This is a genomic window from Campylobacter fetus subsp. fetus (genome assembly GCF_900475935.1).
GTDB lineage: Bacteria > Campylobacterota > Campylobacteria > Campylobacterales > Campylobacteraceae > Campylobacter > Campylobacter fetus.
The window spans coordinates 458,464-516,134 of record NZ_LS483431.1 but is presented as its reverse complement, the minus strand read 5'-3'; the positions used below and the strand labels follow the sequence as shown (position 1 = coordinate 516,134).

Sequence of the window (57,671 nt, the reverse complement as noted above, 5' to 3'; positions counted from 1 at the left end):
TCGGCTTCGCTCATAGCCACACCCTCAGGAATTAAAATATCGTCGATATTTTTTAAATTTGAAGCGAAATCAGCTCTATTTTTACTTTCATAAATCACCATGCCATTTCGCAAAGCCAAAGCCAAATTTCCGCTCGGACGCTCTTTTAAAAATCCGCTTAAATGATCGGTTACATAGATAAACTCTAGTTCTTTCATCTTTGCAAACACGCTAAGGCTGTACATTGCATTTGACTGATTTGAGCCATAAGATATAATGCGTTTAAAACCGCTTAAATCCGAATTTAAAAAATACTCAAGCTTTCTTGCTTTATTTCCATTAAATTCGCCTCCGATTTTGTCATCTCTTAAAATCCAAAAACTACGACCACGAAAATTTACGCATTCAAAATTATCAAAATTACCTTGCATTTTGATTGAGAATTTTTTCTATCTCTTTTATAGTGGCTTTATCCGAGATGCTAAATTTAATCTCAATTCTGCGAGATGCTTCTTTATCCTCAACTCCGTTTTTATAAACAAGATCGCTAAAACTTCTACCGCTTGCTATAAGGTATTTACCTAGTTCTTCATTTTTGTAAAATGAGTAGATAAATTTCATTACCTCATAAGCTCTTTTTTGCGATAATTCAAGATTATAAAGATAACTGCCATCGCTATCGGTATGACCTTCTATAACTATTCTATCAATGTTCGGTCGTATCTCATCGCTTAGAAGCACATCGAAATACGCCTTTAAAGTACGTCTCAAATCAAATCTAGCGCTATCTTTTAACATAAATGAGTTTGTATCAAACAAAATAGATGACGGAAGCGAAACTGAGCCTGAATTTGCATCGATACGTATGGAATTACCAAGTTTTTGCTTTAGATCCGATATCACTTTTAATTTTATACCACCTAAATCTTTTATGCGTTCTTTTGTACTATTTAGATCAGCCAAAACACTGTTATATTCGGATTCTTTTTGAGTTAAAGCAATTTTTAAATCACTGATTTGTTCATCTTTTAAATTTATAATGGAGCTTAACTCTTTATTTTCCTCATTTACCACTCTAAGAGTACTATTTATATCTCCAAGCTGAATACTTAATTCGGCAAGTTTCTCATTAAATAGTGCATTTATCTCAGATAAAGCTAAATTGCGATCTTTAGCATTTTGTAATTTTTCTATGAAATCTTTTATCGCTTTTTCTTTTTTGTTCAACTCATCACTACTAAAAGCAAGTGCTTCTACTTTTTTATTTAGATCTATTCTTAAAGCATTTAAATCTGCTTGTGTGAGTACGTATTTTACTACGATAGCTCCGATGAGCAGCACAAAAACAAACAAAAGTCCAGCCATCAAATCGGCGTAAGATATCCAGAAATTACTTCTTTCGTCTCTTGAATTATCTAATTTCATCTTGATTTGCTTCTGTATTTACTTCTAGTTTTTCTAGTGCGCTGTTAGTCTCATCATCTATCTCTTGAATGCTCTTTTTTAGCTCTTCTATGATTTTGCTGCTCTCATCCCCTTTTGCTCCCTCATCATCAAAAACCTCTCTAAAAGCTTGCATACCATCTATCATAGCAGCTCTAAATCCTTCTAAGGCTTGTTTTTGTTTCTCTAAAATTTCAACGCTAAAACCCTCAAGCGAATTTTCAAATTTAGAGATATTTCCACCAAGATCATTTACGGATCTCTCAAGTTTAGTTATTTTATCATCACTAGCACTTTGCAATCTTGTGTAATGCTCACTAAATCTTAGTTGCATCTCTTTCAAATTTAGATTAAACGAATTAAGCACATTAATTATTTCAGCATGTACTTTTACCATATCTTTTTGATCTCGCTGAGATTTGATAAGCATTCCCATAGTATGCTTTATATGTTCACTGCTTAGTTTTACGGCGTCTTCTTCTACTTTAAGCATATCAGAAAAATTTTGGAATTTTCTTTCAACCGCTTTATTTAACTCTTCAAAAAATTCCTGCTTGCTAACATGCTCAAAAATTACGCTAATCTTCTCGAAATTTCCGAGACTTTCTTGCATATATCTCTGCTCGATCTCCTCTTTTGTCCAAAAAAAAGTACTTGTAGCATTTTTTTGCCTAGCTATAAGCTTCTCAAATCTACTCATACCAAATCTCTCAAAAAATATCCACCAAAGAGCCAAAAAAATACCATATATCGACACATAAAATGCAGTTCCAACTCCGCTTAAAAGGGTGGAAATCTCAGTTTCAAGCGCTTCTGTGCTTGATGAGCTAAAATTCGGCATAGATATAGCTATACTTAAAAACGTACCAAGTATACCAAGCATAGGAAAAATTCCAGCACCAACTGAGGCGTAATTATCATTTCTAACGTCATTTGAATATCTTTTTACAAACTCATCAAAACTACCGTTTGACTTTTGATCTTTTCCTATTATCAAAAGACTTTTCATAATATAGCTTTTAAGATCTCTTTTAAACTCATCTTTTCTCTGCTCAAATAAACAACATCCAAGCTCAGCACTATGTCTAGCAAAAAGCATCGCTATAAAAAGTATAACTCCCATCATAACTATAGTATGAAGCTCAACGCTAAAATTTATAATACGAAAATACCCAAGCAGAAATATAGCGTATATCAAAACAGGCAGAAAAACTATTTTAAAATAAACTACTTTACTTTGTCTCTTACCGCTATCAGGTAGAAGCAAATCACTAAACGCATCATTTTTATCCATAAAAAGTTCCTTAAATTTATGCTAAATTTAAAAATTTATAAAATTATTAAATTTAAAATAAATTTGGCAGCATACAAGCCGCCAAAATCTAATTTTTATTCATACAGTTTAAATTATCAAAAGCTTCAAGAAGTCTTTTTATCATACTCTCTTCACCAGATCTTAACCATTTTCTAGGATCGTAGTATTTTTTATTTGGCTTGTCTTCTCCCTCGGGATTTCCGATCTGAGATTGCAGATATCCGTGATGAGCCGCTTCGTACTCTCTCACTCCATCCCAAAAAGCCCATTGTGTGTCAGTATCGATATTCATTTTAACAACACCATAACTTACGGCGTTTTTAATATCTTTTAACTCACTACCACTACCGCCATGAAAAACGAAATTTACCGGCTTGTCGTCATTTAGAGAGAATTTGTGCTTAATAAACTCTTGTGAATTTTTAAGAATTTCCGGACGAAGAACAACATTTCCCGGCTTATATACTCCATGTACGTTTCCAAAACTAGCTGCTATACTAAATTTATCGCTAATTTTGCCTAACTCAGAATAAGCATAAGCAACTTCTGATGGTTGAGTATAAAGAAGAGAGTTATCTACACCAGAATTATCAACACCGTCCTCTTCTCCTCCGGTAACTCCAAGCTCGATTTCAAGACTTATATCAAGTTCGCTTAAATTTTTTAAATACTCTTTACAAGTAGAGATATTTTCCTCTAAGCTCTCTTCGCTGAGATCAAGCATATGAGAACTAAAAAGCGGTCTTCCGAATACTTTTTTATGTTCACGACTAGCCTCTATAAGACCATCTATCCATGGCAGTAACTTTCTAGCGGCATGATCTGTATGCAAAACTACTGGAATGCCGTACTCTCTAGCAAGCAGATGAACATGCTTAGCACCTACTATAGCGCCTAAAATATCTGGCTTAGGACATGACTTACCGGCAAAAAAACCGGCGCCGCCATTGCTAAATTGGATTATAACAGGTGAGTTTGCTCTTTTTGCGGCTTCTAACACTGCATTTACGGAATTGCTGCCTACTACATTTACTGCTGGGATAGCGAACCCTTCTTGTTTGGCATAAGCGTAGAGTTTTGTGATATCATCACCACTTAGTACGCCTGCTTTTACAATATCCAAAACTCCCATTTTCTACCCTTATTTATACTCTATTTTTGCATCTTTTTTTAGATCGCTTACTTTTTTTTGCATAACAGTTCTGAACTCTTCACTTTTCATTTGATTTTCTATATTTGCTTTTGCTTTATCAAATCCAACTGCGCTTTTATCTTTCATATCTTCTTTCAGTATAACATGATATCCAAACTCGCTTTTAACAGGTTTATTAGTAATTTCACCTTTTTTAAGTCCAAATGCGGCTTTGCTAAATGATGCTACCATTTGAGACTCGCCAAACCATCCTAACTCACCGCCATTTACTGCTGAACTTTTATCTATAGATTTCTCTTTTGCAATTTCTGAGAATTTTTTATCAAGAGCGGCACCTTTTAAACCATTTAAACTTTTTATGATATCTGCGGCTTCTTTTTCTGTCTCAACTAAAATATGTTTTGCTTTTGCTTGAGCTGGAACTACAAATTTATCTTTATTTTGCTCGTAAAAATCTTTTGCTTTCTTCTCATCCACTTTTATAGCGTCAAACTGTTTTTTCATCCATATATTTATAGCTACATTATCTTCAAGTTCTTTAACAACTTTTTTAAATTCATCATCTTTTTCTATACCGTCTTTTTTAGCTTGGTCCAACATAAGCTTTCTTTCTATAACTCTATCCAATAGATTTTTCTTCATATCAGCTGGTACGTTGCTTGTTTCTGATCCGTGCGGTCCTAATACTGGAGCTAAATCCTCATCTGTTATATTTTGACCATTTACTGTTGCCAAAACTGCGGCATTTAAACTAACTGCAGCAGCTAAGCTTAAAGCTAAAATTACACCCTTTTTCATACTTATCCTTTATAAAATAAAATTAAAAAACGTTATATTATATCAAAAAGCCCCGTTAATTTTGTTTAAAATTTAGTTTTTTTAGCTAAAATCCCAAAATGCGAACAAAAAAAGATATAAAACAAATTAAAGAACTATTTTTGCAAAACTTTAGTGGAGCTAAAAGCGAACTTAAATTTAAAAATCTCTATGAACTTCTAGTCTGCGTGATGCTATCGGCTCAATGTACCGACAAAAGAGTAAATTTGATAACTCCTGAACTTTTTAACGCCTATCCAGATATCAAAAGCTTGTCTGAAGCAAATCTTGCCTCACTAAAATTACTGATAAATTCTTGTAGTTTTTTTAATAACAAAGCAGCAAATTTAATAAAAATGGCAAAATCGGTTATGGATGAGTTTGGAGGCGATATTCCACTTGAAGAAAAAGAACTCATAAAGTTAGCAGGAGTCGGTCAAAAAACGGCTCACGTTGTTTTAATAGAACACCAAAATGCAAATCTTATGGCAGTAGACACACACGTTTTTAGAGTATCTCATAGACTGAATTTAAGTGATGCAAAAACCCCTCAAGCCACTGAAATCGATCTTACTAAAGCATTCAAAACAGAATTAAACACTCTTCATCAAGCTATGGTTTTATTTGGCAGATATACCTGTAAAGCCTTAAAACCACAATGCGAAAACTGCTTTTTAAAGGAGCTTTGCAGCTCTGAAGACAAAGTTATCTAAGCTCGCTTAATAAATTATCTATAACGCTAAGCGTGTAGCTTATTTGATCATGAGTTATCACATATGGCGGCATAAAATATATAGTGTTTGCCAACGGGCGAAGCAGTAGACCTTTTTGTAAAGCTTTTTTATAAATTTCATAACCCATTCGTTTTCCCTCAAAACCGATCAGGTCAAATGCTAGAACCATTCCTGTTTGTCTAAAATTATCGACAAAGTCATATTTTAACAATGTTTCAAATTCGCTTTTTATAAATTTAGAAAGATATATATTTTTTTCTATCACGTTTTGCGTTTCAAAAATATCTAAAGTAGCATTAGCACATGCGCACGCCAACGCATTTCCAGTATAGCTATGAGAGTGCAAAAAAGCCTTTTGGCTCTCATAAGTATCATAAAACTGCTCGTAAATATTCTCGCTCGTAACAACAACGCTAAGAGGTAGATAACCACCCGTTATACCTTTACTAAGACACAAAAAATCAGGCACCACATCACACTGTTCTAGGGCAAACATAGTTCCGCTTCTGCCAAAACCAACAGCAATTTCATCAAATATAATATCAACATCATATTTTTTTGCCATCACACAAGCCTTATTTATAAAATTTGCGCTATACATATTCATATCTCCTGCGCACTGAATAAGCGGTTCGAGCACAAATGCGGAAATTTCATTGCCATATCTTTCTAAAATATCTTTTAGACCGCTAAGCGCCTCATCGTCGCTTACTTCACGACCTTTAAAACTCAAAGGTACGGGGGTGACTATGGTTTTTATTAAAATATTTTTATATATTTTTTTATACAACTCTACATCTCCGACGCTAAGCGCCGCTATAGTTTCACCATGATATGAGTTTTTTAAATTTAAAAAAAGAGGTTTATTTTTGCCATTTATAATATTTTTATGATAGCTCATTTTAAGAGCAATTTCTATAGCGCTACTTCCATTATCTCCATAAAAACATCTATTTAAAGGATAAGGAAGCAGATCTATCAACCTTTTTGATAGTTTTATAATACCATCGTGACTAAATCCAGCCATTATAACATGTTCAAGATTTTGAGTTTGTTCACTTAATTTTTGATTTATATATTCGTTTGAATGACCAAATATATTTACCCACCAGCTAGAAACACAGTCTATATACTCATTACCATCAAAATCAGTTAAAATCGCGCCTTTTGCACGTTTAATAGGTATAATAGGAAAATCCTTATGATCACTCATCTGAGTGCAAGGATGCCATATATGTTCTAAATCGAGTTTTGATAATTCACTATTTGTCATGCGTAACCTTTTTAATGAAATTATACAACTCAAATTTAAAAACTATCTTATATTTGTATTATCAATTATTTTAAATTTAAAAAGGCTTAAAAATAAAATGCTATTTTCTTACGGCTTTTATTGCTTTCAAAAGTATCTCAAACCCATATTTACTCGAGTTTTCTACATCTTTTAACGTTTCAATTCCGACTTTAATATTGTTTTCATTTTTAACTACATCCATAACTTTCAAAAGACCGTTATGAACATTTTGATGATGCTCGGAAACTTCTTCTATCACATTTTTATTATTTGACAACAGATCTTTTACGCTACTAGAAAACCATTTACCAAACCTACAACTAGTGTGATCTGGAATATCTTCAAATTTGTTATATAAAATCGCCTTGTATCCGCTTAATTTTAAATTTATATGATCAATCTTGCCATTACTGATATTTATCTCATTTGTTATATTTAAAGATTGATTGAGTATATTTTGAGTATTTTCATTCACGCTGTCTATATTTTCACGGAAAATCTCAATTCTTTGCATAACATCATTAGATAAAGTAGAAAATTTATGACTCATATCAATCATCGTATTTGAGTTTTGTTTTAAAGAACCGATATTTAATTCAACTTCTTGAGTGGCTTTTTGTGTGCGTTCAGCAAGTTTTCTAACTTCATCTGCGACTACTGCAAATCCTCTTCCGTGCTCTCCTGCTCTAGCTGCTTCAATAGCCGCATTAAGAGCGAGCAAATTTGTCTGATCGGATATATCTTTAATTAAATTTATAATTTCAACTATAGATATCACACTTTGATTTAAAGAAGAAGCATCATTTTGAAGTCCGCTACCTATTTGCTGGATATTTTCCATAGATGAAACAACCAAAGTCGTCTGTTCTCTGAGTTTTTCAGTTTTTAAAAATGTTTGATTATTCAAATTATTCATATTTTCAAGCATTTTAAGGTTTTCTTCCATGGTTCCTTGCAAAAATCCCATTCCATCTTCATAACTAGCTATAAGAAGATTCGGTGCCGTCTCTTTAGCATCAATATTTTTAATGGTTTCGCTACTAACATCTTGCAGTTTTTTAAGTTCTGATTTTAAACTTTCGTTCTCATTTTGCAATTTCAGATTTTCATTTACTACATTTTTGTACTCAGTTTCTGTTATAGAACTGTTTTTAGAAAAAAACATAAGTATCCTTTAATAAAATTATTCTATAATCATACATTGCAGCTACTAAATTATAAGTAAATAAAAAACTTTATTATATTTTTAATAAGAGGGTATTAATAGTTTCTTATTTTACCCTCCCCAAAAAACTCTACTCAACTCCGCATTTAAAAAATAAAGCAGTAAATTTAATAGTTAATATAGCTGTAATTATTAGTTACTTATTACAGTTCTTCACTATTTTTTTCGGATTTAGTTTTGCTTTTAGTTTTATTAGTATTTTTTACTTTATCTTTATTTGATATTTTACTTTTTTTATCTTTTATATTAGCTTTTGATTTAATACTATTAATATCTGTATTACCTGTAGTTGCAAGATCGGCTTTTATAACATTAAATCTCTTATTGCTTATACCTTTAATGTTTTTTATCTCATCTATGCTTTTAAATTCAGTATGTTTTCTATACTCTATTATAGCATTAGCATTAATTTCTCCTATACCAGGAAGCGCCATAAGCTCCTCTTTAGTAGCAGTATTTAAATTTACTGCACAATAAGCCAAACTAGCAAGTAAAACTATTAAACTAAATAACCTCATAATAAACTCCTTAAATATAATATATTTCATTATAAGCTAGCAACCTAAAAAGCAAACTTAAATGTAATGCAAATATGATAAAAATATATATAAAGAGTATAATGGTAACACTACCTAATAATTTAATAAAATTTATCTATATAAATATATGATATAATATAAAATAATAAACTAACTATATTAAATTTAATTATAAAGATCTTATCAACCCGACAACAATTAGCCAAATTCATAAATATTTATATTGATTAAACTAATATCTGTTATTTGTCAATCATAAAACATTAGAAATAAGCTTTTAATTGATAAAACTTTTAATGAGAATAGATAGTTTGATTAATAATAAGTAGTTGATTGATTTAAATAATAAGAATTAAGCATAAACACAAAGCCCGCAGCGACCTACTTTTCCACATCCCAGTAAGAGAGAGTATCATCGGCCATGAAAAGCTTAGCTTCTTGGTTCGAGATGGAGCAAGGCGTTTCCTATTCACGTATAGCCACGGGCAGTGTTAAATAAAAGAATAAAAAATAGTTTAGCTATTCTCTTATTTAACACTGTTTGTTAAATAATCGTTAAAAGTCTTTTCGGTTTTAACTAGAGTAAAACTATTTTCTTTGCAAGGATCGTTTTAAGTTCTAAGATTAATTGAACTTTTTGCTAACTGTTTTTTTCGCTAGGCAAGGCAGATAAGTAAAAACAAAGGAGCGAACATAAAGTTCGTGACCGAAGTTTGAAACGTAATCTAACGTCGCATAGTAGAAAAAAGACAAAGCAAATTTATCCTTAACAAGGAAGTGATGCTTATATAAAGATAAGCAAACGAGCTATTAGTACTGGTCAGCTAAAGGACTTTCATCCATTACACACCCAGCCTATCAAACTAGTAGTCTACTAGAGCTCTTAAAAGAAGATTCATCTTGGAGTTGGCTTCGAGCTTAGATGCTTTCAGCTCTTATCTCATCCTAGCTTAGCTACCCAGCGATGCTCTTGGCAGAACAACTGGTACACCAGTGGCTAGTTCGACCCGGTCCTCTCGTACTAGGGTCAACTCTCCTCAATCTTCTTACGCCCACGGCAGATAGGGACCGAACTGTCTCACGACGTTCTGAACCCAGCTCGCGTACCGCTTTAAATGGCGAACAGCCATACCCTTGGGACCTGCTCCAGCCCCAGGATGCGATGAGCCGACATCGAGGTGCCAAACCTCCCCGTCGATGTGAGCTCTTGGGGGAGATCAGCCTGTTATCCCCGGGGTACCTTTTATCCTTTGAGCGATGGCCCTTCCACACAGAACCACCGGATCACTAAGACCGACTTTCGTCTCTGCTTGACGTGTATGTCTTGCAGTTAAGCTGGCTTATGCCTTTATACTCTACGAACGATTTCCAACCGTTCTGAGCCAACCTTTGTAAGCCTCCGTTACATTTTGGGAGGCGACCGCCCCAGTCAAACTACCCACCAGACATTGTCCTACCTAAGGATAACTTAGGCTAGTTAGCTACTCGAATAAAGAAGAGTGGTATCTCAACAATGGCTCACCATAAACCAGGGTCTATGGATCAAAGCCTCCCACCTATCCTGCGCATCTTTATCCAAATAGCAGTGTCAAGCTGTAGTAAAGGTCCACGGGGTCTTTCCGTCTTGCCGCGGGTAGGAGGAATTTTCACCTCCACTACAATTTCACTGGATCCCTCTTTGAGACAGCTCCCATCTCGTTACGCCATTCATGCAGGTCGGTATTTAACCGACAAGGAATTTCGCTACCTTAGGACCGTTATAGTTACGGCCGCCGTTTACTCGGGCTTCGATCAAATGCTTCGCATAGCTAACATCATCAATTAACCTTCGAGCACCGGGCAGGCGTCACACCCTATACATCCACTTACGTGTTAGCAGAGTGCTGTGTTTATGGTAAACAGTCGGGAGGGACTCTTTGTTGTAACCTTCTTTGCTTTGGGAGTGAATCTTAATACAAAGTTAGGCACACCTTATACCGAAGATACGGTGCTATTTTGCAGAGTTCCTTAAAGAGAGTTCTTCCACGCGCCTTAGAATACTCATCCCACCCACCTGTGTCGGTTTACGGTACGGGCAATTATTACTAAACTTAGAAACTTTTCTTGGCTCGATAGTATCATGGATTCTCAATCTACTCCGAAGAGCGTCATGAGCCTTTTAGGTCTCGGATAAAGAGTTACGGATTTGCCTATAACTCAACCTACACCCTTAGACTAGCACTTCCATCCGCTAGCTCCACTAACTTTAAGCGTCCTTCCATCGCACATAATAATTGGTATTGGAATATTAACCAATTTTCCATCGCATACCCCTTTCGGACTTTGCTTAGGACCCGACTAACCCTACGATGACGAGCATCGCGTAGGAAACCTTGGGTTTTCGGCGTTGATGATTCTCACATCAATTATCGCTACTCATGCCTGCATGCTCACTTCTATCCGCTCCAGCACTCCTTACCGGTATACCTTCAACGCTGAATAGAACGCTCTCCTACCACTTGCACTTAATTCTAATTACTTCTAATTATTTTAGCTAAACTATTTTCTCATAATTTAATTTATATGAGTGCAATTAAATTATGAGAAATATAACTTAAAAGCTCATAGCCAAATTTATAATTAGAATTAAGTGCAAGTCTAAAGCTTCGGTACTCATTTTAGCCCCGTTATATTTTCCGCGCAGAATCACTAGACCAGTGAGCTATTACGCTTTCTTTAAAGGATGGCTGCTTCTAAGCCAACCTCCTGGTTGTTTCAGTAACTCCACATCGTTTTCCACTTAAATGAGATTTAGGGACCTTAGCTGTTAGTCTGGGTTGTTCCCCTCTTGACGACGGATTTTATCACTCGCCGCCTGACTGCTGTGATTACGTTATAAGTATTCGGAGTTTGATAGGGTTTGGTACATTGGTATATGCCCTAGCCCATTCAGTGCTCTACCCCTTATAATTACGACACAACGCTATACCTAAATATATTTCGGAGAGAACCAGCTATCACGATGTTTGATTGGCCTTTCACCCCTATCCACAAGTCATCAGGAGCCTTTTCAACGGCCGTCTGTTCGGTCCTCCGCTGGCTCTTACACCAGTTTCAACCTGCTCATGGATAGATCACATCGTTTCGGGTCTGCAGCATCTGACTATACGCCCTATTAAGACTCGCTTTCGCTACGGCTCCGGGTTTCCTTAACCTCGCCAGACACCACAACTCGCAGGCTCATTATGCAAAAGGCAGTCCATCACACGTCATAAAGAATCGTGCTCTGAATGATTGTAAGCAAATGGTTTCAGGTTCTATTTCACTCTGATCACCTCAGTTCTTTTCACCTTTCCCTCACGGTACTTGTGCACTATCGGTCTAGTAGTAGTATTTAGGGTTGGAGAGTGGTCTCCCCAGCTTCAGACAGGATTTCACGTGTCCCGCCCTACTCAGGATACTGCTAAGTATAAACGCACTTTCATATACGGGACTATCACCCTCTATGGTCAACCTTTCCAGGTTATTCTATTAGTTTGTTTAAGTCTATGTTGCAGTCCTACAACCCCGTTAGTAAACTAACGGTTTGCCCTCTTACGCGTTCGCTCGCCGCTACTAGCGTAATCTCTTTTGATTTCTTTTCCTGTTGGTACTAAGATGTTTCAATTCCCAACGTTAGCTCCGCATTGCGGTAGTATATATCACTATATACTGGGTTGCCCCATTCAGAAATTCCCGGATCAAAGCCCCTTGACGGCTCCCCGAGACTTATCGCAGCCTGGCACGTCTTTCATCGCCTCTACTAGCCAAGGCATCCACCATTTGCTCTTAGTAGCTTACCTTTTTTAGTCTTCTCGCAAGAGCAAAGCTCTTGTTCCGATGGGAAGTGCAAGCACTCCCCCAACCGCCTAAAATACAACACAATAAAATATTGTGTTCATTTGCCTTAAAGACAAACTTAAATACTAAATTTGGTATTTCGGAATTGAGAAGTTTTTATATTTTTGTTTAGATTATTATTCTAATTTGCATCACTTCCTTGTTAAAGATAAAACAGATATATAAGATAATAAATTATTAAATTTAAAAGCTTAAATATTATGTTTGTTTTACAATATTTAAATATAGATTTATAAGACGGAAAGCATTAACTACTATTAAGTAAGTTTTAAAAGCTCAATAGCTTGTGATGTTAAATTTAATAATTAATCTATTGTAGTTATTGGGATAACAGATTTGGTGATTAATTACTTGCTAAAATTAGTCTATATTTAAAGCTTCAACAAGTCCTGTAAAATTGTTTTATTTTATTAAAACTTGATTGTGACTTTTAACAATGATATTTTAAATAACGTTTAGACTAAAGTCTAATGAGAAAGTTTAAATATAAAAATCAAGCTTTCTAATTAAACTTTTATAATATTAAACTATGGTGGAGAATAGCGGGATCGAACCGCTGACCTCCTGCGTGCAAAGCAGGCGCTCTCCCAGCTGAGCTAATTCCCCATGTCAATCCCTCAAACCTAAACAAGTGTGATTGAGCTATCGTATCTTTCTTTTACTAGTAGCTGTGAGACTTACTAGTATTGTACTCTAGAAAGGAGGTGATCCAACCGCAGGTTCTCCTACGGTTACCTTGTTACGACTTCACCCCAGTCGCTGATTCCACTGTGGGCGGTAGCTAGTTTAGCATTCCGACTTCGAGTGAAATCAACTCCCATGGTGTGACGGGCGGTGAGTACAAGACCCGGGAACGTATTCACCGTAGCATGGCTGATCTACGATTACTAGCGATTCCGGCTTCATGGAGTCGAGTTGCAGACTCCAATCCGAACTGGGACATATTTTATAGATTTGCTCCATCTCGCGATATTGCATCTCATTGTATATGCCATTGTAGCACGTGTGTCGCCCTGGGCATAAGGGCCATGATGACTTGACGTCGTCCACACCTTCCTCCTCCTTGCGAAGGCAGTCTATTTAGAGTGCTCAGCCGAACTGTTAGCAACTAAATACGTGGGTTGCGCTCGTTGCGGGACTTAACCCAACATCTCACGACACGAGCTGACGACAGCCGTGCAGCACCTGTCTCAACTTTCTAGCAAGCTAGCACTCTCTTATCTCTAAGAGATTAGTTGGATATCAAGCCCAGGTAAGGTTCTTCGCGTATCTTCGAATTAAACCACATGCTCCACCGCTTGTGCGGGTCCCCGTCTATTCCTTTGAGTTTTAATCTTGCGACCGTACTCCCCAGGCGGTATACTTAATCCGTTAGGTGCATTACTGCCGTGACTAGCACAGCAACAACTAGTATACATCGTTTAGAGCGTGGACTACCAGGGTATCTAATCCTGTTTGCTCCCCACGCTTTCACGCATTAGCGTCAGTTGAGTTCCAGCAGATCGCCTTCGCAATGGGTATTCCTGGTGATCTCTACGGATTTTACCCCTACACCACCAATTCCATCTGCCTCTCCCTCACTCTAGATTATCAGTTTCTCAAGCAGTTTAACAGTTAAGCTGTTAGATTTCACAAAAGACTTGATAATCCGCCTACGCGTCCTTTACGCCCAGTGATTCCGAGTAACGCTTGCACCCTCCGTATTACCGCGGCTGCTGGCACGGAGTTAGCCGGTGCTTATTCGTTAGGTACCGTCATGGTTCTTCCCTAACAAAAGGAGTTTACGCTCCGAAAAGTGTCATCCTCCACGCGGCGTTGCTGCTTCAGGGTTTCCCCCATTGAGCAATATTCCCTACTGCTGCCTCCCGTAGGAGTCTGGACCGTGTCTCAGTTCCAGTGTGACTGATCATCCTCTCAGACCAGTTATGCGTCAAAGCCTTGGTAAGCCATTACCTTACCAACTAGCTGATACAATATAGTCTCATCCTACACCGAAAAACTTTCCCGACTTAACTTATGTTAAGAAGGAGTATGGAGTATTAGCAGTCATTTCTAACTGTTGTCCTCCAGTGTAGGGCAGATTAACTATACATTACTCACCCGTGCGCCACTAAGTATTAAAAGAGCAAGCTCTCTTAATACTCCGTTCGACTTGCATGTATTAGGCACGCCGCCAGCGTTCACTCTGAGCCAGGATCAAACTCTCCATAAAAAAATCTTCTCTAGCAGTTTAGCAAGCTAAACTTAAGAAGTAATACTAAAGACAAAGATTGCAAAAGCAATCTAAATTTAATGTTTTAGCTTAGAGCTAAAACAGATCTTTAGATAATTAATGATTATGAAGTTTTTAATCTAAAAAACTTTTTAATGTTTTTATATATTAATAAGTATAAAGATAATATAATTACTCTATACTAATATAGAACTAACTTTAAAATTAGTTCTGGCTCAATCGATCACTTGTTTAGATTTCAAAGATTGACTATAAAAATAGTTTAACATTTATAAATTTAAAAAACATCGAAAATAAAAAGGATTTCTAACTAGAAGAGTTAAAAGGTCTTTCCCGTTTCGTGAGTTGGAATTATACAAGAGTAGTGCTTAAAGGAGGCTTAAAATTATGAGTAAATTTGAGAGAGATGAAAAAAGTGGGGGGGGGTGGGACGAATCCCAACAAATATCAACGAAGTACCGAGTTCAAAGGCACTAAACTGTTAAATATTATATCATCTTTATTTTTGCTTAGCTCAAAATCTGCTTTATAGCCATTTCCAGACTCAATCAAAATACCGTTTTCTATAAGATAATCTTCATAAGATTTCGTCATTAAAAGCCATGGAGATACGCTAGATAACCTATTTGTAGTAATTAAATTTCCGGTGAAATTTGAATAATTTAAAATATCTTTTGGTTTTATCATATTTCGTGCATTATCAAACCAAAATGAAAAATCAAACGCAAATTTATCTCCGTCTTTGCTCTCAAAACTAAAATTAGTTATATCAAATTTTGGATCTCGTTTAACTATATCTAATAGTTTATTTTCTATATCGGATATCGAGCTATTGTTTGTTGCGGCTTCTATAATATACCGACAAGCTTCCATATCTATCGAGCTTACGCTGGTAATTAAATTAATATTATTTAAACTCAAACCGCTACTATCTAGCGATTTTATATCTAAATTTAAATTTGAATCAAAAATACCATTATTGGTTTTTAAATTACTAATAATAGAAATATCGTCTATATTAAAACCGATGAGTCCTGAATTTACCAATACTTTAGACAAGTTTAATTTAGAATTATTATCAAATATACCATACTTATCAAAATCGGCAAAATTTATTTCGCTCGGATAACTTATAGAGTATTCTAAATTTAAAAGCTGAACAAAAAGTCCGCTTTGTGAAAATTTTATATCATCTCCGAAAAATGATATTTTACTGATTTTATTGCCGTTTAAACTTACATCAAAAATGATTTTATCACTAATAAGCCGACTATATTCATCTTGAAAATTCATAGGAAGTATTTGGAGTTTAAAATCTAAATTTGAACTTTTTAATCCAGTGTTTGCAGATATCAAAATAGGTTTATTCATACCAAAAATTTCGGAAATAATTTTTTTATCAATAGGATTTATCACCTCAACAGTACCGTTTATATCAATACCGTTTAAAATAGAAAATAGAAAATAACTGCTTTTAAAATTTACATTTATCTTTAAACTTTCATTATTTTCTTTAGAAATACTACTCAAAAATAGATCTTTAGTATCTAAATCAAATGATAAATTCTGGCTAAAAATACCATTACTTTGGTTTATATTTGAAATAACTACATTTTGATTTTGTTTAAGCGAGTCTAGAATCATATTTGACATAGATTTGGCATAGTTGCAAACATAAAATTGAAAAATTAAACACAGAGTTAAAACAGCTAATAAAATATATATGATTTTTCTCATATTTTGTTCCTTTTTTTAGTCGCAAAACTAAAATATATCCAGATAATACCAAGCAAAACTACCATCAAAACAGGGAAGAAGAACACGCTATCGCCAAAATAATTAGCAAGTCTACTTACGAGATCGCCTGCTAAATAGCTAAGAAGTCCTAGAGAAACTGCCCATAATATAGAACAAATAGCATTTATAATGCTAAATTTTTTCATACTATATTTTGTAAGCCCGATAGCTAAAGGAACTAGAGTTTTTAATCCATAAATGTATTTTTTAATGAAAATTATCTTATCTCCGTATTTTTTAAATAAAATTTGAGCTAAAGCTAACTTTCTTTTATGCGATTTAAAATACGGCAAAATAGCTTGCTTATTATATCTACCAAGATAAAAAAGTATACTATCACCAATAAAATTTGAAATAGCAGCGATAACTATACAAGTAGTAAGATCTAGTTTCCCAGCATAACTAAGAAGCCCGGCAGCTATGATCGCTACCATGCCTCCTCCAAGAGTATAAAAAAACAAAATTATATATCCATAAGCCGATAGGCTATTTAACATCTCTTGCATATAAAACCTTAGTTCATAAATGCTTCTATCAAAGCGTTAAATCCGTAAGAATTTATATCAAATTTAGATCTATCGTCTAAAGTTATAACCGAACCGCCAAGTTTTGCTCCGGCAAAAAATCCGCTATTATTTGAATACGCATACATATCGTTTGAGAACGTGAAATCACTCATTTTTCCTCTATTTGCCCCGCTATCCATAAAACTGATAGAAGCATCGGCTCCTACTGTAAATTTAGTATCTTTGATATCTTGAATAATGCTTTTTTTAAGTACGTAAATAACTAAATAACTACTCTCATAACCTGCTTGCAAACCAAGACTTGCGCCTCCTATTTTTACACCGATAGGCATCCAGCCATCACTCTGTTTTACCATCATAACGCCGCGCCCGACTGTTGCGCCTAGTATAAATCCCGCTTTTACAAATTTAGGAAAAACTAGTATGGCGCTTGATTTTTCTATTAGTTGAGCAGAAGGTACGCTATTTGTTTGCAAAACTACCTTATAGGCATTTGCACTATCTAGCAAAAGTTCATCATTTGCAAATAATATACTAAAACAAAAAACTATACCTAAAAATATTTTTTTCAAATTTACTCCTATTTATTTAGCAAATTCTATAGCTCTAAGCTCTCTGATAACATTTACTTTTATTTCACCCGGATACTGAATTTTATCTTGAATTTCTTCAGCTATCTCTTTTGCTAAAAGTACCGCTTCATCGTCATTTACAAGCTTTGCATTTGCTATAACTCTTATCTCTCGACCAGCATTTATAGCGTAAGCACCTTTTATTCCTTCTTTGCTTATTGCTATCGATTCTATCTCTTCTACTCTTTTTAAGAAGCTCTCAAGAACTTCTCTTCTAGCTCCGGGACGTGCTGCAGAAAGTGCATCCGCTGCACATACTGCGGCACATTCTACACTTAAAGCCTCTTCATGTCCATGGTGAGCATAAATAGCATTTATGACAACCGGATGCTCTTTATAGCGTTTGCAAATTTCGGCTCCTAAATCAACATGACTTCCTTCATATTCATGAGTTAAAGCTTTTCCTATATCATGTAAAATTCCGGCTCTTTTTGCCAACTTTTCATCTCCGCCGGTCTCTGCTGCTATAATGCCAGATAAATGTGCAACTTCGAGACTATGAGCAAGTGCATTTTGGCCATAACTAGCTCTAAATTTAAGTTTTCCTATCAATTTAACAATTTCCGGATGAACTTTGCTAATACCAAGATCTATAAGAATGTTTTCACCTTCTTCAAGTATACTTGCTTCAAACTCATCACAGACTTTTTTATGAATTTCTTCTATTCTTGCAGGTTGAATTCTTCCATCTTCAACCAAAAGTTCAATCACTCTAGTAGCTATCGCTCGTCTATATAGATTAAAACTCGACAAAATAATAGCATGAGGAGTATCGTCTATAATAACATCTACTCCAAGCACCATTTCAAGAGTTTTGATATTTCTGCCCTCTTTTCCTATAATACGACCTTTAAGCTCATCATTTTTGATATTTACAACATTTATTAAACGTTCAGCTGCAAACTCTCCTGCATATCTGCTAGTAGCTTGAGCTAATATATAATTTGCTCTTTTTTTCGCTTCTTTTTTCGCTTCTTCTTCGTATTTTCTAACGATATGTGCTATTTCGGCTCTGCTTTTTTCTTCTACTTTTCTTAAAACCATATTTTTAGCCTCATCTTCAGTGAGACCTGCTACATGTTCTAGTACTTTCAAAGTTTCGCTAAGTTTATCTTGATATGCAATTTTCAAGTTCAAACCCTCCTCATAAAGAGTTTTTGCTTGATTTTGAGATTTTTCTAACTCGTCTTTGCTATTTTTTAAAATTTCTTGTTCATTTAAAATAGCATGCTCTTTTTTAGAGATATCATCTAGCTTTTGATTATACTCCTTTTGAAGTCTACTGCCTTTTTCTTCATAACGTTTTTTAGCTTCAAACTCAGCCTCATTTACCTTAACTTTAGCATCTTTTAAGATACTTTCAGCTTCAAATTCTATGGCTTTTGCTTTTGCTTTTGCCTGTTCTAAAAAGATACTATAATTTGCATCATTTATCTTTTTAGCCACAAGATATCCAGCGCCGATCCCGATGAGTCCAGCGCCGATCCCTACTACAACTTCTATCATAACTAACCTTTTTAATATATTTTTTTGTAGGGGTTATATAAAAATCACACGTTATATCGTGTAAACTGCAAATTTTTTCTTTAATATAAAAATCCTCTATTTGGACAAAAACAGTTATAGGCGTATATGAAAGCTCAGCAAAAAATCTATCGTAATACCCCATTCCGTGTCCTATCCTAGCCATATTTCCGTCAACCCCAACCACAGGAATAACAGCTAGATCAATACTTTTTAAAAAAGCATTTGAATTGTTTGCCTCTTTAACATTAAATTTAGATATTTTAAAAGGCAGTCTCAATTTTACCATTTTTAAACTTTTATCTACCATAAAAGGGATAAAGATATTATGATTTTTAGATAGTTTTCGTCTTAGTTTCAACAGATCTGGTTCATATGCAAGAGGCGTAAAAATAAGCACATTACGCACTTTAAGATGCTTTATTAAATTTAAAAGTTCATTGTTGATTTTATAGCTAAAAGATTTTGCTCTAAATTTAATAATTTTTCTCAATTTCTCTTTTGCAAATTTTCTATAACTACTTTTTTCAAATTTAACGACCATTTTATAAACTTTTTGTATAATATAATCTCATTTTGACCCTTTAGGAAACCATATGAAATCAAGAAGCTTAATTATAGCATTTTTACTTATCTTTGCATACGGATGTAGCAAAGAAGGAAAAAACGAAGAAACAGCGATGGAAGGAAGCAGCAGTGCAGTTATAGGTGAAGATTATAGCAGAGCATTTTCACTATCTTTAAATAGCGGAGAAACTTTATATATGCAAAGAAATCAAAAAGGCTTTGATATAGAAGACAACAACAAAGCTGTTTTATTTGCATTTTTTGCGACTTGGTGTCCTCCTTGCAAAGCAGAAATACCGTATCTTGTAAATTTACAAGATAAATTTGAAAAAAATCTAAGAGTAGTTGGCGTTTTAATGGAAGATAGAACTAATGACGAGATTAAAGAATTTATCAAAATGTACAATATAAATTACGATATAGCTTACGGCGACAATAATTACTTTTTTGCTAAAGCTCTTGGAGGAGTTGTCGGGATACCTTTTATGGTGCTGTATTATCCAGATGGAAAGTATGCAAATGCATACACTGGAATGGTTCCTTTGGAGATGTTAGAATCTGATGTGAAAAAGGTAATTTTATAATGTTTGGATTTCTAAAAAAGGGTTTAGAAAAAACTATAAACGCAGTTGCCTCCAATAGACCACAAGACAAAAAAATAACAAAAGATATTCTCGAAGAGCTACTACTAGAAGCCGACGTACCATATGAAATCACTGAAGAAATAATCTACTACCTGCCTCCAAAAGATATAGTAAGCAAAGATGATTTGACTAGAGTTATGCAGACTTATTTTTTATATGATAACAAAAAAATCGAAGCAAAACCATTTATTCAAATGATAATCGGAGTTAATGGAGCTGGAAAAACAACAACTATAGCAAAACTTGCAAATTTATATAAAACTAGCGGCAAAAGTGTACTTTTAGGTGCTAGTGATACATTTAGGGCAGGAGCCGTAGAACAGATAAAACTCTGGGCAAACAAATTAGACGTGCCTATAATAGCCTCATCTCAAGGACATGATCCTGCAGCAGTAGCTTTTGATACTATTAGCTCGGCAGTCGCTAAAAGATATGATTACGCGATAATAGATACTGCAGGAAGACTTCAAAACCAAAAAAATTTAGCAAGCGAACTAGAAAAAATAGTTAGAATATCAAATAAAGCATTTGAGGGCGCTCCGCATCAAAAAATTCTAGTTCTTGATAGTACACAAGGCAGTGCCGGAGTCGCTCAAGCAAAAGCTTTTAACGATATAGTTAAAATAGACGGAGTTATAATAACAAAATTAGACGGCACTTCAAAAGGCGGAGCACTATTTGGCGTAGCAAGAGAGCTCGAGCTTCCTATATTATATATAGGCGTTGGTGAGCGCATGGAAGATCTTATTAAATTTGATGCAAAAGAGTTTGTAGATACTATATGTGACGCCATATACTTGGATAAATAATGGCAAAAGTTAAAACAATATTTGAGTGCGAGGCGTGCGGAAATCAACAAAGCAAATGGATGGGTAAATGCCCTGGGTGCGGTGCTTGGGAAAGTTTTGTAGAGCTTAGTAGTGAACAGATAAAAGCTATAAAAGAAATTTCAAAACCATCTGTTAGTACTGCGAATGCAAAACCTATAACACAGATAGAAATAGAAAAAATTTCACGTCAAAGCACAGGCGACGCCGAACTTGATCTTGTTTTAGGAGGCGGAGTAGTAAATGGCTCATTAGTATTAATAGGCGGAAGTCCGGGAATAGGCAAATCAACCCTTCTTTTAAAAATCGGTTCAAATTTAGCAAATAGCGGTGAAAAAGTACTATACGTAAGTGGAGAAGAAAGCTCCACTCAGATCAAGCTTAGAGCTAACAGACTAGATGCAAATAGTGAAAATTTATATCTTTTAACAGAGATAAATCTGGATTCTATTTTGGCTGAAATATCGAAAAAAGAGTACAAAGTATTGATAATAGACTCTATACAAACTTTATATAGCGATAAAATCACTTCTGCCCCCGGATCAATCTCGCAAATACGCGAAATCACCTTTGAGCTTATGCGTCTTGCAAAAAGAGAGGATATATCTGTTTTTATAATAGGTCATATCACAAAAGAAGGTTCGATAGCAGGACCAAGAATACTTGAACATATGGTTGATGTAGTGCTATATTTTGAAGGAGATAATAGCACGGAGCTTAGAATGCTGCGTGGATTTAAAAATAGATTTGGTTCTACTAGCGAAGTTGGAATATTCGAGATGAAAAGTTCAGGACTAATTAGCTCTAAAGATGCTACCAGTAAATTTTTTACAAGAGGAATTGCTATAAGCGGATCTGCCATAACCGTCACCATGGAAGGAAGTCGCGCACTCATAGTAGAAATTCAAGCTCTAGTCTGTGAAAGCAACTATCCAAAAAGAAGTTCAACCGGATTTGATAAAAATCGCCTTGATATGATACTTGCTTTATTAGAGCGAAAACTTGAAATTCCGCTTGGGCATTATGACGTATTTATAAACGTAACTGGCGGCGTAAAGATAAACGAAACTGCTTGTGATCTAGCGGTAGTAGCGGCTATAATATCAAGTTTTAGAAACAGGCCTATCAGCAAAGAGAGTTTATTTATAGGAGAACTGAGTTTAAACGGCGAAATAAGAGAGATTTTCAATCTTGATACAAGGCTAAAAGAGGCTAGTATGCAAAAATTTAAAAACGTAGTTGCTCCAAACAAACCGATAGAAGACTCAAAATTAAAAATATTTGTAGCAAAAGAGATATCTCAAGTATTAGAGTGGATGTAAAAACTATTTAGCACCGCTTCTTAAAATAACGCTTTTAAACGTTTTTATAAGTATAATGATATCATTATATAATGACCAATTTTTTACATACCATACATCAAGCTTTACCCTAGTTTCAAAATCCGTATCGCTTCTACCGCTTACTTGCCAAAGTCCGGTGATTCCCGGTCTTAAAGCAAGTATAAGATAACGATCCTTGCCCATTTGATGGCGTTCATTGATCATATACGGTCTAGGTCCTACAACGCTCATTTCAAATTTAATAACATTAAAAAGCTGAGGCAGCTCATCAAGTGAAGTAGCACGCAAAAAAGCTCCTATTTTTGTAATTCGAGGGTCGTTTTTAAATTTATGATATTTGGCGTAATAAGCGACCTCATCCGGATTATTTTTCAAAAACTCATCCATAAAACTTTGATCGCTTTTCATAGTTCTAAGCTTGAAACATTTAAATATTTTACCGTCTTTACCGAGTCTATTTTGTGCAAAAAATACCTTTTCATGGGGCTCTGCTATTTTCATAGCCAAAACAATAACTCCTAAAACGATAGAAAAAATAGGTAATAAAATAATAAAAATTATAAAATCAAGCAGCATTTTAAGCAGCGCATTTATAGGATTTAAAAGCGAGTTTTCTATGCTAAAAAGGCTAGTTCTCGAGTTAAATATACTATATATAGTAGAGCAAGAAAAATCATACTCTTTTAAAACCGGAGTAAATATAATCTCTCTATGATTTTTTAAATTTTGCTCGACTATTTTATTTAGCATAACAGCGTTTAATCCATTGCTACATACAAAAAGCGTTTCGTAATCTTTGTCCGATTTTATATAACCTAAATAGTGATTTTCAAAAACAGACTCTTCGAATTCGCCGCTTTGTCCCATAATTCTAGCCGGTTTTTTCCATAATCCAGTGTGATATAAAACTCTTTTTAGTATAAATTTACTAATGGGTAAAAAAAACACCATAAACAAAAAACTAAGTACAAAAACAGGTCTTGGAAAATCTAAGTTTGAGCTTGTCAAAACAAACAAAATAATAGCCGCGCCGAAAAAACAGTTACGCAAAGCTACTCTACTTTCGTGCCAAAAATCAAATCTTTTCGTATATAGTTGGCTATAAAAAAATAGTAAAATATTAATAGCATAAAAAACATATAAACTACCTATATAAACACTTTCACCGCTAAACAAATTTACTAAATAACTAGCTAAAATAAGCGATAAATAAATTACCGAAGCATCACTTAAAACCAGAAAAGATGAGGCTATGAAGCTTTTTAGCTTACCCGTTTTTAAATTTTTCGTATTCATTATTTACATACTCGTTTATAGATTTTTTAAATTTATCTTTTGAAAATTTAAGTGCATTTTGTCTTATCAAATTTGGATCAAATTTATCTATATTTTTTTCAAATTCTACTATAGCTGCGTTTAAACTATCCTCGTTTTGTTCGCAAAATAAATTACCGCAAACGCCCTCTTCTACGCTTTCACAAGCTCCTCCTTTTTTTAATGCTATAACAGGAGTACCGCACGCCATCGCCTCTACTACGCTAATACCAAAGTCCTCTACGGCGGCAAATACAAACGCTCTTGCACCTTGTAAATACTGCTTTAAGTTTTGGCTGCTTTGAAAACCAACTAATTCAATATTTTTTTTGGCTAAAACTTTTAAATTTTGCATCTCCTCGCCATCGCCTATCACTACTAATTTTTTACCGTTTTTGTTAAAAGCCCTTATTATAACGTCAACTTTTTTATAGGCTACCAACCTTGAGCAAGTAACGTAATAGTCATCTTTATCGCTATTTAACGTAAAACTATCCGTATCTACGGGCGGATATATAACATCTGCTTTTCTTGAGTAAATTTTCTCTATCCTAGAAGCTATAAATTTAGAGTTTGCAATGATTTTATCGGCTCTATTTGCGCTTACATAATCCCACATTCTAATACGATACAAAAACCATTTTACAAGCATCGCTTTAAGTCCGCTATTAAGCTTATGTTCATTTAAATACGAATGATACATATCCCACGCATACCTTATAGGAGTATGCATATAGCAGATATGAAATTGTTTGTGATTTGTTAAAATTCCTTTTGCTACGCAATGCGAACTAGATAGCACAAGATCATATTCATTTAAATCAAACTGCTCGATAGCATAAGGAAAAAATGGTAGATAATTTCTAAATTTAGATTTTGAAAAAGGTAAATTTTGTATAAAACTAACAGATGCTTTTTTGCCCTTTAAAATGACGCTTCTATCCGTATCATTTAAAAAATCCACAAGCGAAAAAATATCAAAATCATTCCAAATATCAGTGAAGCTTTCTACACATCTTTCAGCTCCGCTATATTTATCCAACCAGTCACAAACCAACGCTTTTTTCAAATTTAAACCTTCAGAAATCTTTAAATTTATTATACCATAAACTACCTAAACTTGTAAAATAAAATTAAACAAGCTTTTTCAGTAAGTATTTCTTTTAATCTCAATATATTTATATCCATAGTTATTATCTGATTTTAATCTCTTTTATAGTAAAATCACCATAAATTTGAAAATTATGGGGATGTTTTGAATAAATATCAAATATATTACAAACAAATAAAGTCTAATAAAGTATGAAACAGATACTGGAAATTTGGACATATAAATACTTTATATGCTCATCCATAAAAACAGATTTTATCTCACGATTTACTAGAAGTAAACTTGGTGGGTTATGGATAATAATAAATCCATTAATGCAGGTTTTAATGTATGCTATCGTATTATCTTCGGTACTGTCTTCTAAGCTACCTGGAATCGATAATAAATATTCATATGCAATATATCTTATAGCCGGAATGCTTTTTTGGTCACTTTTTAATGAAATATTTTTAAGATGCGTAGACGTATTCGTTTCAAATGCAAATATAATAAAAAAAATACCGTTTCCAAAACTATGTTTACCGATAATTGCATCTGGAACGGCAATTATAAACAATATTATATTTTTTTTAACAATGATAATTGTATTTTTATTTTTAGGTCACGATATAGGAATAAATTTAATATATATACCGTTACTAGCAATTTTAACAATACTTTTAGCTCTTAGCGGAGGTATGCTTTTTGGTATTATAAATGTATTTGTAAGAGACGTATCGCAGATTATGTCTATAGCGATACAATTTTTATTTTGGTTTACTCCTATAGTATATATGATAAATATACTACCTCAAAAATACTATAAATTTATATATATAAATCCCTTAACATCTATAGCAGAAGGATATCACCAGATCATATTGTACAATAAAGCGCCAGATCTAGGTACTCTTTTATACCCATTTTTACTAACTGTATGTGTGGCTTGCTTAGCTATATTTATATACAATAAAGCAGACGAAGAAATGGCAGACGTATTATGATAGCATTAAAAGTAGAATCTCTAAATAAAATTTATAAAAGCTATGAAAGCAACATATCTCGCATTGTTACTTGGTTTGGACTAAAACATAACTCTTCACGCGATATATCTATATTAAAAGATATAAATTTTGAAATACATTCCGGACAAACAGTAGGTTTGATAGGTCAAAATGGAGCCGGTAAAAGCACTCTGCTAAAAATAATTACAGGTACATTAAAACCAACATCTGCGAATATCACAATCAATGGTAAAATATCATCTATATTAGAACTTGGAATGGGATTTAGCGGCGAGCTTACAGGAAGACAAAACGCATATCATTCAGCAGGACTTATGGGTTATAGAAAAAAAGAGATAGATGAAGTTATATCATATATAGAAGATTTTGCCGAAATTGGTGAATATTTTGATAAACCGGTTAGATTATACAGCAGCGGTATGCAGATGCGATTAGCCTTTGCTATAGTTACTGCAAAAAGACCTGAAATTTTGATAATAGATGAAGCTTTATCTGTAGGAGATATATATTTTCAACATAAAAGTTTTAGTAAAATACGAGAATTTAGCAAAGCGGGGACTACTTTGCTTATTGTATCACACGATCTTATGGCTATACAATCAATATGCCAAAGAGCCATACTATTGGACAAGGGTCAAATTTTAAAAGATGATACGCCTGATGTTGTTTTAGACTTTTATAATGCCATGATATCTAAAAAACAAAGCAATCACATCGTCCAACAAAAGTTAAGTAACGGAAAAATCAAAACTACCTCAGGCAGTAAAGATGCAAATATCATAGACGCTTATATTATAAATCATAAAGGTGTTAAAACATCGGATCTAGAAACTTGTGAATCAATAACTCTTAAACTACAAATTAAAATAAACAAAGATATAGATGATCTAGTTCTTGGATTTATCATAAAAGATAGATTCGGACTTACTATGTATGGTACAAATACGCACCACTTAGGTAAGACTTTAGTAAATTTAAAAAAAGGTGAGATTTTAAATTACTCTTTTGATTTTAAATTAAACTTAGGATCTGGTTCATACTCATTCTCGGCCGCTCTTCACTCCGGTGATAGTCATTTGGAACAAAACTACGAATGGAGTGATAATATATTAATAATAAATGTAAAAAACACATTATATCCATATTTTAACGGCTGTGTGTTTTTAGAGCCAAATTTAAGGATAGATAAGTGAGTGATTTTTATAAATATTTAGAAGATAATTTACGCGGAAGTAGTGAAAATATACAAAATAGGCTTAATTTTTATATTCCATTTTTAAAAGCCATAAAACAAGATAATGAACTAGAAGTCATAGATATAGGTTGTGGACGAGGAGAATTTATAGAGCTTTTAATTATGAACAATATAAAAGCGACAGGATATGATATCGATGAACAGATGATAAAAGGCGCTAAAGAAAAAGGCTTAAATGTTATGCTAAAAGATGCTTTAACCGCATTAAAAGAGCATAAAAATAACTCAGTAGATGCCATAACAGGATTTCAAATAGCAGAACATTTAGAATTTGGTTTATTAGAAAATATTATAAAAGAGAGCTTAAGAATATTAAAAGATAACGGAATTTTGATACTAGAAACCCCAAACCCTGAAAATATATATGTAGCTACAAACGGTTTTTATCTTGATCCTACACATATCCATCCTTTACCTATGGAATTGTTAGTAAATCTTACTGCGTATTGTGGATTTGAAAAGATAAAAGTAGCTAGATTAAACGAAACTACTCCCAAACAAAATGTAAAAGATTTAGTATTACTGACAAGTCCAGATTATGCTTTAATAGCACAAAAAAAAGATAATAAAAAACTAGATGCGCTATTTAATATAAACTATGGAATCAGCTTTGATGATGTATTTGATAAATTTGACTCTTGTTATGCTAAATTTGATTTAGTAGATAAATTGCAATCAGATATAACATACCTTAAAAAAGAAAACGAAGAGCTGCAAAAAATATTACAACCGATAAAGAAATGCTATTATTTTTACCACTGGTTTATACTAGGAGCTAAATCGTGGATACTATTTACCCCAAATAGTAGGCCAAGACGGATAATAAGAGAAATAAACAAAAAAACTATAAACAAATTAGAATCTACAATAAAAAGCAATTTAATATTAAAAAAATCTATTAAAAAAATGCTATCTACCTTCCCTGCTCTAAACCCTGCCGTCCAGAAACTAAGACTATATGGTAAAAATGAGTTTATTGCACAAAATCAAGGTAAAATTATTAAATTTATTGATTATAGGATATCAGATGATAGATTATTAAATTTAAAATTAAAACAGACTGATAAGATAATACAAACTTTCAGCTCAATATCTATCATAGGACATTTTAAAGGTAGCTATAGTTTGGCTATCGTAAATAAAAATATATTGAAATCTCTTGATGATTTTTCAAATTTAGATATCTCTGTATCGCCGTACGAAGAACAAAAAGAGTTAAAATCAGACGATCCGTACTTAAATAAATTTATAAAAACAACAAATAGCGATATAACAATATATCATCACTATCCTCTGATAAAAAATACCGATAAAAATAGCTTTTGCATAGCCCTATTTTTTTGGGAAGAGTCTAAAATTCCACAAAATACCATAGACGAATTAAATGCAAACTATAACGCTATAATAGTATCATCGTATTTTATAAAAAAAGTTCTTATAGACAATGGTTGTACTACCACTATAAAGGTTGTAAATATACCGATAATAGAGTTCAAGACTAAAAATCCAACAGTATTTCATAAAGATATAAAGTTATTTCATATATCATCATGTTTTCCTAGAAAAGGTGCAGATATACTGCTTTGCGCATTCAATGAACTTTGCAAAAACAATGAATTTAAATTCACTCTTACCATAAAAACATTTTATAACCCACATAATAATATAAAACAACTACTTAACTCATTAGTAGATAAAAAATATCAAAATAGAGTAAATATAATATTCGACGAATTAAGCCAAGATAAGATTTTAAAACTATATGAAGAAGCAGATATCATTGTTTTACCTACTAGAGGCGAAGGACTAAACTATCCAGCAATAGAAGGAGCCATATCTCAAAAACCGATCATTGCTACTGGATATAGCGCACATACAGACTTTTTAGATAGTTTTGCAAACTATATAGACTTTAACTATGCAAAATCTGAATCGCATGTAAGTTCGTCTTATTCCGTATGGGCAAATCCGAGCGTAAAAAGCCTAAAAGAGCAAATTTTAAAAATATCCAAAATGCCGAAAGATGAACTATTTCAAAAAACTAGCGTGTTAAAAAATAGTTTGGAAAAAATGTTTTTTGGAAAAAATGCTGTAAATAACTTTATCTCATCTATATCTGCATTAAAATCATATGAGCCATTACAAAAAAACTATAATATATCTATAGTAAGCACGTGGGGGGGGTAAGATGCGGTATAGCTGGATATTCAAAATATTTATGTAGTGAATTATCAAAAATTACAGATATAAAAATACTATCATGGTCAGACTCTTTAGATAATGATTATCAAAAGATAGACAAACGAAATTGGTCCGTAGCTTCATTTAACAACAGTGACGTCGTATGGTTTCAATACCATATAGCATTTTTTGATTTAGATAAAAGCTTTGCAAATTTAATAAAATCACTAAACAACATAGGCAAAACAACCCTTATAACTCTGCATTCTACAAAACAATATCTATATATGGATGATAGTATTAAAAAAGATGTTTCAGATACCCTTTTTCTTTTCGATAGAGTTTTTGTACACTCCATAGATGATTTAAACAACCTAAAATCAATCGGTATAGTTGATAATGTTACCCTGTTTCCTCAAGGAATCGTTAAACAAGATATAAGTGAAAATCAAAAAGAAAAAAATATCAATAAAGAATTTACAATAGGCTTTTTTGGATTTCTATTTCCTCATAAAGGAGTCAGCAATCTATTAAAAGCGTTTATTAAATTTGAAAAAGATCATCCGTTAACAAAGTTGGTTTGCTTAAGCTCTCTTAGATCAGATCATCCGTTATCTTTATCCGAATATAAACTATGCAAATCAATCATAGACAACAGTGCAATAGAAGATAAAATAGAATGGCAAACAGACTTTTTAGATGATGATATAGTGCAAAATAAGCTATCAAAATGCGATATTATAGTGCTTCCGTATGGAATTACGGATGAAAGTAGCAGTGCCGCAGCAAGGTCTTGTATGTGTTGCTCCAAAATAGTAGCCGTATCTCCTAGTACAATTTTTGATGAGTTAAGAGATATGACATTTCAAATAAAAGGATTTAAAATAGATAATATAGTAGATTTGTTAAACGAAGCTTATAATGGATTCTCAAATGATCAAACTAAAATTGTTTTAGAGAATAGACAAAAATGGCTAAATGAAACAAACTGGCAAACTCTAGCTAATAGATATTATAAAATCATACTAGCAATTAGAAATGATAAAAATTTTATAAACCAAACAAAAGGATTATTATGAAAACAGTACTTATTACAGGCGTTACAGGACAAGACGGAGCATACTTATCAAGATATCTTCTAGATCTAGGATATAAAGTATACGGAGGTTTTAGAAGAGCAGCAAGCACAAATTTATGGAGACTAAATGAGCTAAATTTAACGAATGAACCGCAATTTAGCCTTATAGAACTAGACATAACAGATCCTGTAAGCTGTATCAATGCTATCAAAACATCAAAACCAGATGAAATTTATAACCTTGCCGCACAAAGCTTTGTAGGTATAAGCTTTAATGAACCACTGCACACATCATACGCATCTGGCATAGCGGTTTTAAACCTTTTAGAAGCTATAAGACTAACAAATAAATCTATAAAATTCTATCAAGCAGGAACATCAGAGATGTTTGGCAAGGTTCAAACCATACCGCAAACAGAAAAAACACCATTTTATCCACGCTCTCCTTATGGAGTAGCTAAGTTATATGGTCATTTTATGACTATAAATTATCGTGAAAGTTATGATATATTCGCTAGCTGCGGAATATTATTTAACCATGAAAGTCCTTTAAGGGGGCTGGAATTTGTGACTAGAAAGATCACAAATACAGCAGCTAAAATCGCTCTAAAAAAAGTTGATTGCTTAGAATTAGGCAACCTAGATGCCAAACGCGACTGGGGATATGCTAAAGATTATGTAGAAGGAATGTATGCCATATTGCAACATACAAATGCAGATACATTTGTTTTAGCATCTAATAAAACAACTACAGTAAGAGATTTCGTAAAAATGAGCTTTGAAGCTCTAGATATTCCACTTACATTTGAAGGAAGCGGAGAGAATGAAGTAGCTAGAGATAAGCAAGGAAATATATTGGTAAAAGTAAATCCTAAATTTTTCCGTCCGGCTGAAGTTGATTTGCTTATAGGCGACGCATCAAAAGCTAAAACTGCTTTAAACTGGCAAGCTAAAACAAATTTAGACGAACTCTGCTCCATGATGGTAAAAGCCGATCTAAAAAGAATACAAAACGGTTTTGAATTTTGAATTTAGAATATATAAATTTATAAACAAAAACAATTCAAGAAGCCATATTTTCCGGCTTCTTTTCATTTATCCTTTTATATAATTCTTTTAATCATCTAATTATATTAATACTCCTCTTTTTCATTCCACCATTATAATTTAAAATAATACCTTATTTAACCAAATACTCTTTGATACCTTGTAAGTATAATAATAAAGTATAAGACTAGTTAGTGTTTGTTTGTCTGGATTTTATTTTATTTTATTAAGGAGTTCGTATGATTTCAAAATCAGAAGTTTCAGAGCTATTTATAGTTCTTTTTGGAAGACCTACAGAGGGTGAAGGTAATACTTATTGGGTAAATGAGAGTAGTGCTAATGGATGGGGTATGATTGAGACATCTAATGCTATACTTAATTTAGATATTACTAAGAGTTTTCTTGGCGAGACTTTAAATAATAATGAGTCGTTTGTAAAGCATTTATTTAAGAATGCTGTTAATTTAACTGAGTTTGTTAGTGATGAGCAAAAAGCTGGTCTTAAGTATTGGGTTGATCTTTTAGATAATGGTACAGTAAGTAAGGCTGATTTAGTAGGACACTTCGTGAATGCTGCTAAAGATCCTAGTAATGCTGGGGCTAATCAAGATCTATTTAATAATAAGGTAATTGTTAGTAATTATGTTGCTGATACTATAGCTAAACTTCCACTTGATGGTCTTACTCCTGATCAACAAAATGCTTTAATACAAAAGACTGTTGATATAATTAATAATGTTACTAGTAATAGTAGTAGTGTTGAGAGTGCTAAGGGTGAGGTTGATGGGTTAAAAGAGAGTATAGATGAGGCTGGTTTAAATAAGATAGCTCTTACTACTGAGAATGATACTATTACTGGTACTGAGGGTGGAGATCTTATTAGTGGGGTGGTAGGTACTGCTGCTGAGAGTACTTTAAATCCTGGGGATAAGATAGATGGTGGTGCTGGTAATGATGTGCTTAAGGTAGATTTGAAGAATAACTTCAAAGGCCTAAAAGATGACGGCTACATCAAAAATATAGAAAAACTATCTTTAACTAATAGTAGTGTTTCAAACAGAACATTCGACGCTAAAGGTATAGATGGATTGCAAACAGTTGCGTTAAGTGGCGAAAAAGGAATTAGCGTTACTAATCTTGCTAATATAGTAGATGTTGAGCTTACTAACCTAAAAGCTGATAAATTCAATGTAGATTCTATATATGCGGATAAAGTGCTTGATGGTTCAGCTGATGTGCAAAATTTAAAAGTAAATGGTGTTGGTGCTAAAGGTGCTAGCGTAGCAATAACTGCCGATAAGATAGAAACTCTAAATTTAAATACTACAGGAAGCCAAAGCTTTGTAAGTGCTGATGTGGCAAGTATATCTGTAAAAGGAAACGCAAATCTATCTTTAGCAACAGGAGCAAAAACTACTACTTTAGATGCTTCTAGCTTCGGTGGAGCTTTGGATGCAGATTTAAGCACATCAGCTAGTGTTACTAGTATTAAAGGTGGAAATGGTAATGATAAGATAACTATAAAAGATGTTGCAGTAAACGTAGCAATTGATGGTGGCGCTGGAAATGACGAGCTAGTTATCAAAGGAAGCACTGCTGACACACTTCAACCGACTTTAACAAATATAGAAAAAGTTACTGTAGACGGTAATACTAAAGATTTAACTCTATCATTGAAAAAAGCTCAGAGCGTAACAGAGTTAAGCTTTAAAAATATAGCTAAAACTGTTACTGAGTCAAACGGAAACGTAGAGACAGTTAATATCTTGGCAAATAATGCTACTGATAAAGCAGTAACTATCAATGACGAGAGTTTAAAAACAATTAACTTTTCAGATGTTGATGATAAGGGAGCTAGCGTAGCAGCAAAAGGTAAAATAGTAGCCGATAAAGCAACCGAGCTTACAATTAACTCAAATAAAGTAACAGCTGCTGCTGATGCCGTAGTTCAAGCTGCAAATGCTACAAAAATAGATATAAACGCAGCTAAAGATACTGTTGGTTTAACTCTTGGCGGTGTAGCTAAATTAACTGATTTAACCGTAAATAATAAAGGTGCGTTTGCATTAACAGGCGCAAATGCTACGGATCTTGATTCGGTAAAAAATCTTAGCGTAAATACCGAAGGAGCATTTAGCATAGCTACTGCTACAAGCTTGAAAAACTTAAATAACTTAAGCTTAAACGGAGTTTCTGCTGATTTAAACAGTGTTAACGTAGGAACTGCTACTTTAGCATCTTTAGAAGCAAATATAAATGTAAGCGGAGAGTTTAAACTAGGAACGACTACTGCAAAAGGCGATGTAGACTTTAATATAGAAAATGTTGGAGCATTAACTTTAGGAGCTATAACTTCATCAACAGGAAATGCTAGTGTGATCATCTCTTCAGCTACTGGAAATGTTACTTTAGGAGCCGTATCAGCAACTCAAGGTAATCTAACTCTAAATGCAGGAAATACTCTAGGAAACATTACTATAGGAGCTCTTGCTGGTGATATAGTAAGCGTAGATCTAGGTGGTGTTTTAGGGACTATAAATAGCGCTTCTGGTAATAAAGTAGAAATTACTTCAAACGAAGTTACTTATGTAGGTTCAGAGATCAGTAAAAACGTAGTAGAGATAACTGCCGCAGCCGGCGGTACTGATTTAAATGCTCAAGTAATAGGTGGGGCCGCTGCAGATGATGCATTAACAATAATAGGTAAAGGCGATACTCAAACTATAACCGCTAGCGGAGATTTAAGTGGTGGAACTTTAACTCTTACTTTAACGGATGCTACTAAACTAAGTAGTTTGGATATAAGCGGGGTTAAGGGTATAACAGGTAATGTTGCAATCGAACTAGGTAAAGCAGTACAAGGTAATAAAACAGATGTAAGCGTACAAGGTAGCGACGCTGCTGAACAAATAACATATACTTCAGCTGCGAGTCTTACAGATATAAAAATATCTGGCGATCTAGGAGCAGGAGCTAACACTATAACCGTTACTCCAGACACTGCTGCAGCAGATTTAAAAACTATAGATCTAAGCGGATTAAGCGCTACTGGCGGAACTCTTGCTAGTACGATTACTCTTGTTGCTGCAAATACGGCTATTACTTCTGTTAAGGGTAGCTTAGGTGCCGATACTATCACAGTGGTATCTGAAAATAAAGCAGTAGCTATAGATTTAGGAAAAGATACTGCGGTAGATAAGGTAGATGTAAGCTCAACTAAAATATCAGATAAGACAAACGATGCCTCTATAAAAGCTGATTTAGTAAGTATAACTAACGCTTTATCCGGAGATCAAATAGTACTAAAAGGTGCTACTAGCATAAAAGATAGAGGAGATTTATCTGGCGAAGCTAATTTGTTAGCTGCATTAGCTAAATTAGGCGAAGGCAAAGATGGAACTGTAGTTGCTACTACTGCTGAAGTATTTACTTATAAAGGAAATACTTATGTAGTCGATGCTGCAGGAGATGCTGCATTTGCCAATAATGACATATTAATAGAATTAACAGGTATCGTTACATTTAATGACACTGTTGATGCTAATACAATCACAGTAGCTTAACGACTTTTTGATTAAAACCTTAATAAAAATAGTAGATAGTTTTTTGCTAGAGGAGCCTTTAAATAGGCTCCTTGAATTGTTTTAAATTTAACTACTCTATAGTTTGTTTTTAAATTTATATATTTTAGCTTTTTTAAATTTGACTAGCTTATTTAGCTACTTTAAATTCTTTTAAATGTGATTTTAAATTTAACTACTTTTAATTGATTAAATTTAATAGCTTTATATTTTTAAAATTTAATAATCATATATTTCAATTTAAATTCCAAATCTCTCATTTTAATTTCTAAAATTCAAAAATTGCAGATTAAAGATAAAAAATTAAGCTTTTTTTAACACAGATTTTGGGATTATTTATTATTTTAAATTTGAAAGGCGAAAATGATAATTTGCAATGATAGCTATCCTTCTGTTTTAGATAAGATAGCCGATATGCTCACAAAAGCCGAAGTCGAGCTTGTATTTGTAAGCAATGAAGAGATGAGAGAGATAAATAGAGATAAAAGAGGTATGGACAAAACTACAGATGTTCTTAGCTTCCCGCTTACTTACGTACCTCATTTCCCTATAGGTTCTATAGTTATAAATACAGATCTAGCTTCTAGCAAGGCTCTTGAGTTAGGTCACAGCACAGATGATGAAATAGCACTTCTTTTTACTCACGGACTACTTCATATACTAGGATTCGATCATGAAAACGACGATGGAGAAATGAGGCGCAAAGAGATAAGTATAATGGAGCATATGGGCTTACCAAAGAGCCTCATCGTAAGAAACGGCTGCTAGCTTATAGCATTTCATTTAAAATAGAGTGCAAATCCCCAAAAACAGTCTCTAAAGAGGCGTTTAAAGCTTCTGCTACGCTACTTGTCGTAGTAGTTTTTGCGCTTAGGATTTTGTTTAAAATGATTTTATCTTTATCTGTGAGTTTGGCTAGAATTTCTATATAAGCAGTGTTTTGCGTAACACCGATATCAAGAAGAGTGATTTCTAAGCTTACTTGAGCATCGCTACGCTCTTTAATATGGCAATTTTGATCTAAATACAAAATAAGTGCTTTGTAAATCATATCGCTCGGATATGCTATGAATTTAACATTTTGTAAGTAACTCAGCTCAAGACCGTCTTTATAAATGATGTTTCTGGTTTGATAAGGGCTTAAGGATTTTATCTTTTGGACGTGAATAAATACGTCGCTTCTTCTGTCGCACCTGTTGAGTTCTTTTTTTGGAGTGCTTAACTCATAATATGTTGTTTGAGGGCTTTGTTTCGCTAAACAGCCGCTCAATAAAATCGATATAAAAATTGCAAAAACGTATTTCATTTCTTATCTCCTGAAGTATCTTTAAAGAAAAATTCATAAGGGTTGTCTTCTAGTCTAAAAAGCGTGTTTTTAAGCTCCATAATAAGGGAGTCTAGCTGCAAAAGAGTATCGTTTGTAGCGCTGAGAGTCGGAGTTAAAAAAGACTTAAAATCGTATTCACCGCTTGATAACTTGCTCATTAGTAGAGTTTGAGTATCTTCAAAACTCTTTGCGCTTTTTTTAGCTATGTTTAAAAAATCGGCTGCATTTTTGTTTAATTCTTCAAATTTAATAGCCGATACTCTATTTGAGATAGCAACAGAGTTTTCTAAAAGCTTGTTTATATTGTTTGAGTTTTGCTCATTAGAGACTTTTGCTAGGTTTGATAAAATAGTGTTTAAAGAAGCGATGGAGTTGCTTAAGTTATTTAAATTTTCATCAGAAAGTGCACGATCAATCTTTGATAAACTAGCGTCTATACGACTTCCTAAATTTATGGCGCTATCGCCTATTTTGGCTAGTAGGCCTTGTCCCATTTTGATACTAGGTTTATCGTTTGGCGAAAATACTTCCGCGCTATCGCTACCTTTACTTATATTTATATAAGCTATACCGCTGATTCCTTGGACTTCTACTACTGCAACGCTATCTCGTTTGATAGGAAGATCTTTTTTGAGACTCATTTTTATCTCTATGGTGGCTGATTTTGGATCGCTGAAATATATATCTTTGACGATACCGGCAGGCACACCTATAAAACGTACTTGAGAGTCATTTTTTATACCGTTTGGAAGCTCTTTTGTTTCTATGTAATAGTAACGAGTTTCTCCTTCATTGCCTTTGATATTCATATATAATACGAAAAATGTAAGCATAGCCAAAACTATACAAAAAAATAGTCCAGCTATAAAATATGAGTTTTTATTTTCCATTTAAACTCCTCATAGTAAATAATTCCCTAAGTGGATTTTCTTTGTATTCTAAAGCACCTTTTAAATCGCCCTCATAAGCGATTTTGTGATTGTCTATTATAAGAAATCTATCTAAAATGCCAAATATAGAATCTATATCGTGAGTAACCATTACGACAGTAATCCCTAAACTATCTCTAATGGTGCATATAAGCTTATCAAGCGCTCTTGAGCTCATAGGATCAAGACCAGAGTTCGGCTCATCTAAAAATAGTACTTTTGGGCTTAGAGCAAGGGAACGAGCTAAGGCTACGCGCTTTTTCATTCCACCGCTAAGCTCGCTTGGATACAAGCTCATAGCTTCTTTTGAAAGACCTACTTTTATGAGCCACATTTTGGCTATTTCATTGATATCTTGCTCGTCATAATCGCTATATTCTTTTAGCAATATACCGATGTTATCAAGTACGTTCATACCGCTGTAAAGTGCGCCGAACTGAAACATAACGCCCATTTTCAGTCTAAGCTCATCTCTGGTTTGTAAATTTGCTTGCCAAAGGTTTTGATTATCCCAAAAAATATCCCCGCTAGTAGGTTCTTTCAGATAGATAAGAGTTTTTAAAAGCGTTGTTTTACCGCTACCGCTACCGCCTAAAAGTCCGTAAATTTCGCCATCATTTATCTGAAAGCTAACATGATCGTGCATAATTCTTTCTCCATAAGCAGTGCATAAATCTATAGCTTTTATCAAATTTTTAGCTCCGTATATATAATAGAAAAAATAGCATCTAAAGCAATAATCCAAAATATCGCATTTACCACGCTTCTTGTAGTAAGCTCACCTACGCTGTTTGTGCTTCCGCTAACCTCGAATCCTCTTTTGCATCCTATCAGAGCTATAACCGCTCCAAAAAACGGAGCTTTAAATAATCCCACCCAAAAATGCCTAAGAGCGATACTAGATCTAAATCTTTCTAAATAGTCTGAAAAACTAAGATCAAGATACCAATTACAAACCATCATTTGTCCAAAAATACTTACCGCGTTTGCTAAAAATACTATAAAAGGCATAGCCAAAATAAGAGCCAAAACACGCGGCATAACGATAAATCTAAACGGCTCAAAACCCATAGTTTTCATGGCTTCTAACTCATCTGTTATTTTCATAACTCCGATCTGAGCCGTGTAACTAGAAGCTGATCGTCCAGCTACTACGATAGCTGCTATAAGAGGTCCTACTTCACGAAGCGTCATAATACCCATTATATCAACCACGTATATACTAGCGCCGAAGTTTTCAAGCATTGTTGCGCCTTGATAAGCAAGCACGATACCAATAAGAAAGCTAGTAAGACAGACTATGAAAACAGCACTTATCCCTGCACTATAAAAGTGGTTTGAAAGCTCTTTAAATCTTACGGTAAACGGGTTTAATAATGATTTTGTAAGATTAAATAAAAACTCACCTAGAAATATGCAAAAAGAGACTAGTTCGTTTTTTAAATTTATGATGTTTTTGCCTATTTGCTCGATTAAATTTGATTTTTTAAATTTAATAATTTGTAGATTTAAAATATATTTGTCGCTTACTAGAGCGAATATTTTATCGAATTTATCGTTTGAGTTAATGAGTTTTGGACAGTTGTAGTGTTTAGCAAAAAAAGTAGCAGCGCTATAGTCTATGCGGATTAGATTTTTCAGATCTAGAGTGTCTACTTTGAGACTTCTAAGCTCTTTTAAGCTCTTTTTATCCATAGTATAATCAAATTCCCCATCTAGTTTTAAAACCGCATTATCTAAAGTAAAGTTGTACTTTTTCACTCTTTTGCCTTTGAGTCTAAGTCGCTGCTTTTTAACATAGCATAAACTCTAAGCGTTGCCGATAAAAGAGTAACTATAGCCGGTCCAAGAACAATTCCCCAAAATCCAAAACTCGAAAGACCTGCCAACATAGAGAAAAATATTAATAATTCATTCATTTTGGCCGGTGTTTTAAGAAGCTTTTCATTTATAAATTTAATAACAAGCGGCTTTACGAAGTTATCTGCTAAAGTGGATATAACAACAATGGAATATACTAAAATTATTATAGCCGCTTTAGTGTCTCCAAGAGAAAACTCAAACACGCTAAGAGGAATATAAACTAAAGCGCCTCCTACTACGGGAATAAGCGAACTAAATGCAAACAGTACGCCAAAAAGCAGTCCGTCAAAACCGTAAAAACTAGCTATAATAGCAAATAAAAAGCCTTGCAAAATCATATTTGCTATAGTAGAGTAAAACACAACGCTCATGGTATTTGCAACTTCTGAAAATATGGCTTCTAACTCGTATTTTGCTATAGGAGAAACTTTTTTGATATAGCTTTTAAAAAAGTTTGCGTAAAAGTGTGAAAAAAATAGAAAAAGCATGATAAAGCTGATATCTATAAGAAAATTAGCACTTTTTTCCAAACTTCCTTTTGCATAGCTAAGAACTTTTCTAATCAAAGTGGGCAGATCGATACCGGCTATCAATTCTTTTATTTTAGGCTCTAAAAATGAGAGAGCTTGAGGCAATTTCAAATCAAAATTTTTTATATAATCAATGGTGTGAGATATGCTTTTAATGTCGAAATTCGCAGCGTTTTTTACTATCTCTATAACGGCGTATATGAGCGGCAAGAAAAATACTGTACATAAAAATAGCGTAGTAATGGCGGCTGAAAGTGCGGCTTTGCCGTTTGTAAAACGTAAAAATGCGTTTTGTATGTTTGAAGTAGCAACTGCTAAAAGCACTCCGATACTAATAGTAAGAAGATATGATTGAAATAAAAATAGTACCCAACAAAGCAAAAAAAGTATGAAAAAACCAAAAAATAGACGATTTGTAGGATGCCGACTTTGAGAATTTAGGTTGTTTTTAAAATTTAAATCATTCATTGAACAGACCTTTATTTTGTTTTTCTTCGGTTATATGCATAGGCGGAGTTATACCAAAAACGCTATAGCTTTTAAAGCTTAGTATACGACCTTTTGCGGTTCTTTCTATATATCCGTTTGATAACAAATAAGGCTCTATAACATCTTCTACGGTGCCCTCATCCTCGCTCAAAGCAGCAGCTATAGTTGAAAGGCCAAGAGCTCTTTTAGACCCTACTAATATATCTAAATACTTTAAATCCATCTCATCAAAACCAAGATCATTTACTCCAAGACTATCAAGAGAACTTTTAGCCCTATCTTTGCTGATACTGTTTTCATCACTGACTTCAGCAAAATCCCTAATACGTTTAAGTAGTCTTAAAGCTATACGAGGGGTTCCACGGCTGCGTTTTGCTATCTCTAAGCTAGCTTCTTTAGTGCTATTTTTACCTAGTTTAGAAGCAGCTATAGAGATAATACGAGCTAATTCGTTATCGGTGTAAAATTGCAGCCTAAACTGCATACCAAATCTATCTCTAAGAGGAGCCGAGATCATGCCTGCTCTTGTAGTGGCTCCTATAAGAGTAAATTTAGGAATATCAATTTTTATAGTTTGAGCTGCAGGTCCAGAACCTATAATGATATCAAGTCTGAAATCTTCCATAGCAGAGTATAACACCTCTTCTATGGCAGGACTTAAGCGGTGAATTTCATCGATAAATAGCACATCGCCTTCTTCTAAATTCGTGAGGATAGCAGCCAAATCTCCGCTTTTTTCTATCATCGGAGCGGAGCTGATCTTGATATTTGCTCCCATTTCGTTTGCTATAATATGAGCAAGAGTAGTCTTTCCAAGTCCAGGAGGCCCATAAAATAGTACGTGATCTAAGCTTTCAAGGCGCTTTTTAGCGGCTTTTATGAATACTTTTAAATTTGATTTGATTTTTTCTTGACCTATATACTCTTCAAAAGTCAATGGTCTTAAAGTTACTTCATATTCGCTTTCAAAGCTGACTTTTTCTATCTCGACTATCCTATCCAATTCTTATCCTTAAAGTGCAAACTTTTCAAATTTAGCACCCATTTTTTCGTAGTAATAAGCGCCGCCTTTTATCTCTTTAACATTTTTAAAACCATTGTTTTGCAGTAGTTTTAAAGCAGCTTTTGATCTTTTGGCGGTCGCACACATAAGATAAAACTCATCGTCTTTTTTAAAATGCTGCTCCACCAAGCGTACAAACATAGGATTTATCTTTCCGCTTGCATTTTCATAAGTAATGAGTTTTGAACCCTCTAAAATTCCGTACTCCATCCATTCGCTAGGAAGTCTTATATCTACTATATTTTCATTTGGTATATTCATACTGACTACTTGGGAATTTGCTATTTTTTACTTCGTCCGCATACTCTTTTAGAGCATTTTTTATAAGAGTCGCACCTTCTAAATACCTTTTTACAAATTTTGGTTTAAATTCATCAAAAAAGCCAAACGCATCGCTCCATACCAAAACTTGTCCATCACAAGAAGCACCGCTTCCTATTCCTATAGTCGGCACTTTTAATTTTTGAGAAATTTCGCTCGCAACACTACTTACGATTCCTTCTAGCAAAAACAAGCTAGCTCCCGCAGACTCCAAAACGATAGCGTCTTCTAATATGCTTTTTGCGCTTAGCTCGTCTTTGCCTTTTATCTTGTATCCACCTTCAAAACGTGACATTTGAGGTTTTAAACCGATGTGAGACATAACAATTATGCCATTTTGGCTAAGAAGTTTGATGGTGTCCGCCATCTCTTTCGTGCCTTCTATTTTTACAGCGTCACAGCCTGTTTTTTTATAGATTTTTATAGCATTTTTTAGTGCTATTTGCGGCGTGCAAGCCGAGCCAAAGGGCATATCTACAACTAAAAATGCTTTTTTAGCACCATTTTGCACAGCTTTCGTATGATAGATCATATCATCAACGCTTAGTCCTATAGTTTCATTTTTACCACCAAAACTCATATTTAAACTATCGCCGACCAAAATCATATCCACATAATCATCAAAAAGCCCTGCAAACAGAGCATCATAAGCAGTTATCATAACAATCTTTTCTCTGTTTTTCATCATAAACAGATCGTTTATGGTTACTTTTTTCAATATTTTTCCTTATTTTTCTCATTTTTTTGTCTGATTTTATCTAAAATTTGCTACAATTTGTCTGAATATAAGTAGGAAATATAAAAATGGGATTACTAAAACAGCTAGAAATCGAATACGAACTTGATATCATAGATGAGTTCTTAACTCATTTTGGCATAATGAACGGTCTGCTTGACGGGTTGATTATAAATTTAGGCAACAAAGATAAATTTGATGCAAGCGCGAATGAACTTGGAAGGATATTTCACAATATTAAATCCGCATGTGAGTACTTAAAGCTAGACGCGATCATAAAACTAACTTCAATAGCAGAAGACATAGTATCTGAACTAAAAAGTCATAAAAATACCGGAACTATAGCGTCAAATGAAGCGATAGACTGGCTTTTAGAAGTTTCTAGTCAGCTTGAATTATATAGGCAAGATTTGGAAAATGATGAGATTTATTTTCACATTTTACGTCCTAGTATAATTAATATTCCTACAAATTTATTTGCTTGACAATAAATTAAATTTTATGTATAATCGCCAACTTATGGGGGTGACTTGGCTTCGACAGGAGTAGTGGAGTCACGGCGGCATGCAGCTTTGGGCAAAGCTTAAAAAGCCCAAAATAAAATTAAACGCAAACAACGTTAAATTCGCTCCTGCTTACGCTAAAGCTGCGTAAGTCCAGTTGAGCCCTGCGAAACTTCAATGCTATCTAGAAGCTTTAGCGGGTAATTTTTGATAGCTTAGATTAAAGAATTGACGAATCTATAATTGAAATTTAGTCTTAGCTTAGCTAAACGCTTTGGGAAGTGAGCGAAGCTAAGTGAAACTCTCACTTCTGCTAAGCATGTAGAGGCTATGAATCTATTATTTTTGGACTGCAGTTCGATCCTGCACACCTCCACCATTAAATTATTAACTTATTTTATTAAATTTAAATAAACATCATACATTTAAAGCAGACCGATACATCATCAATCTGCTATCATTAAATTTATAAATTACAACATTAAATTAAAATTTATATCGAGCTTTTAAGCCGCCCGAGATACCGCTTTTTACTCCGGTAAATAGCTGTAAATTAAAATTTGCATTGAACGCTTTATAGTTTGTAGGAGTTATACTAGCTCCGATCTCAAGCATAGCACTATCTCCGGAAGCTCCGGGAGCATCTATATTTGCATTTGCTACTATGCTATATGTTTTTTGTTTGCCGTCAAATTCTCTCTCATAAGCAGCTCCGCCATATAGATTAGTACTGTCGTTTAACTCATAGTTATATCTAGCGCCTAAACTTAGTCTTATAGACTTAGCAGTATCAAACTCAAACCCTTCATCTCTTATATACACTGCTTTGCTTCCTTGCTCGGAATAAAGAATCTTTGAGTATAAATCAATAATATTTATATCATTTATATTAAAAATCCTGCCAAGCCCTATATGTCCTCCAAAGTAGTTTCTACCCATATCAAATGACGCTACCCCATTAAAGTCGTTACTAACATAATTACTTTTTACTTTACCTCCTCTAAGCGATCCATCTAAATAGAAGTTATTTGCTAATTTAGTATTTAGTAAAACTCCGATACCAAAGTAATTAGTATCACCGCTTCCTTTTATGCTATTGGTATTTGGAATACTATTAGGAGCAAAGTCGTTATAGCTATTATAATTTGCATTTCCTGCTTCCATAAATATACCGTACGTAAAAGACTCTATCTCTTTAGAAACACCAACTATAAGCGAGAAACCATTTATATCTATATGAGATCCCGTTTTATAACGAAAGCGACCATTGCTAAGTGCGGCAAATGAGTTTGAACTGCTAGCTTGACTAACCATATTTTTTATACCTTCATTTGATGCTAGATCACCTGCTTGATTTGTAGATACTATAGATGCAACGCCTGATTCTAAGAAAGATTTCATTCCTGGATTTGGCTCTTTTTTTCCTAATACAAACTTACTATTACCGACTGAAGTATAAGTAATGATTTGAGAAACTCCAAATAGAGTCTTTTTAGGTTCGCTAACAAGAACTACCGGAGCAGGAATAATGGGAGCAGGAATAACAGGATCTATAATTGGAGTAACAATAGGAACTACCGGAGCAGGAATTACTGGAATGGGAACAGGAATTACTGGAATGGGAGCAGGAATTACTGGAATGGGAGCAGGAATAACAGGAACAGGCTGAGGGGCTGGAATAGGAATAGGAATAATAGAGTTTGCATCATCTCCACCTGTTATCTTTGCATCATCAAACCCTCCTATAAGAGTTATTGTATCTCCTTCATTTAAATTTAGATTATTTGCGTTAAATTGAGGTGTGATTATTAAGTCGCTTAAATCCATATCTTCACCTAAAATTAATATATAATCATTTGTAGTCATATCTCTTGGAATATTCAGATTTAAATTTGAAAAGTTTTTTATAGATTTTATTTTTAAATTTAATGAATCTTGAGTAGCTAGAGTGTTTCCTGATTTATAATCAGAAGGAGGATCATTTAAAGGTTGGATATCTGCCGGATCTGCAAGTGCCCTCCTAACTCTTTTGGGTGCTAAATTTTGCTCTATGGGGGGGGGTGCAGCTATCTTCCCATCGGCGCCGTATAAAGTAGCATTTGATAGATCCGGACTACCTGAGATGATGATTTTATTTCCAGTAGAACTACCGCCGCCACTGCTATATCCTCCATAAATATTTCCTACTATTGTTCCGCCCGATATTGCTACTACATTCTTAGAAGCTACTTTTGCGTATCCTCCATAAATATTTCCCGTGATTGTTCCATTAGATATATTAACCGAGTTTTCAGTAGAATTACCATTTAGTGATTTACCGCCGTATATATTACTAGTAACTGTTCCGCCAGATATCGTAACTGAGTTTTTAGATACCGTTGTTCCATATCCACCGTAAATTTCTCCCGATATTTTTCCGTTAGAGATTTCTATTCTATTTTCAGATGCACTTATACCTTCACCGCCATAGATTTTATCGGTAATTGAAGTGTTATCTCCAGATATAGTAACCGAGTTTTTATTGGCATTGCCGTTTGTGGATTTACCGCCGTATATACTATTAGTAACCTTTCCACCAGATATTGTAACTGAGTTTTCAATAGCATTTGCATTTGTGCCTTGTCCGCCTATAATGATAGCAGAAGTATCTGTAGATACTATTACGGAATTCTTGGTTGCAGAACCGCTATATGACTTACCTCCGATAATATAATTTTCAACTACTCCGCCAGATACATTTACGTAGTTTTGAGATGCAACAACACCAGAGTTTCCACCAGTAACGCTTTGGATAGTACCGCCGGTAATATTAATCGTATTTAAGTTGGTATGGTCTTGAGCATGACCGCCTACAATATTGTTTATATTGCCCCCGTTAGAGATTTGAATTGAATTTTCATTAGCGTCTTTAGCTGAATGACCTCCGTAGATATTAGTAACTTGCAATGTTCCACCAGAGATTGTGATCGAGTTTTTATTAGCTATACTATTATTGCTTATAGATTTTCCTCCATAGATATCTGCAATATTGGCCGTACCTTCTGTGATAGTTACTTTATTCTCGTTAGCAGATTTATTTGCATTACCACCATAGATTGTGCTAGAAGTAACCTTTCCACCAGATATTGTAACTTGGTTATTTGTTGCATTAGTAGCACTTCCGCCGCCTATAATAGGAACGTTGATAGTGCCTCCAGATATAATAACTAAATTTTCAGAAGCGACTTGAGAGCTTCCGCCACCTATGATTTCTACGGCTTTTATTTTGCTATTGTCTTGTATATATACTTTGTTTCTATTAGACTGATGATAACCGTCGCCCCCTTTGATATATATTTTTGTACTTGATGCCGAACCGCTTCCATCCCAATTTATCTTTGTGTTGCCTTTTATAGTGACGACATTATCTGTTGTGGCATCTTTGCTTAAACCTCCAAAGATATCAATGATCGGATTCTTAAGACTAGAATGTGTTGCTATAGTAACGTTTGTTAAATTTACCATATTGCCGATCGCTTCAGCGCTACCATAATCAAAGTTCCAAAATACGCTTGCCTCGCCTCCTATGATATGGGTGTGATGTTGCAATTTATTACCAAATCGAAGCCCGGCAGTTAATTTAGCATCCGTTATAATTACGCTATTGTTTGATGATATTGCTTTTCCATTGTTTTTATTTGGTGCTTCAACAAATCCTCCTGCTATTTTAAATTGATGCTGATTATCACTTGTAGCAGTTAATTCTATATCTTTTTTTATCTCTACCTTATTACTAGTAGCAGTACTTTTAGACTGTCCTCCATAAATATTGCTTTTTAAATGCTGGGCTATATACCCTTGTTCATATCCTCCATAAAATACGGTTTTATTATCTATTAATACCGTATTGTTCTTAGACTCGCTTGTCGTAGCATATCCTCCTATAAGCTCTGCATTTTTCATTCCACCAGCAATTGTAGTAACGGAATTAGTATTGCTACTTTTTATCTCAACTTTGTTATTTGATGAGGAGATGCCTTTACCACCTATAACTTTTCCACCGTTTTTTTGACTGTTCGGATAACGATTGCCTATAAAAGTACCGGGATCTACATTAATAGTATTTGATTTAGTTTCCTCACTATCACTATACCCACCATATATTTCTGCTCCTTGTTGCTCATTTCCTGAAATCGTGACATTATTATTGGATTGATCTGTTGGTTTATATGTATTACCTTGTCCTTTGGATATCGCATTCCCATTATTATTTACATTAAGCTCGGCTACGGAAGAAATAGGTATGCATAACAACAGTGTTGATAAGGTAATCTTTGCACCGACAATGGTTGTGATTGGAATCTGAATTTTCATTTGTATGCCTTTTTAAGATTTACTAGATTAAAAATCTACAGCCATCATAGCTAAATTTAACATAAAATTCAAATATTTTTATAATTATCTTTTAAATTTTAAATAAATCTGTGTAAAAAGTGTCATACTTTCCTTTTCTCAAACCAAATACTCTTTGATACCTTGTAAGTATAATAATAAAGTATAAGACTAGTTAGTGTTTGTTTGTCTGGATTTTATTTTATTTTATTAAGGAGTTCGTATGATTTCAAAATCAGAAGTTTCAGAGCTATTTATAGTTCTTTTTGGAAGACCTACAGAGGGTGAAGGTAATACTTATTGGGTAAATGAGAGTAGTGCTAATGGATGGGGTATGATTGAGACATCTAATGCTATACTTAATTTAGATATTACTAAGAGTTTTCTTGGCGAGACTTTAAATAATAATGAGTCGTTTGTAAAGCATTTATTTAAGAATGCTGTTAATTTAACTGAGTTTGTTAGTGATGAGCAAAAAGCTGGTCTTAAGTATTGGGTTGATCTTTTAGATAATGGTACAGTAAGTAAGGCTGATTTAGTAGGACACTTCGTGAATGCTGCTAAAGATCCTAGTAATGCTGGGGCTAATCAAGATCTATTTAATAATAAGGTAATTGTTAGTAATTATGTTGCTGATACTATAGCTAAACTTCCACTTGATGGTCTTACTCCTGATCAACAAAATGCTTTAATACAAAAGACTGTTGATATAATTAATAATGTTACTAGTAATAGTAGTAGTGTTGAGAGTGCTAAGGGTGAGGTTGATGCTTTGAAGAGTGAGCTACCTAATCCGGGTAGTACTTATGATCTTACAGAGGGTAATGATAATTTAAAGGGTACTGATTTAGACGATACTTTTAATGGGACTGTTTATTTGGGAACAGGTATTAATAAATCGACATTGACCGCGTTTGACACCGTAGACGGCGCAGCGGGCAACGACACTATAAATATATCATTTGGTCTAAATAGCAACTCGAACGTGACCGATCTAAAAACTAGCGATTTAAACTCAGCTCTTCTTGGCGTAACTAATGTTGAGAAATTAAATATTATATCTGAGGTTAAAGCTGCAGACGGCGGCGGTCTTACTATAAACGGATATAAGAGTGTTTCGTTAAATATAGTCGGTGAGACTAAGATAGCAGATACTGACGCTACTAAGCTTGATATAAAAGCTAGCGGTAATGTAACCGTGACTAAAGCCGAGGCCGTGAAAGACCTAAGCATAAATGCAGCAAACAGTGAAGTAAGCATAGCGGCAAACGCAACTAAAGCCTTAGAAAACCTAACTATAAAAAATGCTAGTAAGCTAACGGCTACAAATGCATTCGATGGAGATACTTTAAAGAGCGTAACTTTAAGTAATGTAACTTTAGGCGATACTAACGCTGCTGCCGCATTTGATTTCAAAGGCGTATCTACTTTAAATTTTGATAATGTCGTATCGGCTCAAACTGCAGATAGTAAAATAGCTCACATTACATCTAGTGCTGAGACTTTAAATTTAAACTTAAGCGGAAAAACTGCTACTGTTGCTTTGGCAACTAATAGCGTAACTAAAGTAGCAAATATAAATGCAAACGCAGATGTTAACGCCTTCTTAATTACTAAAGCTAACGGTGAAATGAATCCAGGTCATGCTGATTTACAAAACGATTCATTTACTACGTTTATCGTAAAAGGTAATGGTAAGGAGCTTACTTTAAATGCCGGAGATCTTGATTTGGTAAAAGATATAGATACTACAGGATTTAGCGGAAATGCCAAAGTGAGTTTCGGAGACACTGACTCAGTCGATGGATCACAACTTAGCGTTAAAACAGGCGCAGGAAATGATACTTTAAATTTAGAAGCTAAAAAGCTAAAAGCAGGATCGCTGATAGATGGCGGTGAAGGAAATGATACAATTATCATGAAAGCTAGCGCATTAGCCGATGCTGCTACTTTAGGTATGATTAAAAATATAGAAAACGTGACTGTCAGCGATGCTTTAAGCGCAAATACAGACGTAAGCGCGAGCTCATTTGTGAATATTGGGTTATTGGCTGATAATACAGGTGGTGGAAACGATGTAGTATTGACTATAAATAAAGATCAAATAGTAGATATACAAACTGCTAAACTAGCTGAAAACAAGAAAGTTACAATTAAATTAAATGATGCAACCGGAGCTGATGATACTGTAAATATAGTTCTTAATGCTAAAGCTATTATAGGCGCAGATAAGAGCGTTACCGTAGGTGCAAATGATGCGGCTAAAGCATTGATTATTAATAAAGATATAGAAACAGTTAATATAACTTCGGTGACTAAGGATAGTACTACTGACAACAAGTTATATATGAAAGTAGCAGAAGGAGCAGAAGGAGCTAATAAGGTAATTATTACCGGAGATGCCGCTACAACTCTTGCTGCTGGTGGCGTAGCCGCATCTGATCTTAAAACAATAAAAGATTTAGACGCTAGCGCATTGACAGGTAAGCTTACATTCGATGCAAGTGTAAATAAATTAGCTAGCGGAGCTACGATTAAAGGCGGTAGTGGAGATGATAGTATAACAGTAGGATATGATACTCAAGTTGTAACTTTAGGCGCAGGCGATGATACAGTCGTTCTTAAAGCCGGCAATGCGGATATAGCTAAATATTCTACCATAACTGACTTTAGCAAAGGTGACAAAATAGATATATCTCAGCTTAAAGCTAATACAAAAAATGCTGCAACAAGTATATCTAAAGCTGACGAATTAGCCTCTACAGCTACATTTAAAGAGCAAGTTGAAGCTATATTAAAATCTGATGGCTCAAACACAGCAGTAGCCAAATACTTCCAATTCGGAGGCGATACATATATAGTAGTGGACACTGCAAATGCTGCAACAAGTACTATCACAGCGGATACTGATGGCATAATTAAGCTTGCTGGATTTACAGGAGATTTAACCATAGACGGTAGCAGTATAATTACAGTAGCCTAGTTCAGATAAAGAAGTCGTTGCAATTAAATTTAGCACAACTTAAATAGCTATATTTTTACAGCGATGGCATATTGACTTCTTTAGACCAAACCTTAATAAATAGTAGATAGTTTTTTTGCTAAAAGGAGCTTTGCATATAGCATGGCTCCTTAATTTTCCAACCGATACCTTTTTAAATTTAATAACTACGAATTACATAACTTTTATAATTTTTAGGTATAATGAACAAAAATCAAGGAGACAAAATGACCGTAAGACTAGAACTACAAAACGTAAAAGAAGAGATCTTAGAAGCCATAAAAAGCATAGTAAAACTCAGTCCGAACACTAAAATGAAAGTAGTGGAGCTCGATGAAAACGGCTACGATAAAAAGTATGTAAAAGATATACTATCGACATCAAACGAGCTAGATCATGCGATAAAAAACGGTAAAGCAAAAACATTTAAAAACGCTAAAGAAATGTTTCAAGATATAGGAGTGAAAGTTGGCTAAATTTGAGCTTTTATACACAAGTAAATTTAAAAAATCCGTTAAAAAGCTAAACAAAGAAGATATAAAAGCCGTAATAGAGATCTTAGACAAGTTATGCGAAGATGAACCGTTGGACTTAAAATACTGCGATCACCCTTTACAAGGAGCCTTAAAAGGTTTTCGAGACTGCCATATTAGACCCGATTTGGTTTTAATTTACGAAAAAAGATATGATATGTTGATACTAAAAGCAATAGATATAGGCTCTCACGCAAAAGTTTTTTAACCCACTCTCCTAGGCATCACAATACCACTTTAATTATCAAAAAATTATCCATAGTTTAACTTTGTAGTTTATTAATACTCCTCTTTTTCATTCCACCATTATAATTTAAAATAATACCTTATTTAACCAAATACTCTTTGATACCTTGTAAGTATAATAATAAAGTATAAGACTAGTTAGTGTTTGTTTGTCTGGATTTTATTTTATTTTATTAAGGAGTTCGTATGATTTCAAAATCAGAAGTTTCAGAGCTATTTATAGTTCTTTTTGGAAGACCTACAGAGGGTGAAGGTAATACTTATTGGGTAAATGAGAGTAGTGCTAATGGATGGGGTATGATTGAGACATCTAATGCTATACTTAATTTAGATATTACTAAGAGTTTTCTTGGCGAGACTTTAAATAATAATGAGTCGTTTGTAAAGCATTTATTTAAGAATGCTGTTAATTTAACTGAGTTTGTTAGTGATGAGCAAAAAGCTGGTCTTAAGTATTGGGTTGATCTTTTAGATAATGGTACAGTAAGTAAGGCTGATTTAGTAGGACACTTCGTGAATGCTGCTAAAGATCCTAGTAATGCTGGGGCTAATCAAGATCTATTTAATAATAAGGTAATTGTTAGTAATTATGTTGCTGATACTATAGCTAAACTTCCACTTGATGGTCTTACTCCTGATCAACAAAATGCTTTAATACAAAAGACTGTTGATATAATTAATAATGTTACTAGTAATAGTAGTAGTGTTGAGAGTGCTAAGGGTGAGGTTGATGGGTTAAAAGAGGCACTTGATAATCCTGCTATAGACATAGAAAAAACTCAAGCATTTACTACTGGCGCGGATAAACTTATCGGAACTAGCGGTGATGATATATTTTTAGGTAACAAAGATACAATTCAACCGGGCGATATAGTAGACGGCGGTGCTGGTAATGATACATTAAAAGCTTTTGGAGGAGCTACTTTACAAGGCGTTATCGTGCAAAACGTAGAGAACGTAGAAGTATACAACTCTACATCAGAGGATGTTATAGATACTACTACTATAACAGGTCTTGAGAAGCTTAGCTTGATTAGATCAGAAGTTAAAAACAACGCTATAGCAGGTGCTAGTATAAGTAATGGTCAAACCATATCTTACTCTGAAGTAGTAGGAACCGCAGCTAACGGTGAAGCTACCGCGACTATAACTTCAGGTAACGCAAAATCTATAAATTTAGAGCTAAACGCCACTAAAAACTATATAACAACAGTAGTTCTATCTGACGCTTTAGAGACATTAAATTTAACTACAACAGGTAAAGTTACTATGGCAAAAGCTACTACCGATAGCTTGAATGCGGCTGGTTTGACAACTTTAAATTTGAAATCTACAGGCACTTTGGCATTAAATCTTGGTAACACTGCAAATAACGCAGACGCGCTAAAAACTATCGATGCTAGCACAAGCACAGCAAATATCACACTAAATTTAGTTGATACGCATCTAAAAGCGCTAGAAAGCATTAAGCTTGGAAGCGGAAACGATAAAGTAAATGCTATCGCAGGCGTTACTATAGACGGCGGCGCGGGTAATGATACTTTAGTTTTAAAAGACGCTTTATTGTTAAATGAAAAAGATCTTTCTACATTTACAAATTTTGAAGGCGTTATAGTAGAAGCAGCTATCTCGTCTGGAAAAGTGGATTTAGGTAAGTTGGGATTTAGTAGTTTGGGGCTAAAAGATAGTGTAAGTTCTACTGCTGTTATCACTGTAGATAGCGGAACTACTATATCGTTTCTAGCTGATGGAAAAGAGATATACGATGGCGGACTTTTAGTAAAAGGAGCAGCTGCAGCTGCAGATACTACGCTTAACATCGCTTTAGACGGTTCAGAGCTAACCAATGCTAAGCTAGACGCGACTATAGCAGGTATCAAAGATGTAAATATAATAAATTTGAACTCTATAGATAGCGGAGATAAAGCTAATACCGGAAACAAGCTAACTATAAGCAAATTAGAATATACGGATGATACCGATAGCAAAAAAGCAGGAACAGTTATAAACATCACAGGAAACGACAAAACTGAGCTAGTATTAGCTGCTACTTCTAAAGACGTTGTAACAAAAGTAGATGCAGGCGCTCTTGATGGCGGTTTAAAAATAGATCTTTCAACAAACGGTTTAAAAAACGGCGCTACGTTGATCGGCGGTAAAGGTGATGATGTAATCACTATAAAAGACACCGCCAAAAATAATATCATTATCGATCTAAGTGCAGGCGGAAGCGATACTGTTAAAGTATCAGATGATAGCGGACTTAAAAACTCTTACTCTGTAGTAAATGGGTTTGGTAAAGATGATAAGATTGAAATTACTGTAGCTCATGCAATAAATGCAGCTATAACAAAACTAGATAATATCAAAGATACATCTAGTTTTTCAGATATATTAGATCTAGCTGCGGCCGGCAGCAATGCTGAGACAAACGCTATTCTTAAGTATTTCCATTTTGACGGAGATACATATATAGTAGCAGATAATAAAAATGCTACTACATTCCAAGATACGGGAGACACACTTATAAAGTTAGCCGGCATACATGAGCTTACATCTAATGCTAGTACTACTACTGCGACTATTACTATTGCAGAGTAAAAAAGGGTTGAAATCTTAATAAACTAATTAACATCTATGCTAAGATAGTTTTTTTGCTGGGGAGTCTGGAAACAGGCTCCTTTTATGTATATTTATAAGATATTTTAATGTAAAATCAATCATTGCTTAGACGATCTTTATAAAAAAACTGTATAATAATCCACAAATTCAGCCGGAAAGACTAAATTTGAACGTAGAAAAAACTTATATAAACAAAGCTGTAGAGCATATATCAAATTTGATAACCGCTAGTCAAAGTAACGCCTATAAAGCCGTAAATCAAGAAGTTATCAAAGCTTACTGGGAGATCGGTAAATACCTCCAAATAGAAATTTTAGATAGTGACAAAAGCGCTACACTCAATTCATTGCTAACTGAAATTTCAAACAATTTAAAAACTAAATTCGGCAGAGGTTTTGACAAATCTCAAATTTCAAGAATGATAAAATTTTATAATTGTTTTAGTGATTTTAGCTTTGTTGCGACAGTGTCGCAACGACTCGGATGGTCTCATTTCGTCGAAATACTTCCAATGGAACATGTGCAAAGAGAGTTTTACATTACCATGTGTGCAAATGAAGGCTGGAGTGTTAGAACACTAAGAGAGCGCGTAAAATCAATGCTTTTTGAGAGAACTGCAATATCAAATAAACCTGAATTAACCATAAAAAATGACCTTGAACTACTAAGAAATAAAAATCAAATGAGCGAAAATTTAGCTTTTAGAGATCCTTATGTGCTTGATTTTTTGGGGCTTAGCGATACATATAGTGAAAAAGAGTTGGAGAGCGCGATACTTGTTGAGCTGCAAAAATTTATAACCGAACTTGGGAGCGACTTTGCATTTATAGCAAGACAAAAACGCATCACAATCGATGCTCAAGACTACTATATCGATCTTTTGTTTTACCATAGAAAACTCAGATCGCTTGTTGCCATAGAGTTGAAATTAGGCAAATTTGAAGCAGGTTATAAAGGACAAATGGAGCTGTATCTAAGGTGGTTGGAACGTTATGAGATGCTAAAAGACGAAAATCCACCGATAGGATTAATACTATGCTCCGATAAAAACAACGAACACATCGAACTTTTACAATTAGATAAATCGAATATAAAAGTAGCGAAATATATGACTAAACTACCGCAAAAAGAGCTTTTGGAAGCTAAGTTAAAAGAGAGTATAAAAGCAGCTAAAGAGAAATTAAGAAAATAAAACGGCTGATAATTAGAAGTCAACGAAACAACAAATTTGGCTTTATAGTTTAAATTCAAAACAATCTCTTAATAATCTCTTTTAATGTTTATCGTCTTATATATTTATCAATTTGTTTTATCAATGATTAATTTATCAATTTATTTAACCCATTTATCCTTTTATATAATTCTTTTAATCATCTAATTATATTAATACTCCTCTTTTTCATTCCACCATTATAATTTAAAATAATACCTTATTTAACCAAATACTCTTTGATACCTTGTAAGTATAATAATAAAGTATAAGACTAGTTAGTGTTTGTTTGTCTGGATTTTATTTTATTTTATTAAGGAGTTCGTATGATTTCAAAATCAGAAGTTTCAGAGCTATTTATAGTTCTTTTTGGAAGACCTACAGAGGGTGAAGGTAATACTTATTGGGTAAATGAGAGTAGTGCTAATGGATGGGGTATGATTGAGACATCTAATGCTATACTTAATTTAGATATTACTAAGAGTTTTCTTGGCGAGACTTTAAATAATAATGAGTCGTTTGTAAAGCATTTATTTAAGAATGCTGTTAATTTAACTGAGTTTGTTAGTGATGAGCAAAAAGCTGGTCTTAAGTATTGGGTTGATCTTTTAGATAATGGTACAGTAAGTAAGGCTGATTTAGTAGGACACTTCGTGAATGCTGCTAAAGATCCTAGTAATGCTGGGGCTAATCAAGATCTATTTAATAATAAGGTAATTGTTAGTAATTATGTTGCTGATACTATAGCTAAACTTCCACTTGATGGTCTTACTCCTGATCAACAAAATGCTTTAATACAAAAGACTGTTGATATAATTAATAATGTTACTAGTAATAGTAGTAGTGTTGAGAGTGCTAAGGGTGAGGTTGATGGGTTAAAAGAGAGTATAGATGAGGCTGGTTTAAATAAGATAGCTCTTACTACTGAGAATGATACTATTACTGGTACTGAGGGTGGAGATCTTATTAGTGGGGTGGTAGGTACTGCTGCTGAGAGTACTTTAAATCCTGGGGATAAGATAGATGGTGGTGCTGGTAATGATGTGCTTAAGGTAGATTTGAAGAATAACTTCAAAGGCCTAAAAGATGACGGCTACATCAAAAATATAGAAAAACTATCTTTAACTAATAGTAGTGTTTCAAACAGAACATTCGACGCTAAAGGTATAGATGGATTGCAAACAGTTGCGTTAAGTGGCGAAAAAGGAATTAGCGTTACTAATCTTGCTAATATAGTAGATGTTGAGCTTACTAACCTAAAAGCTGATAAATTCAATGTAGATTCTATATATGCGGATAAAGTGCTTGATGGTTCAGCTGATGTGCAAAATTTAAAAGTAAATGGTGTTGGTGCTAAAGGTGCTAGCGTAGCAATAACTGCCGATAAGATAGAAACTCTAAATTTAAATACTACAGGAAGCCAAAGCTTTGTAAGTGCTGATGTGGCAAGTATATCTGTAAAAGGAAACGCAAATCTATCTTTAGCAACAGGAGCAAAAACTACTACTTTAGATGCTTCTAGCTTCGGTGGAGCTTTGGATGCAGATTTAAGCACATCAGCTAGTGTTACTAGTATTAAAGGTGGAAATGGTAATGATAAGATAACTATAGGAACAGATGTAGCTAATGTTAATGTAGATGGCGGAGCGGGGAATGATGAGTTGGTTATCAAAGGCTCTGGCACTTTAAAACCTACAGTAGCAAACGTAGAAAAAGTTACGTTAGACGCAACTGGAGATCTAACTCTAGCTATGAACAACGCAAAAGACGTAAGCGAGCTAAATATCAAAGGAGATACGGGTGGAGTAATTGTATTAAATAGTAACATATCTTCACTTAACTTCTTATCAACTGCTGAAGGTACAAATGCAGTAACTATAGATAGCGAAAACTTAGCTACTATAAATTATAAAGCAGGTACCGATGCAAAAGCTGCAGCTGAAGCAAGCGGTAAAGTAAATGCTAGCGAAGCTACAAATCTTACTATAAATTTAGAAGCCAACACAAAAACAACAAATACGAATGCAGAAGTTATCGCAGAAAAAGCCACAAGTATAACATTAAACGTGGCTGAAGTAAAAGAGGCTCAAGCCATAAGCATAGCTGCTCCAGAAGCTGTCTCATTAAGCATAAATAACAAATCAGCGGCCGGGCTTCAAACAAATTTAGACGGAACAGATAATATAGTAGAAAATCTTACTATATCTACTGATGGAGCATTCAAATTTGTAGCAAATAATCATTTTGAAAAAGCAAACGTAGTAACTTTAAGCGGAGACAATGCCAAATCGGCCATGACTCTAGGCAACATAGGAAGCAATGGAGCTGAACATGATATTCAAATCACAGCTAGCGGACTAAAAAGCGGATTGACTGTAGGAAGCGTATTAGCTGTTGCACGCTATATTAAAGAAAACAATGTAAACGTAGATGTTAGTGGAGTTACGGGAAGGGTTGCTTTAGGAAATATGTCAGGAAGTAACGTATCTGTAAATGCAAACTCTAGCGCTTCACTAAAATTAGGAAATATCGATGTCATAAGGACCGCGACCGTGAATGCAGGTGCCATCGATGGAGCAGTAGATATAGGAGATGTTTATGCAAAAACCGCAAACATAGATCTATCAAAAACACTTGGCAACGTATATGTAAATAATATAACAGCAGACACAATCAGCTATAATGGTTCAACACTAAAATCAAACGGACATCATGGCGAACTAAATCTTGCTTCTGCTAAGGGCAAAGCATTCACAGCTGTAGTAAACGGCAGTTTAACTAATGATCACATAATAGTTAAAGCTTCTGATGCTACTGAAAGTATAAAAGTATCGGGAAATCTAGATATAGGCAATGATATGGCAACTATACGCTCAGGCAAAAAA

At 34.1% G+C, this 57,671-nt stretch carries 42 protein-coding genes, 1 tRNA gene, 3 rRNA genes, 1 other RNA gene and 1 pseudogene (2 of these 48 only partly in view); 19 read left to right on the top strand and 29 right to left on the bottom strand.

Translation table 11 applies throughout. The annotated features are described in order from the left end of the window. The 5 genes from DQN38_RS02570 to DQN38_RS02550 form a co-directional block, all read right to left on the bottom strand. On the bottom strand, window positions 1–410 hold the 5' end (the start) of the coding sequence (locus tag DQN38_RS02570; RefSeq protein ID WP_065844095.1) for a 1-aminocyclopropane-1-carboxylate deaminase. 463 nt of this gene lie to the left of the window's left edge; only the first 410 of its 873 coding nucleotides appear in the window; it begins with the start codon at window positions 408–410; its stop codon lies off the left edge, out of view. Beyond that, a complete protein-coding gene (locus DQN38_RS02565; protein WP_002848858.1) occupies window positions 400–1,404 on the bottom strand; it encodes an OmpA family protein in 1,005 nt (334 codons plus the stop codon). The genes DQN38_RS02570 and DQN38_RS02565 overlap by 11 nt, the downstream gene beginning before the upstream one ends. Then, on the bottom strand, window positions 1,391–2,716 hold the full coding sequence (locus DQN38_RS02560; protein ID WP_011731851.1) for a MotA/TolQ/ExbB proton channel family protein: 1,326 nt from the start codon (window positions 2,714–2,716) through the stop codon (window positions 1,391–1,393). Before DQN38_RS02560 ends, DQN38_RS02565 begins: the two co-directional genes overlap by 14 nt. Before the next feature lie 88 nt (window positions 2,717–2,804). Beyond that, the gene (gene fbaA, locus DQN38_RS02555; RefSeq protein ID WP_002848856.1) at window positions 2,805–3,869 is read right to left on the bottom strand and encodes a class II fructose-bisphosphate aldolase; all 1,065 of its coding nucleotides are present in this window, start codon (window positions 3,867–3,869) and stop codon (window positions 2,805–2,807) included. A gap of 9 nt (window positions 3,870–3,878) precedes the next feature. After that, the gene (locus DQN38_RS02550; protein ID WP_002848855.1) at window positions 3,879–4,688 is read right to left on the bottom strand and encodes a peptidylprolyl isomerase; all 810 of its coding nucleotides are present in this window, start codon (window positions 4,686–4,688) and stop codon (window positions 3,879–3,881) included. A gap of 98 nt (window positions 4,689–4,786) precedes the next feature. Here DQN38_RS02550 and DQN38_RS02545 point away from each other — a divergent pair, with 98 nt between their 5' ends. Then, window positions 4,787–5,419 carry an endonuclease III domain-containing protein gene (locus DQN38_RS02545; protein ID WP_002848854.1) on the top strand — a complete coding sequence of 211 codons (633 nt, stop codon included), beginning with the start codon at window positions 4,787–4,789 and terminating at the stop codon, window positions 5,417–5,419. On the opposite strand, the gene DQN38_RS02540 is transcribed toward DQN38_RS02545, so the two are convergent. The 13 genes and pseudogenes from DQN38_RS02540 to DQN38_RS02485 form a co-directional block, all read right to left on the bottom strand. Then, window positions 5,412–6,713 (bottom strand): adenosylmethionine--8-amino-7-oxononanoate transaminase, encoded by a 1,302-nt coding sequence (locus DQN38_RS02540; protein WP_011731850.1) that lies wholly within the window; start codon window positions 6,711–6,713, stop codon window positions 5,412–5,414. The genes DQN38_RS02545 and DQN38_RS02540 overlap by 8 nt on opposite strands. A 100-nt stretch (window positions 6,714–6,813) precedes the next feature. After that, window positions 6,814–7,209 (bottom strand): CZB domain-containing protein, encoded by a 396-nt coding sequence (locus tag DQN38_RS09250; protein ID WP_372683110.1) that lies wholly within the window; start codon window positions 7,207–7,209, stop codon window positions 6,814–6,816. After that, window positions 7,210–7,524, bottom strand: a pseudogene (locus DQN38_RS09245) (methyl-accepting chemotaxis protein); the annotation flags it as partial. Between the two features lie 578 nt (window positions 7,525–8,102). Then, a complete protein-coding gene (locus DQN38_RS09240) occupies window positions 8,103–8,477 on the bottom strand; it encodes a ComEA family DNA-binding protein (protein WP_065844094.1) in 375 nt (124 codons plus the stop codon). Window positions 8,478–8,866: 389 nt separating this feature from the next. Further along, window positions 8,867–8,985 (bottom strand): 5S ribosomal RNA (rrf, locus tag DQN38_RS02525). 303 nt (window positions 8,986–9,288) lie between these two features. Then, window positions 9,289–12,319: ribosomal RNA gene (locus DQN38_RS02520) — 23S ribosomal RNA — on the bottom strand. A gap of 588 nt (window positions 12,320–12,907) precedes the next feature. Beyond that, window positions 12,908–12,983, bottom strand: a tRNA-Ala gene (locus tag DQN38_RS02515). A gap of 91 nt (window positions 12,984–13,074) precedes the next feature. Beyond that, window positions 13,075–14,589: ribosomal RNA gene (locus DQN38_RS02510) — 16S ribosomal RNA — on the bottom strand. The 16S, 23S and 5S rRNA genes sit together here with 1 tRNA gene alongside, the layout of an rRNA operon. A 468-nt stretch (window positions 14,590–15,057) precedes the next feature. After that, the gene (locus DQN38_RS02505) at window positions 15,058–16,347 is read right to left on the bottom strand and encodes a YdgA family protein (protein WP_111738165.1); all 1,290 of its coding nucleotides are present in this window, start codon (window positions 16,345–16,347) and stop codon (window positions 15,058–15,060) included. Beyond that, a complete protein-coding gene (locus tag DQN38_RS02500; RefSeq protein WP_038453010.1) occupies window positions 16,344–16,913 on the bottom strand; it encodes a DedA family protein in 570 nt (189 codons plus the stop codon). The genes DQN38_RS02505 and DQN38_RS02500 overlap by 4 nt, the downstream gene beginning before the upstream one ends. 8 nt (window positions 16,914–16,921) lie before the next feature. Next, on the bottom strand, window positions 16,922–17,506 hold the full coding sequence (locus DQN38_RS02495; RefSeq protein ID WP_011731848.1) for a lipid-binding SYLF domain-containing protein: 585 nt from the start codon (window positions 17,504–17,506) through the stop codon (window positions 16,922–16,924). Between the two features lie 12 nt (window positions 17,507–17,518). Continuing rightward, entirely contained in the window at window positions 17,519–19,072 is a 1,554-nt protein-coding gene (gene rny / locus DQN38_RS02490) for a ribonuclease Y (protein ID WP_002848839.1), read from the bottom strand. Next, the gene (locus DQN38_RS02485; RefSeq protein ID WP_038453008.1) at window positions 19,005–19,634 is read right to left on the bottom strand and encodes a 5-formyltetrahydrofolate cyclo-ligase; all 630 of its coding nucleotides are present in this window, start codon (window positions 19,632–19,634) and stop codon (window positions 19,005–19,007) included. Before DQN38_RS02485 ends, rny begins: the two co-directional genes overlap by 68 nt. Before the next feature lie 52 nt (window positions 19,635–19,686). On the opposite strand from DQN38_RS02485, the gene DQN38_RS02480 reads away from it, so the two are divergent. The 3 genes from DQN38_RS02480 to radA are packed head-to-tail and all read left to right on the top strand — an operon-like array spanning window position 19,687 to window position 22,450. Beyond that, entirely contained in the window at window positions 19,687–20,241 is a 555-nt protein-coding gene (locus DQN38_RS02480) for a TlpA family protein disulfide reductase (protein ID WP_002848826.1), read from the top strand. Further along, on the top strand, window positions 20,241–21,110 hold the full coding sequence (gene ftsY / locus DQN38_RS02475; protein WP_065844156.1) for a signal recognition particle-docking protein FtsY: 870 nt from the start codon (window positions 20,241–20,243) through the stop codon (window positions 21,108–21,110). The genes DQN38_RS02480 and ftsY overlap by 1 nt, the downstream gene beginning before the upstream one ends. After that, a complete protein-coding gene (radA, locus tag DQN38_RS02470; RefSeq protein ID WP_002848822.1) occupies window positions 21,110–22,450 on the top strand; it encodes a DNA repair protein RadA in 1,341 nt (446 codons plus the stop codon). Before ftsY ends, radA begins: the two co-directional genes overlap by 1 nt. Window positions 22,451–22,453: 3 nt before the next feature. On the opposite strand, the gene DQN38_RS02465 is transcribed toward radA, so the two are convergent. Together DQN38_RS02465 and DQN38_RS02460 are read right to left on the bottom strand one after the other, a co-directional pair. Next, window positions 22,454–23,767: a sugar transferase gene (locus DQN38_RS02465; protein ID WP_065844151.1), complete on the bottom strand. Its 1,314-nt coding sequence runs from the start codon at window positions 23,765–23,767 to the stop codon at window positions 22,454–22,456. Beyond that, window positions 23,739–24,854, bottom strand: coding sequence for a glycosyltransferase (locus DQN38_RS02460; protein ID WP_111738164.1), 1,116 nt, complete (start codon window positions 24,852–24,854; stop codon window positions 23,739–23,741). Before DQN38_RS02460 ends, DQN38_RS02465 begins: the two co-directional genes overlap by 29 nt. Window positions 24,855–25,087: 233 nt before the next feature. On the opposite strand from DQN38_RS02460, the gene DQN38_RS02455 reads away from it, so the two are divergent. The 7 genes from DQN38_RS02455 (at window position 25,088) to ybeY (ending at window position 35,810) form a co-directional block, all read left to right on the top strand. Continuing rightward, window positions 25,088–25,879, top strand: coding sequence for an ABC transporter permease (locus tag DQN38_RS02455; protein ID WP_111738163.1), 792 nt, complete (start codon window positions 25,088–25,090; stop codon window positions 25,877–25,879). Beyond that, window positions 25,876–27,093 (top strand): ABC transporter ATP-binding protein, encoded by a 1,218-nt coding sequence (locus tag DQN38_RS02450; RefSeq protein WP_152789374.1) that lies wholly within the window; start codon window positions 25,876–25,878, stop codon window positions 27,091–27,093. Before DQN38_RS02455 ends, DQN38_RS02450 begins: the two co-directional genes overlap by 4 nt. Next, a complete protein-coding gene (locus DQN38_RS02445; protein WP_111738162.1) occupies window positions 27,090–29,342 on the top strand; it encodes a methyltransferase domain-containing protein in 2,253 nt (750 codons plus the stop codon). Before DQN38_RS02450 ends, DQN38_RS02445 begins: the two co-directional genes overlap by 4 nt. After that, window positions 29,330–30,415, top strand: coding sequence for a glycosyltransferase (locus DQN38_RS02440; RefSeq protein ID WP_111738161.1), 1,086 nt, complete (start codon window positions 29,330–29,332; stop codon window positions 30,413–30,415). Before DQN38_RS02445 ends, DQN38_RS02440 begins: the two co-directional genes overlap by 13 nt. Next, on the top strand, window positions 30,412–31,443 hold the full coding sequence (gmd, locus tag DQN38_RS02435) for a GDP-mannose 4,6-dehydratase (RefSeq protein ID WP_065844250.1): 1,032 nt from the start codon (window positions 30,412–30,414) through the stop codon (window positions 31,441–31,443). Before DQN38_RS02440 ends, gmd begins: the two co-directional genes overlap by 4 nt. Before the next feature lie 257 nt (window positions 31,444–31,700). After that, window positions 31,701–35,024 carry a cell surface protein gene (locus DQN38_RS02430; RefSeq protein WP_111738153.1) on the top strand — a complete coding sequence of 1,108 codons (3,324 nt, stop codon included), beginning with the start codon at window positions 31,701–31,703 and terminating at the stop codon, window positions 35,022–35,024. Between the two features lie 381 nt (window positions 35,025–35,405). Continuing rightward, window positions 35,406–35,810: an rRNA maturation RNase YbeY gene (gene ybeY, locus DQN38_RS02425; protein ID WP_002848706.1), complete on the top strand. Its 405-nt coding sequence runs from the start codon at window positions 35,406–35,408 to the stop codon at window positions 35,808–35,810. A 1-nt stretch (window position 35,811) separates the two neighbouring features. Here ybeY and DQN38_RS02420 read toward each other — a convergent pair whose 3' ends face one another. From DQN38_RS02420 to panB, 8 genes are read right to left on the bottom strand one after another with little or no spacing between them, the layout of a single operon-like run. Beyond that, on the bottom strand, window positions 35,812–36,348 hold the full coding sequence (locus DQN38_RS02420) for a hypothetical protein (protein ID WP_011731836.1): 537 nt from the start codon (window positions 36,346–36,348) through the stop codon (window positions 35,812–35,814). Then, the gene (locus tag DQN38_RS02415) at window positions 36,345–37,259 is read right to left on the bottom strand and encodes an MlaD family protein (RefSeq protein ID WP_002848704.1); all 915 of its coding nucleotides are present in this window, start codon (window positions 37,257–37,259) and stop codon (window positions 36,345–36,347) included. The genes DQN38_RS02420 and DQN38_RS02415 overlap by 4 nt, the downstream gene beginning before the upstream one ends. Continuing rightward, on the bottom strand, window positions 37,249–37,989 hold the full coding sequence (locus tag DQN38_RS02410) for an ABC transporter ATP-binding protein (RefSeq protein WP_011731835.1): 741 nt from the start codon (window positions 37,987–37,989) through the stop codon (window positions 37,249–37,251). The genes DQN38_RS02415 and DQN38_RS02410 overlap by 11 nt, the downstream gene beginning before the upstream one ends. Then, entirely contained in the window at window positions 37,986–39,059 is a 1,074-nt protein-coding gene (locus tag DQN38_RS02405) for an MlaE family ABC transporter permease (RefSeq protein ID WP_041738323.1), read from the bottom strand. The genes DQN38_RS02410 and DQN38_RS02405 overlap by 4 nt, the downstream gene beginning before the upstream one ends. Then, complete coding sequence (locus tag DQN38_RS02400; protein WP_011731834.1) at window positions 39,056–40,159, bottom strand: AI-2E family transporter; 1,104 nt, start codon at window positions 40,157–40,159, stop codon at window positions 39,056–39,058. The genes DQN38_RS02405 and DQN38_RS02400 overlap by 4 nt, the downstream gene beginning before the upstream one ends. Then, complete coding sequence (gene ruvB / locus DQN38_RS02395; protein WP_011731833.1) at window positions 40,152–41,183, bottom strand: Holliday junction branch migration DNA helicase RuvB; 1,032 nt, start codon at window positions 41,181–41,183, stop codon at window positions 40,152–40,154. The genes DQN38_RS02400 and ruvB overlap by 8 nt, the downstream gene beginning before the upstream one ends. A 9-nt stretch (window positions 41,184–41,192) precedes the next feature. Next, complete coding sequence (locus DQN38_RS02390) at window positions 41,193–41,504, bottom strand: rhodanese-like domain-containing protein (RefSeq protein ID WP_002848697.1); 312 nt, start codon at window positions 41,502–41,504, stop codon at window positions 41,193–41,195. After that, the gene (gene panB, locus DQN38_RS02385) at window positions 41,488–42,282 is read right to left on the bottom strand and encodes a 3-methyl-2-oxobutanoate hydroxymethyltransferase (protein WP_002848696.1); all 795 of its coding nucleotides are present in this window, start codon (window positions 42,280–42,282) and stop codon (window positions 41,488–41,490) included. Before panB ends, DQN38_RS02390 begins: the two co-directional genes overlap by 17 nt. 86 nt (window positions 42,283–42,368) lie before the next feature. On the opposite strand from panB, the gene DQN38_RS02380 reads away from it, so the two are divergent. Both DQN38_RS02380 and ssrA read left to right on the top strand, forming a co-directional pair. Next, window positions 42,369–42,785, top strand: coding sequence for a hypothetical protein (locus DQN38_RS02380; protein WP_002848695.1), 417 nt, complete (start codon window positions 42,369–42,371; stop codon window positions 42,783–42,785). Window positions 42,786–42,821: 36 nt separating this feature from the next. Then, window positions 42,822–43,182: a transfer-messenger RNA gene (gene ssrA / locus DQN38_RS02375) on the top strand. A gap of 107 nt (window positions 43,183–43,289) precedes the next feature. Here the strand turns inward: ssrA and DQN38_RS02370 are convergent. Next, entirely contained in the window at window positions 43,290–47,156 is a 3,867-nt protein-coding gene (locus DQN38_RS02370; RefSeq protein WP_065844149.1) for an autotransporter outer membrane beta-barrel domain-containing protein, read from the bottom strand. A 241-nt stretch (window positions 47,157–47,397) separates the two neighbouring features. On the opposite strand from DQN38_RS02370, the gene DQN38_RS02365 reads away from it, so the two are divergent. From DQN38_RS02365 to DQN38_RS02340, 6 genes are all read left to right on the top strand, one after another. Then, entirely contained in the window at window positions 47,398–50,157 is a 2,760-nt protein-coding gene (locus DQN38_RS02365; protein WP_111738160.1) for an S-layer protein, read from the top strand. Between the two features lie 245 nt (window positions 50,158–50,402). After that, entirely contained in the window at window positions 50,403–50,651 is a 249-nt protein-coding gene (locus tag DQN38_RS02360) for a hypothetical protein (protein ID WP_010398813.1), read from the top strand. Beyond that, window positions 50,644–50,916: a type II toxin-antitoxin system RelE/ParE family toxin gene (locus DQN38_RS02355; protein WP_010398810.1), complete on the top strand. Its 273-nt coding sequence runs from the start codon at window positions 50,644–50,646 to the stop codon at window positions 50,914–50,916. Before DQN38_RS02360 ends, DQN38_RS02355 begins: the two co-directional genes overlap by 8 nt. A gap of 224 nt (window positions 50,917–51,140) precedes the next feature. Further along, window positions 51,141–53,555, top strand: a complete 2,415-nt coding sequence (locus DQN38_RS02350; RefSeq protein WP_111738159.1) for a hypothetical protein — start codon at window positions 51,141–51,143, stop codon at window positions 53,553–53,555. Between the two features lie 187 nt (window positions 53,556–53,742). Beyond that, window positions 53,743–54,768, top strand: a complete 1,026-nt coding sequence (locus DQN38_RS02345) for a PDDEXK nuclease domain-containing protein (RefSeq protein WP_038452972.1) — start codon at window positions 53,743–53,745, stop codon at window positions 54,766–54,768. A gap of 344 nt (window positions 54,769–55,112) precedes the next feature. Next, window positions 55,113–57,671 carry the 5' portion of a cell surface protein gene (locus DQN38_RS02340; RefSeq protein WP_111738158.1) on the top strand. Its footprint extends 1,209 nt past the window's final position, so 2,559 of the gene's 3,768 nt are visible here — the first part of the coding sequence; its start codon is at window positions 55,113–55,115; its stop codon lies beyond the right edge, outside the window.

Excerpts from the sequence above, each read along its gene's own strand:
- DQN38_RS02565 (WP_002848858.1), bottom strand. The coding sequence starts at position 1,404 with ATGAAATTAGATAATTCAAGAGACGAAAGAAGTAATTTCTGGATATCT.
- DQN38_RS02560 (WP_011731851.1), bottom strand. The coding sequence starts at position 2,716 with ATGGATAAAAATGATGCGTTTAGTGATTTGCTTCTACCTGATAGCGGT.
- fbaA (WP_002848856.1), bottom strand. The coding sequence starts at position 3,869 with ATGGGAGTTTTGGATATTGTAAAAGCAGGCGTACTAAGTGGTGATGAT.
- DQN38_RS02550 (WP_002848855.1), bottom strand. The coding sequence starts at position 4,688 with ATGAAAAAGGGTGTAATTTTAGCTTTAAGCTTAGCTGCTGCAGTTAGT.
- DQN38_RS02545 (WP_002848854.1), top strand. The coding sequence starts at position 4,787 with ATGCGAACAAAAAAAGATATAAAACAAATTAAAGAACTATTTTTGCAA.
- DQN38_RS02540 (WP_011731850.1), bottom strand. The coding sequence starts at position 6,713 with ATGACAAATAGTGAATTATCAAAACTCGATTTAGAACATATATGGCAT.
- DQN38_RS09240 (WP_065844094.1), bottom strand. The coding sequence starts at position 8,477 with ATGAGGTTATTTAGTTTAATAGTTTTACTTGCTAGTTTGGCTTATTGT.
- DQN38_RS02505 (WP_111738165.1), bottom strand. The coding sequence starts at position 16,347 with ATGAGAAAAATCATATATATTTTATTAGCTGTTTTAACTCTGTGTTTA.
- DQN38_RS02500 (WP_038453010.1), bottom strand. The coding sequence starts at position 16,913 with ATGCAAGAGATGTTAAATAGCCTATCGGCTTATGGATATATAATTTTG.
- rny (WP_002848839.1), bottom strand. The coding sequence starts at position 19,072 with ATGATAGAAGTTGTAGTAGGGATCGGCGCTGGACTCATCGGGATCGGC.
- DQN38_RS02485 (WP_038453008.1), bottom strand. The coding sequence starts at position 19,634 with ATGGTCGTTAAATTTGAAAAAAGTAGTTATAGAAAATTTGCAAAAGAG.
- DQN38_RS02480 (WP_002848826.1), top strand. The coding sequence starts at position 19,687 with ATGAAATCAAGAAGCTTAATTATAGCATTTTTACTTATCTTTGCATAC.
- ftsY (WP_065844156.1), top strand. The coding sequence starts at position 20,241 with ATGTTTGGATTTCTAAAAAAGGGTTTAGAAAAAACTATAAACGCAGTT.
- radA (WP_002848822.1), top strand. The coding sequence starts at position 21,110 with ATGGCAAAAGTTAAAACAATATTTGAGTGCGAGGCGTGCGGAAATCAA.
- DQN38_RS02465 (WP_065844151.1), bottom strand. The coding sequence starts at position 23,767 with ATGAATACGAAAAATTTAAAAACGGGTAAGCTAAAAAGCTTCATAGCC.
- DQN38_RS02455 (WP_111738163.1), top strand. The coding sequence starts at position 25,088 with ATGAAACAGATACTGGAAATTTGGACATATAAATACTTTATATGCTCA.
- DQN38_RS02450 (WP_152789374.1), top strand. The coding sequence starts at position 25,876 with ATGATAGCATTAAAAGTAGAATCTCTAAATAAAATTTATAAAAGCTAT.
- gmd (WP_065844250.1), top strand. The coding sequence starts at position 30,412 with ATGAAAACAGTACTTATTACAGGCGTTACAGGACAAGACGGAGCATAC.
- DQN38_RS02430 (WP_111738153.1), top strand. The coding sequence starts at position 31,701 with ATGATTTCAAAATCAGAAGTTTCAGAGCTATTTATAGTTCTTTTTGGA.
- ybeY (WP_002848706.1), top strand. The coding sequence starts at position 35,406 with ATGATAATTTGCAATGATAGCTATCCTTCTGTTTTAGATAAGATAGCC.
- DQN38_RS02420 (WP_011731836.1), bottom strand. The coding sequence starts at position 36,348 with ATGAAATACGTTTTTGCAATTTTTATATCGATTTTATTGAGCGGCTGT.
- DQN38_RS02415 (WP_002848704.1), bottom strand. The coding sequence starts at position 37,259 with ATGGAAAATAAAAACTCATATTTTATAGCTGGACTATTTTTTTGTATA.
- DQN38_RS02400 (WP_011731834.1), bottom strand. The coding sequence starts at position 40,159 with ATGAATGATTTAAATTTTAAAAACAACCTAAATTCTCAAAGTCGGCAT.
- DQN38_RS02390 (WP_002848697.1), bottom strand. The coding sequence starts at position 41,504 with ATGAATATACCAAATGAAAATATAGTAGATATAAGACTTCCTAGCGAA.
- DQN38_RS02380 (WP_002848695.1), top strand. The coding sequence starts at position 42,369 with ATGGGATTACTAAAACAGCTAGAAATCGAATACGAACTTGATATCATA.
- DQN38_RS02370 (WP_065844149.1), bottom strand. The coding sequence starts at position 47,156 with ATGAAAATTCAGATTCCAATCACAACCATTGTCGGTGCAAAGATTACC.
- DQN38_RS02365 (WP_111738160.1), top strand. The coding sequence starts at position 47,398 with ATGATTTCAAAATCAGAAGTTTCAGAGCTATTTATAGTTCTTTTTGGA.
- DQN38_RS02360 (WP_010398813.1), top strand. The coding sequence starts at position 50,403 with ATGACCGTAAGACTAGAACTACAAAACGTAAAAGAAGAGATCTTAGAA.
- DQN38_RS02350 (WP_111738159.1), top strand. The coding sequence starts at position 51,141 with ATGATTTCAAAATCAGAAGTTTCAGAGCTATTTATAGTTCTTTTTGGA.